This is a genomic window from Prosthecobacter sp. (assembly GCF_046154365.1).
In the GTDB taxonomy this organism is placed as follows: domain Bacteria; phylum Verrucomicrobiota; class Verrucomicrobiia; order Verrucomicrobiales; family Verrucomicrobiaceae; genus Prosthecobacter.
This window is the reverse complement of the sequence record NZ_JBJXFV010000182.1, coordinates 57547-115217: the sequence shown is the minus strand read 5'-3', so window position 1 is coordinate 115217 and position 57671 is coordinate 57547. Positions and strand designations below refer to the sequence as shown.

The 57671-nt window shown below is 60.7% G+C and carries 44 protein-coding genes, 1 tRNA gene and 1 other RNA gene (1 of these 46 running past the window's edge); 12 read left to right on the top strand and 34 right to left on the bottom strand.

Annotated elements, in window-relative coordinates; translation table 11 throughout:
- The 3 genes in view from grpE to ACKVY0_RS23565 are tightly spaced (at most 36 nt apart) and all read left to right on the top strand, a layout consistent with a single transcriptional unit that may run on beyond the window.
- Positions 1–4012 carry the 3' portion of a nucleotide exchange factor GrpE gene (gene grpE / locus ACKVY0_RS23575; RefSeq protein WP_409217311.1) on the top strand. 1547 nt of this gene lie to the left of the window's left edge, so the window shows 4012 of its 5559 coding nt (coding positions 1548–5559); its start codon lies off the left edge, out of view; its stop codon occupies positions 4010–4012.
- Positions 4013–4048: 36 nt separating this feature from the next.
- Complete coding sequence (locus tag ACKVY0_RS23570; RefSeq protein ID WP_409217310.1) at positions 4049–5539, top strand: Hsp70 family protein; 1491 nt, start codon at positions 4049–4051, stop codon at positions 5537–5539.
- 27 nt (positions 5540–5566) lie between these two features.
- A complete protein-coding gene (locus tag ACKVY0_RS23565) occupies positions 5567–5896 on the top strand; it encodes a hypothetical protein (protein ID WP_409217309.1) in 330 nt (109 codons plus the stop codon).
- Between the two features lie 120 nt (positions 5897–6016).
- Here the strand turns inward: ACKVY0_RS23565 and ACKVY0_RS23560 are convergent, their stop codons facing one another.
- The 3 genes from ACKVY0_RS23560 to ACKVY0_RS23550 are packed head-to-tail and all read right to left on the bottom strand — an operon-like array spanning position 6017 to position 15082.
- Positions 6017–6613, bottom strand: a complete 597-nt coding sequence (locus tag ACKVY0_RS23560) for a PEP-CTERM sorting domain-containing protein (RefSeq protein WP_409217308.1) — start codon at positions 6611–6613, stop codon at positions 6017–6019.
- Positions 6614–6635: 22 nt separating this feature from the next.
- Positions 6636–14120 carry an Ig-like domain-containing protein gene (locus ACKVY0_RS23555; RefSeq protein WP_409217307.1) on the bottom strand — a complete coding sequence of 2495 codons (7485 nt, stop codon included), beginning with the start codon at positions 14118–14120 and terminating at the stop codon, positions 6636–6638.
- A complete protein-coding gene (locus ACKVY0_RS23550) occupies positions 14117–15082 on the bottom strand; it encodes a hypothetical protein (RefSeq protein WP_409217306.1) in 966 nt (321 codons plus the stop codon). The genes ACKVY0_RS23555 and ACKVY0_RS23550 overlap by 4 nt, the downstream gene beginning before the upstream one ends.
- A gap of 243 nt (positions 15083–15325) precedes the next feature.
- Between ACKVY0_RS23550 and ACKVY0_RS23545 the strand changes: the two genes are divergently transcribed.
- The 4 genes from ACKVY0_RS23545 (at position 15326) to ACKVY0_RS23530 (ending at position 18752) form a co-directional block, all read left to right on the top strand.
- Positions 15326–16363, top strand: coding sequence for a TIGR02597 family protein (locus tag ACKVY0_RS23545; protein WP_409217305.1), 1038 nt, complete (start codon positions 15326–15328; stop codon positions 16361–16363).
- Positions 16364–16381: 18 nt separating this feature from the next.
- On the top strand, positions 16382–17044 hold the full coding sequence (locus ACKVY0_RS23540) for a hypothetical protein (protein ID WP_409217304.1): 663 nt from the start codon (positions 16382–16384) through the stop codon (positions 17042–17044).
- Between the two features lie 21 nt (positions 17045–17065).
- Positions 17066–17770: a pseudouridine synthase gene (locus ACKVY0_RS23535; protein ID WP_409217303.1), complete on the top strand. Its 705-nt coding sequence runs from the start codon at positions 17066–17068 to the stop codon at positions 17768–17770.
- Between the two features lie 97 nt (positions 17771–17867).
- On the top strand, positions 17868–18752 hold the full coding sequence (locus ACKVY0_RS23530) for a polysaccharide deacetylase family protein (protein ID WP_409217302.1): 885 nt from the start codon (positions 17868–17870) through the stop codon (positions 18750–18752).
- A 54-nt stretch (positions 18753–18806) separates the two neighbouring features.
- Here the strand turns inward: ACKVY0_RS23530 and ssrS are convergent.
- A non-coding RNA gene (ssrS, locus tag ACKVY0_RS23525) (6S RNA) lies at positions 18807–18988 on the bottom strand.
- A 190-nt stretch (positions 18989–19178) separates the two neighbouring features.
- Between ssrS and ACKVY0_RS23520 the strand changes: the two genes are divergently transcribed.
- Positions 19179–21506, top strand: a complete 2328-nt coding sequence (locus ACKVY0_RS23520) for a sialidase family protein (RefSeq protein ID WP_409217301.1) — start codon at positions 19179–19181, stop codon at positions 21504–21506.
- A gap of 132 nt (positions 21507–21638) precedes the next feature.
- Here ACKVY0_RS23520 and ACKVY0_RS23515 read toward each other — a convergent pair whose 3' ends face one another.
- Complete coding sequence (locus tag ACKVY0_RS23515; RefSeq protein WP_409217300.1) at positions 21639–22943, bottom strand: ATP-dependent 6-phosphofructokinase; 1305 nt, start codon at positions 22941–22943, stop codon at positions 21639–21641.
- Between the two features lie 110 nt (positions 22944–23053).
- Between ACKVY0_RS23515 and ACKVY0_RS23510 the strand changes: the two genes are divergently transcribed.
- The 3 genes from ACKVY0_RS23510 to ACKVY0_RS23500 all read left to right on the top strand — a co-directional run bounded on the left by ACKVY0_RS23510 (position 23054) and on the right by ACKVY0_RS23500 (position 26059).
- Positions 23054–24478, top strand: a complete 1425-nt coding sequence (locus ACKVY0_RS23510; RefSeq protein ID WP_409217299.1) for a sulfatase — start codon at positions 23054–23056, stop codon at positions 24476–24478.
- 11 nt (positions 24479–24489) lie between these two features.
- Positions 24490–25239, top strand: a complete 750-nt coding sequence (locus tag ACKVY0_RS23505; RefSeq protein WP_409217298.1) for a polysaccharide lyase — start codon at positions 24490–24492, stop codon at positions 25237–25239.
- A gap of 268 nt (positions 25240–25507) precedes the next feature.
- Positions 25508–26059 carry a hypothetical protein gene (locus ACKVY0_RS23500; protein WP_409217297.1) on the top strand — a complete coding sequence of 184 codons (552 nt, stop codon included), beginning with the start codon at positions 25508–25510 and terminating at the stop codon, positions 26057–26059.
- A gap of 93 nt (positions 26060–26152) precedes the next feature.
- On the opposite strand, the gene ACKVY0_RS23495 is transcribed toward ACKVY0_RS23500, so the two are convergent.
- From ACKVY0_RS23495 to ACKVY0_RS23390, 22 genes are all read right to left on the bottom strand, one after another.
- Positions 26153–26395 (bottom strand): hypothetical protein, encoded by a 243-nt coding sequence (locus ACKVY0_RS23495; protein WP_409217296.1) that lies wholly within the window; start codon positions 26393–26395, stop codon positions 26153–26155.
- 135 nt (positions 26396–26530) lie between these two features.
- The gene (locus tag ACKVY0_RS23490) at positions 26531–27340 is read right to left on the bottom strand and encodes a hypothetical protein (RefSeq protein WP_409217295.1); all 810 of its coding nucleotides are present in this window, start codon (positions 27338–27340) and stop codon (positions 26531–26533) included.
- A gap of 441 nt (positions 27341–27781) precedes the next feature.
- A complete protein-coding gene (locus ACKVY0_RS23485; RefSeq protein WP_409217294.1) occupies positions 27782–29044 on the bottom strand; it encodes an efflux RND transporter periplasmic adaptor subunit in 1263 nt (420 codons plus the stop codon).
- A gap of 71 nt (positions 29045–29115) precedes the next feature.
- A complete protein-coding gene (locus ACKVY0_RS23480; RefSeq protein WP_409217293.1) occupies positions 29116–30195 on the bottom strand; it encodes a pyridoxal-phosphate-dependent aminotransferase family protein in 1080 nt (359 codons plus the stop codon).
- Between the two features lie 144 nt (positions 30196–30339).
- Complete coding sequence (locus ACKVY0_RS23475; protein ID WP_409217292.1) at positions 30340–30801, bottom strand: hypothetical protein; 462 nt, start codon at positions 30799–30801, stop codon at positions 30340–30342.
- On the bottom strand, positions 30798–31205 hold the full coding sequence (locus tag ACKVY0_RS23470; protein WP_409217291.1) for a hypothetical protein: 408 nt from the start codon (positions 31203–31205) through the stop codon (positions 30798–30800). Before ACKVY0_RS23470 ends, ACKVY0_RS23475 begins: the two co-directional genes overlap by 4 nt.
- Positions 31202–31882 carry an NYN domain-containing protein gene (locus tag ACKVY0_RS23465; RefSeq protein ID WP_409217290.1) on the bottom strand — a complete coding sequence of 227 codons (681 nt, stop codon included), beginning with the start codon at positions 31880–31882 and terminating at the stop codon, positions 31202–31204. The genes ACKVY0_RS23470 and ACKVY0_RS23465 overlap by 4 nt, the downstream gene beginning before the upstream one ends.
- 154 nt (positions 31883–32036) lie before the next feature.
- Complete coding sequence (locus ACKVY0_RS23460) at positions 32037–32240, bottom strand: hypothetical protein (RefSeq protein WP_409217289.1); 204 nt, start codon at positions 32238–32240, stop codon at positions 32037–32039.
- 112 nt (positions 32241–32352) lie between these two features.
- A complete protein-coding gene (locus ACKVY0_RS23455; RefSeq protein ID WP_409217288.1) occupies positions 32353–32661 on the bottom strand; it encodes a hypothetical protein in 309 nt (102 codons plus the stop codon).
- Positions 32654–34027 carry a YhcG family protein gene (locus ACKVY0_RS23450; protein ID WP_409217287.1) on the bottom strand — a complete coding sequence of 458 codons (1374 nt, stop codon included), beginning with the start codon at positions 34025–34027 and terminating at the stop codon, positions 32654–32656. The genes ACKVY0_RS23455 and ACKVY0_RS23450 overlap by 8 nt, the downstream gene beginning before the upstream one ends.
- Positions 34024–34389 carry a hypothetical protein gene (locus tag ACKVY0_RS23445; protein ID WP_409217286.1) on the bottom strand — a complete coding sequence of 122 codons (366 nt, stop codon included), beginning with the start codon at positions 34387–34389 and terminating at the stop codon, positions 34024–34026. The genes ACKVY0_RS23450 and ACKVY0_RS23445 overlap by 4 nt, the downstream gene beginning before the upstream one ends.
- Positions 34390–34767: 378 nt before the next feature.
- Positions 34768–34938, bottom strand: coding sequence for a hypothetical protein (locus ACKVY0_RS23440; RefSeq protein ID WP_409217285.1), 171 nt, complete (start codon positions 34936–34938; stop codon positions 34768–34770).
- 54 nt (positions 34939–34992) lie between these two features.
- Complete coding sequence (locus ACKVY0_RS23435; RefSeq protein WP_409217284.1) at positions 34993–36927, bottom strand: helicase associated domain-containing protein; 1935 nt, start codon at positions 36925–36927, stop codon at positions 34993–34995.
- Positions 36928–37121: 194 nt separating this feature from the next.
- The gene (locus ACKVY0_RS23430) at positions 37122–37733 is read right to left on the bottom strand and encodes a lysophospholipid acyltransferase family protein (RefSeq protein WP_409217283.1); all 612 of its coding nucleotides are present in this window, start codon (positions 37731–37733) and stop codon (positions 37122–37124) included.
- Between the two features lie 160 nt (positions 37734–37893).
- The gene (cmk, locus tag ACKVY0_RS23425; RefSeq protein WP_409217282.1) at positions 37894–38535 is read right to left on the bottom strand and encodes a (d)CMP kinase; all 642 of its coding nucleotides are present in this window, start codon (positions 38533–38535) and stop codon (positions 37894–37896) included.
- On the bottom strand, positions 38532–39917 hold the full coding sequence (gene aroA, locus ACKVY0_RS23420; RefSeq protein WP_409217281.1) for a 3-phosphoshikimate 1-carboxyvinyltransferase: 1386 nt from the start codon (positions 39915–39917) through the stop codon (positions 38532–38534). The genes cmk and aroA overlap by 4 nt, the downstream gene beginning before the upstream one ends.
- 6 nt (positions 39918–39923) lie before the next feature.
- Positions 39924–40787: a prephenate dehydrogenase gene (locus tag ACKVY0_RS23415; RefSeq protein WP_409217280.1), complete on the bottom strand. Its 864-nt coding sequence runs from the start codon at positions 40785–40787 to the stop codon at positions 39924–39926.
- A gap of 78 nt (positions 40788–40865) precedes the next feature.
- Positions 40866–41348, bottom strand: a complete 483-nt coding sequence (locus tag ACKVY0_RS23410) for a hypothetical protein (RefSeq protein ID WP_409217279.1) — start codon at positions 41346–41348, stop codon at positions 40866–40868.
- 33 nt (positions 41349–41381) lie between these two features.
- Positions 41382–42479, bottom strand: coding sequence for a DNA polymerase III subunit beta (dnaN, locus tag ACKVY0_RS23405; protein WP_409217278.1), 1098 nt, complete (start codon positions 42477–42479; stop codon positions 41382–41384).
- 105 nt (positions 42480–42584) lie between these two features.
- Complete coding sequence (locus tag ACKVY0_RS23400) at positions 42585–43277, bottom strand: hypothetical protein (RefSeq protein WP_409217277.1); 693 nt, start codon at positions 43275–43277, stop codon at positions 42585–42587.
- Between the two features lie 22 nt (positions 43278–43299).
- Positions 43300–43375, bottom strand: a tRNA-Ala gene (locus ACKVY0_RS23395).
- A 72-nt stretch (positions 43376–43447) separates the two neighbouring features.
- Complete coding sequence (locus ACKVY0_RS23390; protein WP_409217276.1) at positions 43448–45169, bottom strand: tetratricopeptide repeat protein; 1722 nt, start codon at positions 45167–45169, stop codon at positions 43448–43450.
- A 186-nt stretch (positions 45170–45355) separates the two neighbouring features.
- Between ACKVY0_RS23390 and dnaB the strand changes: the two genes are divergently transcribed.
- Positions 45356–46867 carry a replicative DNA helicase gene (gene dnaB / locus ACKVY0_RS23385; RefSeq protein WP_409217275.1) on the top strand — a complete coding sequence of 504 codons (1512 nt, stop codon included), beginning with the start codon at positions 45356–45358 and terminating at the stop codon, positions 46865–46867.
- A 4-nt stretch (positions 46868–46871) separates the two neighbouring features.
- Here the strand turns inward: dnaB and mscL are convergent, their stop codons facing one another.
- From mscL to ACKVY0_RS23350, 7 genes are all read right to left on the bottom strand, one after another.
- A complete protein-coding gene (mscL, locus tag ACKVY0_RS23380) occupies positions 46872–47336 on the bottom strand; it encodes a large conductance mechanosensitive channel protein MscL (RefSeq protein ID WP_409217274.1) in 465 nt (154 codons plus the stop codon).
- An 80-nt stretch (positions 47337–47416) separates the two neighbouring features.
- A complete protein-coding gene (locus ACKVY0_RS23375; protein ID WP_409217273.1) occupies positions 47417–49255 on the bottom strand; it encodes an acyl-CoA dehydrogenase family protein in 1839 nt (612 codons plus the stop codon).
- Positions 49256–49278: 23 nt separating this feature from the next.
- On the bottom strand, positions 49279–51315 hold the full coding sequence (locus tag ACKVY0_RS23370; RefSeq protein ID WP_409217272.1) for a 3-hydroxyacyl-CoA dehydrogenase NAD-binding domain-containing protein: 2037 nt from the start codon (positions 51313–51315) through the stop codon (positions 49279–49281).
- A gap of 32 nt (positions 51316–51347) precedes the next feature.
- Entirely contained in the window at positions 51348–52619 is a 1272-nt protein-coding gene (locus tag ACKVY0_RS23365) for a thiolase family protein (RefSeq protein WP_409217271.1), read from the bottom strand.
- Positions 52616–54097, bottom strand: a complete 1482-nt coding sequence (locus tag ACKVY0_RS23360) for a phenylacetate--CoA ligase family protein (protein WP_409217270.1) — start codon at positions 54095–54097, stop codon at positions 52616–52618. Before ACKVY0_RS23360 ends, ACKVY0_RS23365 begins: the two co-directional genes overlap by 4 nt.
- Positions 54051–55085 carry a patatin-like phospholipase family protein gene (locus tag ACKVY0_RS23355; RefSeq protein WP_409217269.1) on the bottom strand — a complete coding sequence of 345 codons (1035 nt, stop codon included), beginning with the start codon at positions 55083–55085 and terminating at the stop codon, positions 54051–54053. Before ACKVY0_RS23355 ends, ACKVY0_RS23360 begins: the two co-directional genes overlap by 47 nt.
- A gap of 168 nt (positions 55086–55253) precedes the next feature.
- Complete coding sequence (locus ACKVY0_RS23350; protein WP_409217268.1) at positions 55254–57533, bottom strand: bifunctional SulP family inorganic anion transporter/carbonic anhydrase; 2280 nt, start codon at positions 57531–57533, stop codon at positions 55254–55256.
- Between the last annotated feature and the right edge of the window lie 138 nt (positions 57534–57671).

The following is a 57671-nucleotide window of genomic DNA, read 5'->3' as shown; positions in this document are numbered from 1 at the left end:
CACCGCCCAAAAACTGGCCGCGCTGCAACAACAGACCGCCGCAGCCGATGCAGAAGTGAAGCGTCTCACCGCGTTGCGGACGGATGCGCAGAAATCCGAGACCGAACAGCGCACGAAACGCAGCGCCGAGCTGCAAGACCTCGACAAGCAGCTCGAAACACGTCGCGCTGACCTGACAAAGACCCAGACAGAACTGACGAAAGTTCAGGGTGATCTGGCTACGCAGCAGGTTTCACTCAAAAAGACCACCGACGAGGCCAAAACCCGCGAAGCCGCGGTCGCCAAACTCACCGCTGACGAGACTTCCACGTCGCAAAAACTGGCCGCGTTGCAGAAGCAGGTCAGCGAGGCTGATGCGGAGGTGAAGCGTCTCGCCGCGTTGCAGGCCGATGCGCAGAAATCCGAGGCCGAGCAGCGCACCAAGCGCAGCGCGGACCTGCAAGACCTCGACAAGAAGCTCGACGAGCGGCGTGTCGATCTCAAGCAGCTCGATTCTCAACGCGAGACGAAGCAAAACGAGATTGAGGCCGCCAATGCCTCGCTCGCGAAGGCGCAGGAGCAGGTGCAGCACGCGCAGACGCAGATCGCGCAGCTTGGCGGCGAGGAGACGGCCGTTGCCGCACGCGTCAACGAACTGCGCGGCAACGAAGACCGTCTCACCGCCCTGACGCAGACACTCGGACAGATGGAAAACCAGCGCGGCCTGCTGGATGCCGCGCTTGGTGCCTTGATGGGCAAACAGCAGACCCACGAGGCCGAAACGAGCGCTGCCGAGCAGCGTTTGACTGCCACACGCACGCAACTCGACGAACTTGAGCAGCAACGTATCGCTGCCGAACAGCATCTCGCCAATCTCAACACCCAGAAGACAGATGCCGAATCCGCGCTGGCTCAGCAGCAAACCGAAGCGCAGGCCAGACTGGCCGCCATCGACCGGCAGGCCCGCGATGCGCGTGCAGCGGACGATATTGCGCAGCAGGATGCTGAAAAACGTCGCACGGAACTCGATGCGCAGATTGCAGAGCGCGGCACGCGGGTTGCCGAGGTGCAGGCGCAGGCCAAGGCCCTCGAAGACAAGGTCGCCGACCTCAACAACAAGCTCGATGACCTCGCTTCGACCGATACGAAGCTCAATGATGTCACTGCGGCACTCAAAGCCGTCGAATCGCACAAGGCCGAGGTTCTGGCCGCTGTTGCCGCGCTGGTGAAGGATCGCGACGAACGCACGCGCGAACTGCTCGCCGCCACCGAACATGGCCGTGCGCAAGCCTTGCTCACGCAGACACTCACGCAGCGCCGCGAGACGGCGGAGAAGGAAGTGCGCGTGATTGAGGAGCAGCAGACCGAGGTTTCGCAGTCCATCGGCAAACTGCGCGAGCAACTGCGCCAAACCGAGAACGACCTCAAGGAACGCGAAGCCCAGGTCGCCACCGCCACGCAACGCACGAAAAACCTCGAAGAACTCGCCAGCACCGCTGAGCAGCAGTTCAAAACCGTGCAGACGGAGCACAAGAAGCTCAGCGAGCAGTTGGCGCAGGCCAAAACCGATCTGGAGCAGTCCACCGCCGCCGCCATCGAGAAAAAGAAGGAAGCTGCGTCCGCCGCCGCCTTGGCAGAGAAAAGTTCACAACAGTCGCTCACGCTGGCGGAAAAAATCAGCGGCCTGGAGATGGTCATCGCCACGCTCACGACGACGCATGCCACCACGCAGCAAAAACTGTCCGCTGCGGAGTCGGATCATCAGAATTTGCAGGACCGCATGGCGGAACGGCAGAAGGAAGTCGCCACCGCCGAAGCCCGCGTGGCCGAACTCACGCAGCAGACGGCCGGACTCGCCGACCGCGTCAAAGAACTCGCACAGGCGAACCAGCGGCATGCGGAGCTTACCAGCGCTATCACCGCATCCACGCAGGAACGCGACAAGCTGCAGGCCGAAACGCAGCGGCTCTCGAAGGAACGGGCCGAACTTGAAGCCGTGCTGCCTGATCTGCGCGGCAAGGTGACGCAAACCCGCGCCGAGGCCGACAATTTGAAGGCCGAGCTGGCCGGCTTGATCAAGGACCGCGATGCCGCCGCCGCCACGCTCAAGCAATCCCTCGCGCAGCACAAGGAATCGGATGCCGCCGTCGAGGCGTTGCGCATCGAGTCGGTCAATCTCGACAAAATCCTCGGCGACAAGCGCACCAATCTCGAAGCGGAGACGAAAACAAAACTCGCCGAGGCCAACGCCGCCGAAACACGACTCAAGGGCGTGCAGGAGCGCATTGCCATTGCTGAGAAGCGCCTCGCGGAGCTGGCCGACATTGATGCCCGCCTTGCCGCAGCCACACAAACGCTCAAGGACACCGAAAAGCAGCGCCAGACGGAGGACAAGGCGCTCGCGGAACTGGCACGCAATCAGGACAAGCTGAAGAAAGAGATCGTCACGCTCGATGCCACGCTCAAAACCGAGACCTCCCAGCTCACGGACCTCACCAAGGCCGTCAAAACGGCCGAAGCGAAGGCCGCAGATGCCGAGAAGCGTGCCGAGAAGGCGCTGGCTGCACAGCAGACCGCCGAGCAAAAGCGCACTGAGGCCGATGCCACCGCCGAGAAGGCCCGCGCCGAGGAAAAGAACCTGCGGAAGCAGATTCCAGCCCTGAATACGGAACTGGCAGGCATCCAGGCGATGCTGGTGAGTTTGACCAAGCAACGCGAAGAAGCCTCGCAGTTCGTCACACGGCTGAACGTCACCACCGACGGCCAGAACAAGAAACTCAGCGAGCTGCAGCAGCAGATCACGCAGTTGGAGCAGGCGCACAAGCTGCGTGAGGAACGCGTGATGAAGGCGCAGGCGGACGTGGACAAGGAAACCGCCCGCCTGAAGGCTGCGCAGGACCAGTCACGCGCAGCGGAAGTGCAGCTAACCCAACTCGAAAAAGATGTCAAAGAAGCCAAACTGAAGGCCGAGGCGGCCAAAAAAGAGGCCACCGCACTCGAAGGCGAACTGCGCCAGCGGCTAGACCGTGTGCAAAATCTCAAAGCCGACGAAGAACGCCTCACCAAGACACTCGCCACGCAGCAGCAGGACATGCAGGGCGCGGATATGGCACTTAAAGAGCTGCAAACGAAGATTGGTGCCCGGCAGCACGAGCTGGGTGAATTCATCAATGTCGGCGGTAAAATTATCGGCTTGGGCCAGGCGCTCACCGGTCTCGAATCGCGGCAGGCTGAAGTGAACAAATCGCTGCGCAAGGCTGCGGAGGAGGATCTCGCGATTCAGGTGAAGCTGAACGCGGCGCAGGAATCGCTGAACCGCGAATCGGCCCGTGTCGAACAGACGCGCAAAGATCGCGAAGCGGCGGATGCCGAGTTCAAGAAATTCAGCGCCGATATTCAGAAACAGGCCGCCGCCTTGCAGAACTACGAGTTAGAGCAGAAAAAGCGCATCGCGGAGCTGGAAAAGCGCATCGCCGACCTCGGCACGACGCACCAGCGCGCGGTGGGGCAGATCGACGAAACGAAGGCCGAACTGGCACGCCTCGAAGGCCGCAAACACGAGTTCGCGCAGGCGGAGGCGCAGCTCAAGCACTGGCAGGACATCGAAAAACGCCTGCGTGGCCAGCTTGAGGAGCTGGAGCAGAAGCACGAGATCATGCGCCGCGGCCTGCCGACGGAGGAGAGCACGGTGGTCATGTTCGCCAGCGACATCATCAAGCGCATCGACCTCATCGACGCCCTGGTCTCCCGCTACGCGGGTTCAAATGGCAGCACGGACGTGCCGAACCAGCTCAAGACGCTGCGCGCCTCGTTTGAGGACATCCTGCACCAGCACGGCGTGACGGAGTTTGATGTGCCGTCCGGGACGGAGGTCGATCTGGAGTTGCGCAAACGCATTACCGTGGTCGATTCACTGCCGGGCAAACTGAAGCCGCGGGTGACGGAAAGCTGCCGTTCCGGCTTTATCTTCTCGCGTGGCGAGGGACACGAGATTATTCTGCGCAAAGTGGAGGTTCGCACCTCCAGTCAGTAGCACCCACCCGGAGCATTTATTTTCACACACACTGTTATGGCTGAATACGTTGGAATCGACCTTGGTACCACCCTCTCCGGGCTGGCTTATCTCAAACCCGATGGCAACCCCGAAATCGTCCCGAACGCCGATGGCGAACGTCTCACGCACTCGGTGGTGTTCTTCGACGCGCATGAGGATGTGAAGCTCGTCGGCAGCGCCGCCCGCGACGGTGGCGAGCCGGACCGCACCATCTTCCAGATCAAGCGCTACATGGACGACCCGGAGCATCTGGTGGAGATCGACGGCAAAAAATGGACCCCGGCGGAGATTTCCGCGCTGATCCTGTCCAAGCTGAAGCGCGACTGCTCGAAGATCTGCGGTGACATCACCGAAGTGGTCATCACCGTGCCGGCCAACTTCAATGAACTGGCCCGCAAGAGCACCATCGCCGCCGCAGAGATGGCGGGCATGAAGGTGAAGCGCCTGGTGAACGAACCGACGGCGGCGGCGGTTTACTACGCGCACTCGCAGGGCGTGAAGGGCCGCATTTTGGTCTTTGACCTCGGCGGCGGCACGTTGGACACGACGATTCTTGAAGTGGAAGGCGACAACATCAAAATCCTCACCTCCGAAGGCGCACGTCATCTCGGCGGCAGCAACTTTGACGACATCCTGCTCGACGCGTATGCCGAGCAGTATAAAAAACAGACCGGCGCGGCTTTGTACACCGACGAACGTCATCGCCGCCGCGTCCTGCAGGCCACGGAAGATTCCAAGAAGATGCTCTCGAAGCTCCAGCGCGTGAATGACACCGTGGCGAACGACCAGAACAGCGGCATCGCCCGCATCGACCTGACGCGCGAAGGTTTTGAAAAGCTGATCCGCCACATGCTCACGCGCACAGTGTTTCTCGTCGAGCAGGCGCTGGATTCCGCGAAGTTAAAGCCTTCCGACATCGATCATGTCGTGCTGGTTGGTGGATCGACCCGCATCCCGAAGGTGAAGACGATTTTGGAAAAAATGTTCGGCAAGACGCCGAAGTCTTGCGGCAACGTGGACGAGTGCGTCGCCCTTGGCGCGGCCTTGTTCGCGAAAAAATCGTCGCGCATTCAAGAAGTCTGCAACGCGAGCTACGGCACGCTGGCGATGATTTACAACGCGAAAACTCAGGAGGAAAAGCTGATGAACTCCATCGTGATTCCGAAGAACACGCCGATTCCGTGTTCGCGCTCGCAGGTGTATCAGACCTCCGAAGACAACGAGCGCGTCATCGAGGTGGACATCACCCAGGGCGAGGATGGGGAAGCGAAGTTCGTTGATGTCATCGGCCGCATCACCCTTGAAGTGCCGCCGAACCGCCCGAAGGGCTGCGAGGTGGCCGTGACGTTCAGTTATGACGAAAACCAGCGCGTACGGGCCTTGGTAGTCGATAAACAGTCCGGGCGCAGCAAGGAAGTGGCCGTGACCTACAAGGGCGCGGGTGTGTTTACCGACGAAGAATTGAAGCGCCGCAGCCACCATCTTCGCGCCATGCGCATCGAGTAACCCTCCAGCCATCGAAGGAACCACGTCATGTTTAAAATTCTCAAGTCCCTCTCCAAATCCCTCGGCAGTGGCAAATCCGCCGCCGAAGCGAAAACCGCCGCCAAGCCGGGCAGCCTGCTCGACAAGGTGAGCAAAGGCACGCCAGCCGCCGCCAAAGCGGAGCCGCCGAAAAGTATCGAGGAGCTTTGCAGCATTACCCCCAAGATGACCAAGGATGAAATCCGCGCGCAGTTGAAGCTGCTGTTTCGCCGCTACAACCGCAGCGCCTCCAGCCTAGACGCTAACATCCGCGCCGAGGCCGACAAGATGCTCGACGCCATCGTGCAGGTGCGGGAGAAGAACTTTGGGGAGATTTGAGCACGCGGATTCAATGAACCCGCGACAGTGACTCGGTTTCCTTTGATCCCGAGTAAGACACACCCAGTAAGCGGATGCAATTCAGCAAACACGCGCTGAACTCGCCTCTGGAGAGGCAAGCTACTTGCGCCGCCGCTGTGTGACGAGACCGAGCATGCCGAGCAGCAGCAAGATGGCGCGGCCAGGCTCGGGTGTGTGGATGGGAGCGCCGGTGTCGTCGTAGGCCCAGTCTTTGATGAGGCCGCCAGAGGTGTTGTTGGTCAGCACCACACGCATCCAGCCATAGTAAGGACCAGCGGCGGCATTCGTGGTGAACTTGAAACCGAGGTAGCCTTCGACACCGGGATCGAACTGATTGCTGCCAGAGCCGAGATGCGAGACGGGATCGCCCGAACCGCCTTCACCCGTGGAGTAGAACAGGTCGGCATTCACGAGAGCGCCATAACTCAAGCGTACGATGGGATCATCGTTGTTGAGGCCGGTCCGAGCAGGCTGGAAGTCAGCGCTGTTGCCGATGGCAGAGCCGCCGAAGAAGGGATTGATGTCCCAGCCGGTGATGGTGGAGGTGCTGAACGCGCCAGTGTCGATGTCGAGGTACACGCCGTCGAAATCGGTGGGAAGGGCGATGTTTTGCAGGCCACTGTAGATGACGGCGGCCGGTGCTGGCACAGCGACGGCGAACAACAGCAGAGCAAGGAGAGTGTGGGAAAATTTCATGGCAAATCAGGTTAATGAGTGATCAGGGTGCGGTGACGACGACCCGGAAGAAGCGGGCTTTCTTGCCATTGAGGAACAGCGGGTACTTCACCGTGACGACCTCCACCTCGCTGTCGCTGGCGACGACCGTGGGCGTGACCGTGCTGCTGGTCCAGGAGCCGTCACCCGCGCTGAACTGCACGGTGTAGGTCAGGCCGGCGGCGGTGGCGTCCTTGCGGCGGACATGGGCGGCACGGAAATCCACGGCGGTGGGGGTGCTTGCCACGGTGGTCACCGGCGTACCGCGTGCGGTGATGTCACCACCGGCGGTGACGGTCAGCGGAGTGCTGTCAGTGCTGGTGGGATTGAGGCCGAAGGCGAACTCGACCACGTTGGCGACTCCATCACCATCGGCGTCGGCGGTGGGAGCTGCGGCTGCGGGGGAGAGACTTTGCAAGGGCGCCCATTCGGTGAACAACGATGCCCGCGTAATGGTGATGGTGTACGTTTTGATCGTGCCGTCCTGCGCGGTGACTTTCACGTCGATGGGGTTGGCGTTGACGTTCAAGGCGAGGTCCGCACTGGCGCTGCCGGAGGTGACGCTGGCGTAGGTGCCGCCATTGACGCGCACCTGCACTGTAGCGGTCGCATCGGCCACGGTCGGCGTGACGCTGACGCTGTTGACCGCGTTCACTACATTCGCCGTGTAGCTCGTGGTGCCAGCGGCAAACGTGGGCGAGAACGAACCTGTGCTGATGGTCAGAGCCGCGAGGTTCGCATCATTGCGCAGCGTGGTGAAGGTGGTGTCAGCACCGTTGGTGGTGCCGTTGGTGTTCGTGGCACTGGCACGATAGTGGTAGGTGGTGCCAGGGGTGAGGCCGGTCAGATTCAAACTGACCACTTGGGAGATGACATCATCATTCGGCGTGAGCGTGACGGTCGTGTCAGTGCCATAACTGGTGCTGGCACCGACCTGGAACTTCGCGGTGCTCTGCGTGCCGGTGGGGTTGATGCTGGCATTGAGCGTGGCCGTGGTGGCACCGATGCTGGTAGCAGGCGCGGTCGTGACAATCGGCGCGGTGGAGCCGCCTTGCTTGATGATGGTGTAGTTGTCCGGGGCGCTGCCGTCGGATTGGATGAAGGTGGCGACGAGGGTGTTGCCGTTGATGTCGAGATTCACCGTGCCGACTTGGCTATACGAGATATACATCGCGCTATGGTCGAGCGAACCACCGTCTGCCTGACCGGACATGCCGGCGGTGTTGTACACCGCGCCGAAGTTGGCGCGGGAACCGAGGAGGGGCTTGATGTAAGCGCCGTCGGCGGGGATCACGGCACCATTAACAGTTGCCGTGGCGGTGAAGCTGTTGGCGGCGTTGCGGATCTTGCCAGTGGCGCTGGTGGTGAAGCCGGTGGTGCTGCCGTTGCCGGCGTTTTTCTTCATCGCCGGGGTGATGGTGCCGGTGGTGCCGTAGTTGCCATTGAGCAGCACGCTGCGCTCGTAGTTATGGCTGTGACCGGTGAGCACGAGATCGACGCCGCCGGCTTCGAGGATGGGATTGAAGTTCGTGCGCATCTCGACCATCGGGCCTTCGGTGTCGGAGTCATGACTGCCTTTGGAATACGGCGGATGATGGAAGAAGGCGATGATCCAGGTCTTCGTGGTGCTGGCGATGTCCAGGCGGAGCCAAGCGGCCATCGGGCCGTCTTCGTTGACGCCGGTGGTGGTGGGGTTGTCCACAGTCCGCACGGAGGAGTTGGAGTCCAAGCAGATGAAGTGGATGTTGCCGTAGTCGAAGCTGTAGTAGTGCTCCGTGCCGCTGGCGACGCCGCCAGCTTCACCGGCGGCGGGGAAGGTGAACATGTCGAAGTAAGGATAAGAGTAGGGCGCACCGACGCCGCTGGGCGTGGTGTTATTGGCATCGTGATTCCCGAGCGTGCTCCACTGCGGCATCTTGCGGAAGATGGTGGGATACATGCGGAAGTAGCCGCTCTGGTATTCCGTGTCCGTGCCGCTGTTGTAGGCGTTGTCGCCGAGTTGAAGATTCAGATCGGGGACGCGGCTGCCCATCCAGTTGTAGTAGGCGTCACGGCCGGCGGCCTGCGTGGCGCTGCCGCGACCACAGTCACCCACAATCCAGATGCGGGTGTCCGTGGCGGTGCCGGGCACGGGTGCGGTGCGGAAGGTGTAATCGGCAGCCGTGGGCGTGGGGATGGTGTAGGCACCGGTGGTGACCGAGGTGGTGTCCGCCGCTTCAGGGGTGAGCGTGTCAAACGACGAACCGACGCTGTAATAGTAGCGTGTGTAAGGCGTGAGGCCGGTGAGCTTGACCTCATGATTCGTTTTGGCCGAGCTTTCGTCGGTAAACTGCGTGAGCGATCCGCTGGCCGTGCCATAGCGCACGCGGCCGACCACGCTCTGCGTCGTGCGCCAGCGGATGACGATGCTGTTTTGATTCGCCTGGTTCAAATACGGCCCGCGGGCCAGTGTGCCGCTGCCTGGCGCGGCATTGACCGTGATGTTCGCGGCGCTGGAGGCGGTGATGTTGCCATCGTTGTCCGTGGCGCGTGCAGTGAGGCTGTAGGCAGCGGCGGTGAAGCCGGTCCAGTCATAGGCATACGGGGCGCTCGTGTCTTCGCCGAGTTTGGTGCTGCCTTGATAAAACTCGACCTTCGTGATGGTGCCATCGCTGTCGCTGGCGTCGGCGGTGAGCGAAATCGTGTCGCCGACATAGAAAACGGTGCCGCCGGCCGGTGCGGTAAGCGTCGCAACCGGCGGCTGGCCGATGGGGACGCTGATGGCGACATTATCCAGGCCGATGATCTGGTCCGGCGAGGTGGCGGCGGCGTTGTCGTCCACCCAGCGGAACAGAATCGTCGCACCGGCGGCCCAAGTGCCGCTGAGGCTCAAGGTCGTGGCTGCAATCGTCGTGGTGCCCGCAGTGTTCGGCACGTTTGCGAGCGTCGGGTTCAGCGCACTCGCATTGGTCCACGTCGTGCCGTTGTCGAGCGAGTAAAACAACCAGTAGCCGGGCAGTTCATTCGCGGTGCCGACGGCGGTGTAGCGGATGATGTCGTAGCCGATCCTGATCGCGGAAAGCGCCGCACCGCTGCCGTTGGTCAGCGAGAGCTGGGCGGCGACACCTTCGAAAGTGGTCGGTGCGGTCGCCAGCACGCGGTTGCTGGTGTTACCGGCAGAGGCTGCCGCATTGTAGCCGTTGTTGTTGTTGGCGGCCGGCGTTGTGATGGCGGTGAGCGCGTTCGCATTGGCCGCCAAGGTGGCGACTCCGGCGGTGAGAATGCCATTGCTGTCCGTCCAGACGGCGTTGCCTGAAGTTGAGGTCGTGCCGATGCGCATGGACCAGCCGCTGGGCAGCGTGGTGCCGGCTGTGCCCATGCTGTCAAAATTCTGCGCATAAGCCCACAGCGCAGGATCACCGGTGACATTGATGACGCTCGATGTGGTGGTGCCGGCGTCGTTGTCCGTGGCCTTCGCAGTGAAAGTGTGCGCACCCGTGGCCAGCGCGGCGACGGTGAAGCTGTAGGGCGCGCTGGTGTCCTCGCCGAGCAGGGTTGTGCCATCGAAGAACTCGACCTTGCTGATGATGCCATCCGTGTCGCCAGCCGTCGCGGTCAGCACGAGCGGCACACCCGGCGCGGCACTGCTGCCGCTCGATGGGGCGGTGATGGCGACGGTCGGAGCCACGTTGTCCACGTTTGTGACCGAGAAGGCCACGGCAGCAGAGGTGGCCGTGGTGTTGGCGTTGTCGGTGGCCTTTGCGGTCAGTGAGTAACTGCCAGTGATGACACCCGTCCAGGCAAAGGTGTAAGGAGCCGTGCTGTCCTCACCGAGCTTCGTCGCACCATTGAAGAACTCCACCAGTGTCACAGTGCCGTCCGCGTCGGCAGCATCTGCGGTCAGGTTGATGGTGGCGAGCGCATCGAAGCTCGCGCCATTCGTGGGTGCGGTGATCGCCACGGTGGGCGGCACGCTGGCATTCACCGTCACATTCACCACGGCGGAGAGCGTCGCCTGAGCGTTGTTATCCACGGCGACGGCGGTGAAACTATAGCTGCCGACGAGCAGGCTGGAGACGCTTTGTTCATAGGGTGCCGAGGTGTCCTCGCCCAGTTTCGTGCCGCCTCGATAAAACTCCACGCGGGCGATGCTGCCGTCCGCATCCGCTGCATCCGCCGTGAGTGTGAAGCCTGCGGGTGAGGTGAAACTCGCATTGTTTGCCGGTGCGGTGAGCGCCACCGTCGGCGCGGCATTGGCGGCGGTGGTGAAGCGCCGCGTGCTGCTGGTGGCGGTGTTGATGCTGTCATTGGCCGTCGCATACCATTCAAAGTTCTTGCCAGCCTCCAAACCGGTCCAGTTGAGGTTCGCCGTGGCGCCGCCGGCAGCCACATTCACCGTGCCGAGCGGAATCCAGTCCGTCGGCGAGTTCTGCATGTTGTAGTTGAGGGTGAACTCGCTGTCGGCATCCGTTTCATAGGTGCCTGCGGCTGGATTCACCGGATTGGAGACGCGGTAGGTCTTGGCCGTGATCGTGTTGTTCGCAGGCGAGAAGATGAAGTAGCGCAGCCAGCCGTCGCCACCATTGGTGCGGCCCTGGTAGTCCTGGAGCACCGAATAGACCGTGCGGCCTTCGAAAGTGTCTGAGCGGCGGCCTTCACCCGCGACGTGACCGCCGAGCATGAGGAAGAGGTTCGGGTTGTCCTTCAGCTCGTTGTAAATGATCTGGCCCTGGCCGCTGAAAGCTGCGGGATTGCCCGTTTCGACCATCCAATGTGTGGTAATAATCGCGCGGCGGTTCGGGTGCGCCTTGAGCAGCGCGTCCGCCCAATCGAGCAGCGGCTGCCAGGTGCTTTGGGCACCGGTGAGATACTCAAAGCTGATGCCGATGAAATCGAGGCCGCTGGCGCTGAAGAGTTGGTAGCTGTTGTTGTTATTCGTGCCGTAGTTGCCGCCATAGTAGTTCCTTCCAGCGAAGCGCGCGGTGCCAAAGTATTGATTGTAACCAGTCGTTGAGCCGGTGCCGCCGCCCGTGCCGTAGTCGTGGTTGCCAAGCGTCACGCCATACGGGATGCCGTAGGCGCGCAGGGAAGTGGCGGGGTTCTCGATGGTCTTCATGGCACCATCAGGCACGAGCCACTCAGCGGGGACTGCATCGCCGTTTTGCACGATGTCACCCATGTGGCTGACGAAGGCGAGGTTCGGCATGGCGACCGAGTTCCGGTTGTCAAACAGCCACTGTGTCTGCGCGAAGTAAGTGGCGGAACGGCCATTGTTGTTGAGGTTCTCCGAGTAGAATTGCGTGTCCGGCAGCGTGGCGACGGTGAAATCCGCACCGGGAGTGGCTGGTGTCGTCTGGCGGCCATAAAACGTCACCGTCTGTGCATCGCCTTCAGGATCGGCGATGCTGGCGCTGATCGTGGTGGAGGAACCGATGCCCGTGGCGTTGTTCGCCGGTGCGGTGAGCGTGATGACCGGCGGTTGGTTCGAGTTCGGCATGACCGTGATGCTCACGGCGGTCGAGGTGGCAGTCGCGCCGTTGTTGTCCGTGGCTCTGGCAGTCAGCGAGTAAGTGCCCATCGCCACGGCAGTCCAGTCGAAGGTATAAGGAGAGGGTCCGGTGGTGTCCTCGCCCACCTTGGTCGTGCCCTGGAAGAACTCCACTTTGGTAATCGTGCCGTCGCTGTCCGCCGCATCCGCCGCAAAAGACACCAAGGCGGGGGCCATGCCGTTGTAAGCCACCGTGGGTGAGGTCAACGTTACCGTCGGTGCTGTGTTGGAGACAAACGGCGCGCCATCGACCCAGAGCGGGCCGTTGGTCAGCGTGCCCACGGGTGCTCCAGCAGTGCCAGGCGTGTTGGCCGTTGTCGTGCCGGTGCCCTCATTGACTCCGTAGCGGCCAATCAAGCCCGTCGCCGTCGCGATCTCTGTGTCCTTGGCCGCCGCGATCTCCGCTGCGCTGCGCGCATAGTTCCACACCCGCACTTCATCCATGCGCCCGGCGAAGGCGCCTTCGGGGACACCCGTGGAATTGAAGGCCGCGCCAACGCCGAAGTGCTGAATGCTGTCATAACGCGGCAGCGCATTCGCAGCGGCGGTCGCGGTGCCCACCTGCGCACCGTCGAGATAAACCTTCCATGTCGTTGTGGGACCGTCGTAACTCACGGCGGCGTGATACCACTGGTTGTTCACGATCGGCGTGTTCGCCGCCGTCACCGGGTAGTTTTGCCCGGCGGTGATGCCCGAGGCCGGATACGCTTCAAAATCGGCCACCAGCAGGCCGCCGGTGGTGACGCCGAAGAAGTAGTTGCAGTCGATGTTGCTGTTCTCACCCTCACCGCGGCCTTTGCCAAACAACGGCACCGCGCTCACACCGCCGCCTCCGGAACTTGATACGACGCCCGTGCCTTCCTTGCGGAACCAGCACTCCAGCGTGAAACCGTTGTTCGGCGGACCACCGGCGTTTAGCGCCGCTGCGGTGCCCATGGTGACATAATCGTTCACGCCGTCGAAATACAGCGCGGTCTTCGCTGGATCGGTGACCGCGCTTACGATCACCGCCGCGCTGGTCGTCACCGCGCTGGTGTTGTCCGTCGCACGTGCGGTGTAGCTGAGCACTCCGGCGGCGTAGCCGGTGTCGGCGAAGTTGTAAGGCGCTGTCGTGTCGGTGTTGATCACCACGCCGTTGCGCAAGAACTCCACCTGTGTGATCGAGCCGTCAGAGTCCGCCGCATTGGCGGTGAGCGTGTAGGAACCACTGCTCACCACGGCGGCTGCGCCAGCGGTGGGGGACGTGAGAGTGACGGTAGGGAGTGCATTCGAGCCTGCGGTGACGACCACATTGTCCAGACCATAGATCTGATCAGGCGAGTAGGTTTCAGCGTTATCATCCATCCAGCGCAGCAGGAGGTTGGAGCTACTGGCCCAGTTCGAGCCGAGGGTGACAACTGTATTTGCCACGGTGGTGACGCCGGTTGTGTTTGGCACCGTGGTGCTGTTCGAGTTCAGGGCGGCGACATTCGTCCATGTGGTGCCGTTATCGAGACTGTAGAAGAACCAATAGCCTGGCAGTTGATTTGCCGCCGCAGAGGTGGAAAAACGCCGGATGTCATAGGCAATCTGAAACGTGGTCAAAGCTCCGCCGCTGGTGTTCGTCAACGAAAGCTGGACGCCGATGCCAGAACCCGTGGTGGGAGAGGCGCCCAGTGCGCGGTCAGCGGTGGAGGCGGGCAGTGCATAGTTGTAGCCGTTCGTGTTGCTCGTGGCGGCGTAGGTAGTCGCTGCCACAAGGGTCGTCGATTGCGTGCCATTCGGCAGTCCCGCAGCGGGGATGGTGGTGGTCCATGTCGTGCTCGCGCCGCCAAGAGCACCGCGAATGGTCCAGCCTGCGGGCGGTGTCGTGCCAGACGTGCCCATGCTGTTAAAATTCTCCGCGTAGGTGGTCGTGAGATCGACTGCTTGTGCAGCCAAGGCGGTGAGCACGAGGAGTGCGGTAAGGATTTGTCGTTTCATCGGGAGGGAGGTGACGTGGTAATGGGGACGGGTGGTGTCGTGATGGAAATGGACGGTCCGGCGGTGCTGGCAGGCGGCACGGCAATGATCGGTGCTGGCGCTGGCGCGGCAGCTGCGACTGACTGTGCGAGATTCGCCGCCGCCTGCTCCGCGAGCCTGCTCATGGCATGCGAGCCACGCTCCAGATTCGGCAATGCGGCGAGGTGCGTGGCGAGCGCCTGCCATGCGGCGCGGGATGCTGCATGGCGTCCGGCTTGTGCGAGTAGTTGCGCACGTTTCGCCATCCACGGCTCCGGACGCGGCGCAGATTTTTGCATCGCCTCAATGCGTGAAAGCGCCGCATCGAAATGTCCGGCCGCGGTCTCGATCTCCATCGCCTTCAAAACGAGCGACGGCACCGCACCGACGGCTTGCAGTCCGCGTTGGAGCACCTGCACGGCCTCCTCGCCATGACCGCATGCCATCAGGGCCTCCGCCACTTCTTGAAACAGATCTGGCTCAGGATGCGGCGTTTTCTCCAACGCCCGGCGGTAGTCGTTTAAACACGGCTCGTCCTGTTTCAACTGCTTCAGCACTCGCGCCCGTTGCAGCAGGCCCTGCGGCTGGTTCGCATGTGCCATTAACAAATCATTGAGCACCGCCAATGCCGCCTCCCAGTGGCCCGCGAGCGCCAGCGCCTCGCCACGCACGAGTTCTGACTCCAGCATACCGGGAGCCAGTCGGTCGGCCCGCTCCAGATCGATCAGCGCCGTCTTCCAGTCCGCATGCTCCAGATGCAGACGACCGCGTTTCACATACAGCTCGGCGTTGTCCGGCTCCGCCTTGATCTGCGCTGAAATTGCCGTCTCCAGATCATGATAAGTGCCGTGCGCATGCAGGAGCGCCATGCTGCCGCACAGCCATGTGACCGCATACAGCAACAACTGCGCAGGAAGCAAAGAATGTGACGGCCAAGGATGCATGAACCGCATTCAAAGGACAAAAAACGCACCGGCGCATCGAAACGCAGTGACGCTTTCGACAGTGAGTTAATCGTCACAAACGCCGCGCGCAGTCCGCGCCAATGTCACGGTTCAGGCAGTGAGCAAACTGTCACTCGAACATGTTGGGCAGTCTGCGCCGCATGCGCCACGCATGCAGTGCCTGCTATTAGAGCGACGGAGTTCCTCCATGCCTCGCTAACCCAGCAACACCCGACACCTCTCGTGAAATTTATCTCCATGTCCCTCATCGGCCTGCTCGCCGCCACGACTGCCGCACTGGCGCAGACCACCGTGATCTCCGAGCCCTCCGGCTACACCACGCTCAATCTCCCCGCCGGTGCCAGCACCTTCGTCGGCCTCAATCTGGTGCCGCCAACCGCGTACGCAGGCACGTTTGATGTCGTGGCCGCCGACACCACGCGCCGCACCATCACGCTGACCGCCGCTGGCACCGGGTTGACCAACAATCAGTTCAACACCGTGCCGCATTTCATCGAAATCACCACGCCGGGACCGCGCCAGGGCATGAATACCGTGATCACCGGCACCTTCGCCAGTGGCAGCAGTATCGTTTTGCAGGATGCTCTGCCAGCAGACATCGTGAGCGGCGGCACCGTCACGATTCGCCGGTTGTGGACGCTGAGCACCGTCTTTGGAGCCACCAATCAGGCCGGACTCACCGGCGGCATCTCCAGCAACAGCGCGGACCTCATCCGCGTCCCCAACAGCGCCGCAGGGTATGATCAGTACTTCTATTCCACCGGCGGCTTCACCGGCATCGGCTGGCGTCAGATCGGCGCTGGCACCGCGAACAAGGCCAGCGTGCCGTTGTACTTCACCGATGGCTTTTACATCTTCAATCGTGGCGCGACCAAGTCCGTCACACTCCCCGGCACCATCAAGACCGGTCCCACGCAGGTGCTCATCGAGACGGGCAACAACTACCTCGCCAACCTCTGCCCGGTGCAGTCCAATATCACCAACCAGGGCCGCACACTGGGCAACAGCGGCTTGTACAACGGCACCACAAACGGCCTCACGGGTGCCACCTCCGCTGAAAACGCCGACTTGGTGCTCGTGCCAAATGGCGCAGGCTACATTCAGTACTTTTACTCCACCGGCGGCTTCACCGGAGTCGGTTGGCGCAAGATCGGCGCGGGTAGCACGGACCAGTCATCCACGCCGCTGGCCGAAGGCTGCTTTATTGTCTATCGCAAAGGCGCGCCGGTGATGGTCCAGCTCACGCAGGGCAGTTTCTGATCCCTCATCGTTCCTGCCATGCACAATCATCTGCTGTTCGGTCTCGCCGCTCTTTGGCTCAGTGTTGCATCCGCAGGCGCGGCCACCATCACCATCGACAATCTCAACGCCGCTGGGGATGGCGCATTCGGTCTTGCCGATAACTCAGGCACGCTCCTCACCACCGCCACTGGCCGCGTAATCATCGGCCGCATGACCATGAGCGATGCCAGCATCACCAACCATTTCAACCTTGGCAATATCGCGGACATCTGGGCCGCGTTTCAGCCCTTCGACACCGCCTTCAATCCCGATTCACTCGCCCCTGGAGCATTTCAACTCGACCGCATCGCCGACACTCGCGCCAGCCACAATGCCCTCGGCGGCAACGCCATTTATGTGTGGGCATGGAATAACACCAGCGCGACACCCGTGTCTGCCACCCAAGGTTTGATCGCGCATCTCTCAGATGTTTTTCCCACCGATCCCGAGTTGCCAGGTTCTCCCCTCACCGCCGTCGCTCATCTGCGTTCGCCTGCCGCTCTCGTTGTTGGTGCCGTTGGGACATCTTATGACTATAATCTCGGCAGTGGTCCACTGCCGACGTATCAGTTATCTGTCGCGGGTGCAGCGCCGGAGCCATCACGCGCCGCCTTGGCCCTGATCGGCGCATGCTTCGTGTTTTTCCGCCGCCGACGGTAGAAACCTGCGCCAGTGTGCGGCATGAAGCTCGACCGCCTCATCGCCAGTCATCACGCCATGGGGCGGCAGGCCGCGCATCACACCATCGCCGCAGGACGAGTGCGAGTGAATGATGTGACCGTGACCGACAGCCATCATCCCGTGGATCGTTTCACGCAGGTCAATCTCGATGACGCGATCATCCAGCAGCCGGAACGTGCGCTTTACCTCATGCTCCACAAACCGGCGGGCATTCTCAGTGCCACGAAGGACGCTCAACATCCCACCGTGCTCGATTTGATCGACGATCCTGACAAACACACACTGCACCTCGCCGGACGGCTGGACCGCAGCACTTCGGGGCTGGTGCTGCTCACCAATGACGGTCGCTGGTCGAAACGGCTGATGGCTGCCGAGGAGAAAGTGCCGAAGGTTTATCTTGTCGAAACCCTCGACCCCATTGCGCCCGAAGCTGTCGATGCTTTTGCCGCTGGATTCTACTTCCACACCGAGGACATCACCACGCTGCCTGCCGAACTGGTCATCCTGGGCGAACGCAGCGCCCGGCTGACGCTGCATGAGGGCCGCTATCATCAGGTGAAGCGCATGTTTCACCGCGTAAACAACCGCGTGCTGCGCCTGCACCGCGAGAGCATTGGCTTGATCATGCTGCCAGCGGATCTCTTGCCCGGGCAATGGCGGCAGCTCAACGCTACAGAAATTCAGGCAGCCGCCGCCAGCGTTTGAGGCCCCCGCTTCTGGTGAATCCCCGTTTTTTCAGCAATTCCGGCTTTCGCAGATGAATTTCAGCCGTTACTCTCCGCGCCTTGTGACCCCCCCGCGCATGTATCTCAGCATTTGGTTAGGCATCATGTTGGCAGCCGACACCGGCTGTACAACGCAAAAGGCCGCAAAGCCGGACCAGCTTGCCATCGAGCAGGCACGCAAAGCATTGCCAGTCGATGAAAAGGAGAATCCACTGGTAAAGCGGCTCAACAATCCTTCCTCGATGCCCGTCGTGCCGCCCGCCGGTGCGCGTACGTCGTATTCTTCCGTCAAGATCACGCAGCAGACACTGGCGATGACCTTTGACGACGGCCCGCACCCCAGCCTGACGCCGAAGCTGCTCGACCTTCTCAAAGAGCGGAACATCAAATGCACCTTCTTCCTCATCGGCCAGCAGGTGAAGATGTATCCCGCCATCGTGCGCCGCATCATCGCGGAAGGGCATGAGATCGGCAATCACACCTGGACGCATTGCAGCCTTACCAGCCGCTCCGATGAGCAGATCCGCAATGAGCTCAAAAAATCCGAGGATGCCGTCTATGAAGTGGCCGGTGTGCGTCCGCATCTCGTGCGTCCGCCTTACGGCGCGATCAACCAGCGCATCAAAGACTTCATAGTTAAAGAATTCGGCTACTCCACCATCATGTGGTCCGTCGATCCACAGGACTGGCGCCGCCCCGGCGTCGCGGCAGTGACCAGCCGTCTCGTCAATGGCGCTCATCCTGGTGCCATCATGCTCTCGCATGACATCCATCCGCCCACCATCACCGCCATGCCGGCCATGTTCGACCAGCTTCTCGCGAAGGGTTATCAATTCGTCACCGTCAGCCAGCTCCTGAACATGGAGAAGGCCTCGATGCCTGTTGGCGTGATTGTTCGTCCTGCCGAAGTCATCAGTGACAAAGATCCCAAGCCGCTGCCGCAGACCAAGCCGAAGGCTTGATCCCAGCGCTGTGCCTGAAAATAGAGAAAGCGCCCCAGGCGGAGCTGGGACGCTTTCAAACCCGCCTGTGCCGTCCGAATACAAAGGGCTCACGTATCCCATGAGACCAGGTGGGAACCCGCGTGATGAAGCTCTGTCTTCCAGTGAAGGCATGACATGTCACTTCAGCGCGTAGCCCCCGTAGCTAATGAATCGGGCCGGGCCACAAAGCTCGAAAACGAACACCGCAGGAAGTTAAGAAGCCGCACGGAGCGGCGGAAATTTCAAAGAGCAGGCCGGCGGCGAACTGCCAACCACAAGTCGCCAATGTTAGGCCTTGATGACGCTGCGATCAACCAGTGGCTCGTCATGAGTTAACATAACACGACGATTTGCAGTTCAGCCTCAGGAAACCTCGGTCATCCGCCGTTCTCTCCGCACTCAACCATGAAACACACGCTCCTGTTCCTCTCCCTGCTCGTTCTGCCTGCCGTCGCCCAAGACAAGGCCCTGCTCGACCTCGCGCTGGAGCCACCGCTGATCAACACGCAGCCCGGGCCTGAATACAACGCGGACAAACGCCCCGGCAACATGATCATCGGCCTCGACCGCACACCGAAAGGCCGCTTGTGGGCCGCGTGGGTCGGCAATGGTGATTCGCCGAATGGCTTCTTCATGCTCGCGACGAGTGATGATGATGGCAAAACGTGGTCGAAGCCGCGTGTCGTCATCGATCCGCAGGATGGTGAACTGAACGGCGTGCGCTACGAACGCCGTGCGCTCGTGGGCAGTCTGTGGACCGATCCGCAGGGCCGTTTGTGGTGCTTCTTCGATCAAAGCCTCGGCTACTTCGACGGCCGCTGCGGCGACTGGTTCATCCGCTGCGATGATCCCGATGCCGCCGAGCCGAAGTGGACCGCGCCAGTGCGCTTTGCGGATGGCTGCACGCTGAACAAGCCCACAGTGCTCTCGAATGGTGACTGGCTGCTCCCGGTTGCGCTCTGGACTCGCGACCGCATGGGCGGTCCCGGCGTGGACCAGGAAGCACACAAGGATCTCGACGTGATCCGCATGGCGAACGTCTTCGCTTCGACTGACCAAGGCAAAACGTGGACGCGCCGCAGTGGTGTGGCCTTTCCGCGCACCGACTTCGACGAGCACATGATCGTCGAGCGCAAGGATGGCAGCCTGTGGATGCTTGCGCGCACGAAGGACGGCATCAGCGAGAGCGTTTCGAGCGACAAAGGCGTGACGTGGAGCGAACCACAGCCTTCCACCATCCAAAACCCCAGCGCACGCTTCTTCATCCGTCGCCTTGCTTCGGGTAAACTCATCCTCGTAAAGAATGGGCCGATCAATGTGCGGCTGCCGAATCGCACGAACTTGAAAGCGTTCTTGTCGGACGACGATGGCAAGACCTGGGGCAAAGGCCTGCTCATTGATGATCGCGCTTCTGTCTCCTATCCCGATGGTTTCCAGGCTCCGAATGGCGACATCCACATCCTCTATGACTGGAACCGCCACACCGACGGGGAGATCCTGCATGTGAAGTTCACCGAGGAGGACATCCTCAAGCAGGCGGAGCTTGGCAAGCTGACGATGGACCCGGAGGAGATCAAACGCCGCGCCACAGTCGGCAAGACCGTGGTCAACAAGGCGCTCGCTCCCAAGCTGCCGAAAAACATCACGCCTGATCCGAAATGGGCTGCGCAGGCGATTGAAGACGCGAAACAGGACTTCAAGAGCATCCCTTACGACGGCATCACACCGAACAAGATGGTCTGCGACACCACGCTGCGCGAACTGCCCGACGGCTCGTGGATTCTCTTCATCCTCGCCGGTGGCGACACCGAACCCAGCCCGCTGAACTACACCGGCGTCACCCGCAGCACGGATCAGGGCAAGACTTGGACGCCGCTGGAGCGCTTCGATGTCGGATTCCCGCGCGAAGGCAAAACCATCGGTCAGGGACCGACGGAACTCATGATCCACGGCCAGCGCAGCACGCTGTTCTTCTCCACGCACTCGAAGCACTGGGCGAATGACTGGCGCTCGTGGTTCCTCACCAGCGACGACTCCTTCAAGACCTGGAGCAAGCCGATGGAAGTCCCCGGACGCCTCAAGGAGCGCACTTTCATCCGCAAGCACATCGTCTGCAAAGACGGCCGCATCATGATCCCGTTCCAGCATTACATCGGCCCGGATGACGAGCAGGACAAAGCGCCGCTTGACCGCGCCTTCACCAATCCACGCAACGGCGTCCTCATCAGCAGCGACGGTGGCAAAACCTGGACCGAGCACGGCAACATCCGCCTCACGCCAAACAGCCGTTACTTTGGCTGGGCGGAGAACGATCTCTTCGAGCATCCCGATGGCCGCATCACCATGGTCATCCGTGCTGACGGTCTCGGCGGCCTACTCTACAAGGCGGAGAGCAAGGACGGCGGCAAAACCTGGCCCGAATTCGCCAGTGTCACGAACATCCCCAATCCCGGCAGCAAAACCACGCTCTACAACCTCGGCGGCGACACCGTCGCCATCCTGCACAATCCCAACAGCAAGCACCGCAGCCCCATGGCCCTATGGATCAGCTTCGACGGCATGAAGACCTGGCCGTATCAACGTGTGCTCCAGCAGGAATCCGTCGATGGCCCCAAAGGCCGCATGAACTACCCCGACGGCTTCGTCAGTGCTGATAAACAATGGCTTCACTTCGCCTTCGACGACAATCGTCACCGCGCCGTGCATTACTCCGCGAAGCTGCCGCCACAGTAGCCGTCAGGAAAGTAGCCGTCATCGCTCCGCGTGACGAGCACAGCGCTCCGCCTGCAAAACAGATTCACGAACTTCGGTAGCACATCGCTTCGGCGAAAGCCCAATGCTCATCACGCGGAGCGATGATGGCTACTATCGCATCACCGGCGGCTGACCGGTGGCCTGCAGCACGGAATGCCAAAGTTCCTGCGTGGGATCGACCTTGCGGCGGCCATGGATCACCATTTCAAGCGGGAGATGAACAAACGAACCATGCCAGCGACCTACAAGCATCCCTGTCTTGCCAGCGATGGCGGCATGCACAGCGGATTGAGCCAAACGTGAGCAGTACACGTTGTCCGCTGCATTCGCGGGCACGCTGCGCACGATGTAGCTGGGGTCGATGTATTTGAGGTTCACCTCGGTGCGGCGCTGTTTGAAGAAAGCATTGATGCGGTCCTTTAAGAAGTGACCGATGTCGCCGTAGCGCTGGTTGCCGCTGGCATCCGTGGTATTGCTGGTTTGCATGAGATGCTGCCCCGCGCCTTCGGCCACAACGATGACCGAACTGCCACGCTTGTTGAGCCGGTAGCGCAGGCTTTCCAGCAATCCGCCTTCGCCTTCCAACTCGAACGGCACTTCAGGAATGAGCACGAAATCGACGTTGCTCCCCGCCAGCGCGGCATAGCAGGCGATGAAGCCGGAATCACGCCCCATGAGCTTCACTAGGCCCACACCGTTCACCGCGCCCGTCGCTTCAGTGTACGCACACTTCACGGCCTGCACGGCGGCGGCAAAGGCGGTCTCGAAGCCGAAGCTCTTGTCGAGATAACGGATGTCGTTGTCGATGGTCTTCGGAATGCCAACCACAGCCTTCTTCAAGCCGCGCTTCTCGATTTCCTTCACAATCGCCGCCGCACCGCGCAGCGTGCCGTCACCACCGATGACGAACAGAATATCGACGTTCATGTCCTCCAGCGTGTCCACCATGTCGCCGATGTCCTGCTGGCCGCGCGAGCTGCCGAGCATCGTGCCGCCGAAGTTGTGCGCCTGCTCCACCGAACTTGGCCGCAGCACCACCGGCGTGTGCCCATAGCGCTGCACCAGGCCTTCGTAGCCATAACGGAAGCCGTAGATGCGGTTGATGCCGTATTGCAGCGCGCACTGGTTCACGATGCCGCGAATGATGTCGTTCAAGCCCGGCGACAAACCGCCGCAGGTCACGATGCCGACCGTCGTCTTCGCCGGATCGAAGTAGATCATCTCCCGCGCACCCGCTTCCTCAAAGCTGGGCGTCGAAACATCACGGCCATCTTCCAGCAGATGGCTGTGGTACAAAATGCGGTCACGCGCCCCGCTTTTGAACGGCGCCTCCACGCCGCCAATACGGTGCAACGGCGAGTGAAACAGGCAGGGGCCGAGAGACGGGATGGCTGTATCGAGCGGAGCGGGAGTCATGATTGGTCTGGCTGAGCCTCTGGTAGAGCAAGAGGGATGCCATTCGCAATCCTCCTCGCATTGACCTGACACAAAATGGGATTTGGAACGTTTCAGGCCGCTCAAACCACATGAAGCTCCTTCTCCTCGCCCTCCTCTGCCTCACCAGCACCCTTCTCGCGGCCGATAAGCCAAACATCGTCATCATCTTCATCGACGACCTCGGCTACGCGGACATCGGCCCCTTTGGAGCCACAAAGCAAAAAACGCCGAACCTCGACAAGATGGCGCGTGAGGGCATGAAGCTCACCTCGTTTTACGCCGCGCCCGTTTGCAGCGTTTCTCGGGCGCAAATGATGACCGGTTGCTACGGCGCACGCATCTCCGTGCCGGGCGTGTATTTCCCCGGCCACACCAATGGCCTCAATCCCGCCGAAACGACCATCGCCGAGCATATGAAGCAGCAGGGTTACGCCACCCAGTGCATCGGCAAGTGGCACCTGGGTGATCAGCCAGAGTTTTTGCCAACCAAGCAAGGTTTCGATCACTACTTTGGCATTCCTTACTCCAACGACATGGAGAAGACCGCGAAGGAAACCGGCGCGAAAGTCGTGCCGCTGATGCGCGATGATAAAGTGGCCGAACTCCTCAACGACGAGGCCCAGAGCCGCATCGTCGAGCGCTACACCGATGAAGCACTCGGTTTCATCCGCACGAACCAAGAGAAACCCTTCTTCCTCTACTTCCCGCACACCGCCGTGCACACGCCCATCCACCCAGGTGCCACCTTTGCAGGAAAATCCGCCAACGGTCGCTTCGGTGATTGGGTGGAAGAGGTGGACTGGAGCGTCGGTCGTGTGCTCGACACACTGCGCGAACTGAAGCTCGATAAAAACACCCTCGTCGTCTTCACCAGCGACAACGGCCCCTGGCTCATCAAAGGCGCCGACGGCGGCAGCGCACTGCCGCTTCGCGGTGGCAAAGGCAGCACTTGGGAAGGCGGCGTGCGCGTGCCCACGCTCGCCTGGTGGCCTGGCAAGATCGCTCCCGGTAGCGTGTGCGATGCCGTCGCTGGCACCATCGACATGCTCCCCACGTGCGTCTCGATTTCTGGCGGCAAAGTCCCCGCTGAGCCAGTCATTGATGGTCGCGACATCTCGCCGCTGCTCTTTGGCAAAACCAAAGAGTCACGGCGTGACGCCCACTACTACTTCGCCAGTTACAATCTCCAAGCCGTGCGCCAGGGCCCATGGAAGCTCGCCATTGCCACTCAAAACGAAACCATGGGCAAAGAAGCCGCCGCTGACGCGAAAGTAAATCCGCGCCTCTACAACCTCGACACTGAAATCAGCGAACAAACCAACCTCGCCGCCCAACATCCCGACATCGTCGCCAAGCTCCAAGCCCTCGCCACCCAGATGGAATCCGAGATCGGCGGCAAAGCACCGAAAGCCCGCCGCCCTGCCGGAGAAGCCACCAATCCGCAGACGCTTTATCCCACCAGCGATGCGCCACGCGGCAAGAAGAAGGACGCGCCGAAGAAGGGCAAGAAGTAGCTTGTGCGGCCATGAACTTCCGCATCCTCGCCACCCTCCTGCTGCTCACCTCCTGCGGTCGCAGCGCCGGTCCCGCCGCGCGTGAGAAAGAACTCACCTATCTCCGCAGCGTCGTGCCTGATGATTTGCTGGAGTTCGCTCACATTGAAGTCCCTGCCGTCGAAAACGTCTCCATCATCGGCGAAGGCGCGTCCCAGCACCTCGGCATGCATGTGTTCCCCGGCCAGAAGAAACTCAATGGCGGCATCCGTGCCGAGGTCAGCGTCGATTACCCGCACAAGCAGGGCGACCCCGTGCGCTACGCGTGGCGCTTCATGGTGCCGAAGGGTTTCGTGTCCGATGCGCCAAAGAACCGCTGGTGGATCATCGGCCAATGGCACGACCAGCCGGATCGTGCCCGTGGCGAAAGCTGGGACGGCTTTGCCTCCAAGAGTCCGCCCATTCTCCTCGGTCTCGGTGAATTGCAGGGCAAGCTCGGCATCGGCATCGCCTACGGCCCCGATCAATCGCAGAAACACGGCCCCATCTTCATCGAGCCCGGCAAATGGCACAGCATCGCCGTTGAAATCCGCTGGTCGCAAAAAGCCGACGGCAAAGCCACCTTCTTCTTCGACGACATGTCAAAACCCGTCGCCACCGCCACCGGCCCGAACATGCACAACGACTTCCAGCACTTCCTCAAGCTCGGCATGTATCGCCATCCCGAGATCGAAACCGACAACTGGATCTACATTGATGATTTGAAGATCACGAAGTCGTGAGCTTGTACTCGTGCTGGTGGTCCAATGAAAATGCGTTAACTGCAAAGCGGCGAAAATTGCGCAAGTAACGCAACACTGGCGATTGCATCTACCTTTTCGGATGCCAGAAGTGGGAGAGCCAAAACGTGTCATCCGCAACGAGGCACCTCGAGTTTTCTAGTGAGCCCCAGCGCCGACAACTGTTGCATGAAAACAAAGCAGCAATGACTGCGTCGGAGATTGCGCTCTTGCCACCAGGCAGGTCGGCTTTTACGATCAAGCTCATCTCATGAAATCACCCTTCCTCGCTTCGCTGGCCCTGCCGCTCCTGCTCACGCAATGTGTCGATCCTTATTATGGCCCGGGCGGTGGTGATCCGTATGCCAATCCTTATCGCCAGGACATGCGTGATCAGGGTTCGCAGCTGAACCGCCAGGCCTATGAAGTTGGCCAGCAGGATGGGCGGTCGGATGCGCAGCAGCGCCAGAGTCAGAATTACAATCGCTACCCGTCGCGTTTTGATCGCAACACGGAGATGGCCTACCGCGATGGTTACAACCAAGGCTACAGCCTGATGAACCACAGCCAGGGTGAACTCGGCTACGGCAATCAGGGTGCGGCGCAACAACCGCCTGCCCGCGATCCTGCCTACAATCAGGGCTACGACTACGGTCTGCGTGATCGCACGGGCGGACGCGTGGCTGATCCGGCGGCGCAGGTGGGCCGCTATGATCCGCGTTACCGCTCCAGCTTTGAACGCGGCTACTACGACGGCTACAATTCGAACTCCACGCAGAATGCGCCGTCGAATCCGGGAAGCGGGAGCCTGTGGTTCCGTTAATTGCGGAACCGCTTCGAAGGCCACAAAAAAATCACCGCCATGGCAGTGCCGTGACGGTGATTTGGTTTGGAAGTAAAACGGGCTGAGCGCCGGTTATTCCTGAGCGGCAGCTTCAGGAGCAGCGACGGCCTCGGCGGCGACTTCGACAGCCTTGACCTTGGGGGTTGCGGCCTTTTTGGCGGCAGGTTTCTTGGCCGCAGCTTTCTTGGCGGGCTTGGCTTCGGATTTGGCGGTGCGCGCTTTGCGGGAGACGCCAGCCTTGGCGAGGGCCTTCTTACGGGCGAGATAAAGCTTACGGCGGCGGCGTTTGACGATTTTGTTCAGTTGTTGACCCATGATGGATGATCGGTTGTCTTTGGCAGTTTGAGGGCGGCAAGAGTTCCACCGATCAAGGTCGAATCAAGACCAATTACGGCTGGTTTCCGGCCGATTGGAGCGAATGCGGGCGTTTCAGTGGTCCGTGCGGACGGATCAAGGCTTCTTGTCGTCCGGTTTTGGCTCGGAACTGGGACTGGGGGCCTCGACCTTCGGCTCTTGGCGCGGTTCAGTCTTGCTGGCGGCGGCCTGCTGCGACGGCGGCACTTTGAACAGCTTGCCGGTGTAGGGGCACTTGACCGTTTGGCCAGTGGTCATGCCGGAGACATCCACGAGCTGGGTTTTGCCAGCGTACGGGCTGTTGACCATGTTGACTCGGCCAGGAATAGACGTGCCGTAGGGCATATCGGCGGCGGGTTTGGCGGTAGCGCCACCATTGCTGGTCGGAGACGGGTTCGACTTGCTGGCGGGCGGATTGTTATTTACGACCTGCGGTGCCGATGATGGCTCCTCCAAGGGAATATTCACACTCGGGCTGCGGTCATTCGAACTGCCACTGGACTTCTTACGAGGGGCAGAGCGCGAGGCGACTTTGCCGGAATTTGAGGAGGGCGCACTGTAGTAGCGGTTTTGCGAGTAACCAGATGACCGAGTTGAACTGTATGGAACACGGTTTGTCGTTCCATTACCCCACCACCACGACGACCACAACGAGGTGGTGGCACCGTAGCGCGGCGCGGAGCTGCTGCTGCGGGTGGCGGCATAGCGCTGCGGATGCGCAGTGCTGGTGCGAAGCGGTGGCGACTGGCGCTGTGATTCGTAGTTCCAGTAGGTCACAAGGCCGTTTGCTTTAATGTACTGCCAGGCCTGACGGGATGGCATGGAACACTGGCACAACACAAGAGTGGCCGACAGCATGACGAGCGCACGCATGGCGCAGGCGGTGGAACAACGTGAGGCTTTCATGGTTTGCAGGAGATGAATGTTGTGTGTCGATGCGGAAAGAACTTTTCCGCATGATTTCGCCGAATGCTGACAGAAATTCGTGAGTAGAGCAAGAATTCCGACATGCAAAATCTTGCTGTCAGAGGCCTTGTTGCCAAATTTTCATAGCAACTAGGCTGAGTGATCATCACGCTGCTTGAGCAAGACCAATCTCCTGCATATTCAAGAAACATGAAGGGTCAGGACCCGAGAGATCTCCGGTCATTTGCAAGGCGCGCACGCGGAAGCCGCCGCCGCAGACATCGAGTCTTTGCGTGGGGCACTTTGATCAACTCCGCGCCACGACCGCTATAAACCAAGTGGTAGCAGCACACGCGTTCGATGTCCTCACGCTCGACAAATTGCAGCGGCGGGGTCTGTTCCAGACGATAATAAGGGGATGTTCAGCGGCGGAGGCTGCCGCTATGGCAGCGGCTTCGGCTGCGGCGTCAGCATCGCGGATTTTTTTTCCGGCGTCTTGTCTCCGGCAAATTTGCCGCCTGTCGGCTGACCGTCGATCACAGCAGAAACACGGGCACCGTCGGCCGGAAACGGAATCGGTGTCATGCACAGCACGTCGCCCTCCTTCGGCGCTTTTGCCGCGTTGGCGGAGACGACGATGTGCTTGTCCGTGCCGAAGATGGGCTCCACAAACATGCGCCGCAGCGTGTTCTGCGGCGTGATGAGGATGATCTCATCTCCCGCACGCACGGCGGCACGGGAAATGATAAAAACATCGTTCAATGCATCGCCTTCGATCTCCGCCTCGATGAACTGGCCGATCTTCAGCGGCGGCGCACCATCGGCGCGTTTGGCAAAGGGGTTGTCGATCTGCGCCACAGCGGTGGTCTGGCGTGTTTCCGCATCCAGCGCACTCTCCACGCGCACCAGCCGGCCATTCCACGTCACGCTCTTGCCAGCGGCAGTCGTGCGCAGTTTCACGTTCGCGGCAGGGAGGACATCATTCGCATCACGATAACGTTCCGGCAGCTTCACGTGCTGACTTTCGCGTTCCGGGAGCGGCAGGCGCACTTCGACGAAGTCCGTGGCAAAGATACGGCCCAGGGTGGTGCCCGGCGTCACATACTGGCCCACATCGGCGGTCTGCTCCAGCACCTGCCCCGCATACGGCGCACGGATGATCGTGCGCTGCGTATCACGCTGCGCTTTCACCACGCGGGCCTCGGCGGCGGCCACATCGGCCTGGGCGCGTGCGACCTGCGGTGTCCGTGAGACGAGTTCGCCAGGAGTGCCCTGGCGGCCCAGCGCCTTCCAGTTTTCCAGTGCCTGCTCGGCCTTCGCCTGCTCTTCGACCAGCGTGACCTTCGCCAGCGCCACAGCGGCTCGTGCCACCGTCACCGCCGTTTCGTAATCCACCGGATCGAGCTTGATCAGCACCGCGTCCTTCTCAAAAAAACCGCCAGGTCGAAACGACGGACTCACCTCCACAATCATCCCCGCCACCTCCGGCAGCAGCGTGCTGCGCGTGCGCGGCTGCACTGCGCCCTGCGAGGCAACGCGCACCGGATACGTCGTCTTCTTCAACGTGATGCCTTCGACCGACACGAGCACCGGCCGCGTCTCCATCGCCTTCAACTCCGGTTTGTGCGTGATCAGCCACCAGCCATACCAGCCGCAGGCGGCCAGGATGATGAGGGGGAGCAGTGCGCGGATGATTTTAGCCATGTCAGAAGGTAAAACGTCTGAAAATGCGCCCGGATACAGCCCGCGCACGATTTAATCCGCGAAAAGCAGCTTCACAGCTTCGCGAGGCTGTCGTCCAGCGCGGCGATCACCGTGCCGATGCTGGCCTCGGTCTCGTCGCCCATGTTTGAGACGCGGAAGGTCTTGCCCTTCAGCTTCCCGTAACCGCCGTCGATGATCATGCCGTGGTTCTTCTTCAACAGGCCGATCAAGGCCGCCACGTCGATGCCCTTGTTGTTCGCCACGCAGGTCAGCGACTTGGAGCGATAACCTTCCGGCGCGAAGAACTCGAAGCCGTGGCGGATCACCCAGTCATGCACCATGCCGTTGAGCTTGGTGTGACGTGCGTAGCGATTGTCCACGCCTTCGGCGAAGATCTTCTTCAACTGATGGCGCAGGCCGTAGATCAGCGAAATGCACGGCGTGCTCGGCGTCATGCTCTTCTCGCCGTTCGCCTGGAACTCCAGGAAGTCGAAGTAGTAGCCGCGGTCATTGATCGTGGCGGCACGCGCCATCGCTGCGGGCGATGCGGTGAACAGCGCCAGGCCCGGAGGCAGCGCGAAAGCCTTCTGGCTGCCCGTGAGCAGCACGTCGAGGCCGAGTTCGTCGAAATTCACCGGCACCGTCGTGAAACCGGACACCGAATCCGTGATGAACATCACATCCGGGTACTTCTTCTTCAGCGCCGCGATCTCCGCGATGGGGCTGAGCACGCCGGTGGAGGTTTCATTGTGAATGAAGGTCACCGCGTCGAACTCGCCGGTGGCGAGACGCTTGTCGATCTCATCGGCCATCACCGGCTGGCCCCAGTCCACGGTGTAGGCCTCCGCCTGCTTGCCGCAGCGCTTGGAAACGTCGTGCCACTTGTCCGAAAACGCGCCGTTGCAGCAATTGAGAACCTTTTTGGCCACCAGGTTGCGGATGCAGCCCTCCATGATGCCGAAGGCCGACGACGTGCTCAAAAACACCAGCCCCTTCGTGCCGAACAGCGTCTGCAGCATCGGCTGGATTTCGGCATACAAATCCTGGAATCCCTTGCCGCGATGCCCGATCATCGGCTGCGTCATCGCAGCAAAGGTGTCAGGGGAAACTTCGACGGGACCAGGGATGTAAAGTTTGACGTGAGTGCTCATGCGTTTGGGGGAAAGGGAGCGCCGAGTGTATGGCGTTCAGCCACTCACGCAAGGGCTGTGTGGACTGCTCACATCTGATCAGAAAGTGGGGGATTGCCCCTCAAATGCCATCGCGACAGACGCGCCTACTTGTCGCAAGTCGAGTCACAGGTCGAGCAAATCCCAACGTTCGAGATACTCGTTGGTTCGATCGTGAAAATTGCGAACGGGGTTATCAACGTGCGCCTGTCCGTTTCGACCTGGCTTGGCTAACCAGTTGCTGTGGCCGTCCCGAACGTACTTGGCGACTGCCGCGCTGGGAACAATATGGTAACGTGGTCGCTCCAATGGTTCGCCAAGCGCAACGAAGACGTAGAAATGATTCTCGGAGTGAAATGACTCGCTCTTGTCGCTTAAAATCCAGATGTTTCGGGCCTGGCTGGTCTTGCATTGTATGGTCACGGAACGACTGGCTGCGGCGTTCGTGGCGAGGATGTCGATCCCACGGGTATTGCGCAGGGAGATAGAAGCGATGTATCCGCGCCGGGAAAGCTCGGCAGCAACAAAATACTCTCCTGCCACGCCAGCGAGTACAGGTGTTGTCTTGGTATTTGCTTTTGTTTTCACTGCGCGCTCTCAAGATTTAACCAACTTGTGGATGAGAAACAAGTCTGTCGAGTGCGGCATAGCTTTATGGGCCGAGGTTTCATCATGCACCACGTTTCGTGTTTGATCGGCAGCCTTGGCTCACCCCACCCCCACCAGACCTTCAGCGTCTTCACATCTCGCAGATGCGCCTCGCGGAACTCCTTCAGCACGGCGGGATCGGTGGCCTTGCCTTCGAGGTATTCGAGATGCAGTGAGATCGGGCCGCTGTAGCCCTTCTTCAGCAGCATCTTCGCATCATCGGGATTCATCTGGCCTTCGCCGAGCGGACAGGTTTCGATCTTGCCACGTCCGACCCATTTGAAGTCCTTGAAATACGCCGTGCGTGAAATGCCAGCAGTGAACGCCGAAGATAAAAGTCTCATGACCAGTCGGGCGGGCGGGTGATGCTGACTGTCCCTGCAAGTTGAACGGTGGCGGGCAGTTGATGGCGGGGAATGTCGGTGAGGGGTAGGAGCTTGCAGTTCACCTGCATGCGCTGGTAGTTGTCGTTGCGGCGCTGCTGCCGCTCATCCTCAAGAGCGGGGATATAGACGTGAATTTTGATGCGCGGGTGGTTCTGGCGCACCCACTCGACGGCTGGTTCCAGATCGGAGTCGCCAGAGACGATGATGAGAGTGTCGGCCCGGTCCTTGATGGCATCGTCCATGAGGTGGACGGCGATGTTCACATCCGTCTTCTTTTCCTCCGCGACCTGATACTCCAGATGGCGGATGCAGTCCCGTGCCTGACAGGTGACGGTGCGCTCCTGATACTTGCCATGGATGATCTGGACCTTGGGCAGGCTGGTGAGCGCCTTCAAGTAGCGCTGCTGGCGGTCACGGCGAGGGCTGAGGTGTCGCTTGGGTTCGACGAGTGCGGTGAAGAGTTTCACGGCGACGACATCATCGTCCAGACGGAGGGTTTCAAAGAAGGACTGAAGGTTTAGCCACTTCCAGGCGGGACGGTGGATGAAGACGCCGTAATACCAGTTGAAGGCGTCCACATAGACGATGCAACGTTTGCGCGGCGGTGGTGGTGGGAGGGCGGCGGCGTCACTCATGGGATGAAGATGGATAATATAGTTGACGCTGGCGCTGGAATGAGGACAATCGGGCAACTACTCGCAATTGCGATGGGGTGATCCGCAAGGGTTGCCCCGCTTTTTTTGCCCTGATGAAACGACAGATGGGCCGGATTCATGGAATGACGAGGGATCAGTAGCTGCCCACGCTCACATGGCGCGTTTTTTCTGAGTAGGCGTGCTTCTGCTCCAGATAGATTTCGACTTCCTTCGAGAACTGCAACCGGTCGGCGGTGATCACCTGAGGGGCTGCGAGCTGCGGCTTGGTCGCGACGTGCTGGCTGCGGCTGGTCAGCTCTTGAAGCGCTTGGGTGAGTTGCTTGGTGGCGTCAGTCACGGCAGTGGGTGGAGATGGAAACGGTGGTGCGGCAGAGTTTTTAGCTGGCTGGCTTTTTGCCTTATCGGGGCAACCAGCGCAAGAAAAGAATGGGAAGGGGTGAGGCCCAGTATCACGCCCATCCCAGCCAATTGTGCAGCGTCTTCACATCACGCGCATGCGCGGCGCGGAACTCCTTCAGCACGGCGGGATCGGTGGCCTTGCCTTCGAGGTATTCGAGATGCAGTGAGATCGGGCCGTTGTAGCCCTTCTTCAGCAGCATCTTCGCATCATCGGGATTCACCTGACCTCCGCCATCCAGTTTCCTTTTTGTTCCAAATATTCGTGGCATCTCAAGGCCGCATTGTGTGCGCGCCAGTAGTCGCTGGCCGATGCGCAGCTCCATGAGCACGGACTTGATGACTTCGATGGTCTTACTCATCGTCACTGTCCTCCAGCGCGGCCTCGATGAGCCGTCGTTCCTTCTCGATTTCCAAGCGCAATTGTTCCTCCGTTGGCAGGCAGAGCATGTATTTGGAGGTGAAGATCTGCTTCCGGTCACTCAGCACGGAGTAGCGAGCCACCGTCTCGTTCTTTTCCGTGCAGAGGATGAGGCCGATGGTCGGGTTGTCATCCGCGGCCACAAAGAGGTCGTCATACATCCGCACATAGCCGTCCATCTGACCCACATCCCCATGGGTCAGTTCACCCACCTTGAGGTCAATGAGCAGGTAGAACTTCAGGCGACAGTGATAAAACACGAGGTCGATGTAGCGGTCCTGTTCCTCAATGCGGATGTGCTTCTGCCGGGCCACGAAGGCAAAACCGCTGCCCAGCTCCAGCAAGAAGCGTTGCAGGTGCGTGATGATGGCCCGCTCCAGGTCGGACTCGTGAAATTCGGCGATGTCCGGCAGTCCCAAAAACTCCAGCACATAGGGATGCTTCAGTGCCTCGATGGGCGTGCTGCCGGGGATTTGCAGCTTGCGGCCTTCCGCCAGCATTTTCTCGGGCTTCGTGCTCTTGAGCAGACGCTCGTGGTAGAACGACTGAATCTGCCGCTCCAGCGTGCGCTTGTCCCAGCCTCCGGCGATGGCCTCATGCTCGTAAAAGTCCCGCGCATCGAGGTTCTCCACCCGCATCAGAGCGCGGTAGTGCGACCAAGTGAGCTGGGGTGAGAATCCCTGCGGCGATTCGTCACCCGTCGGGCGACTTTTCTGGGGTACTGCCAATTCTCTCCCCGCTGGGGAGGGAATTGCCGCCACATCCAATTCCGTACCCGCTGGGTACTGAATTCCCATCTCGGCCAATTGTGCGCCCACTGGGCGCACAATTTGAGTTTGGCCAAATTCTCCACCCGTCGGGTGACTTTTGTCTGGCCGGACCAATTTCCTCCCCACTGGGGAGGAAATCTCCACCTCGGACGATTGTGCGCCCGGTGGGCACATAATTTTGGGATCCAAAGTGTCGAACCCAGATTCCCTTCCCACCGGGGAGGAAATCAAAATCCGATCCGAATAGGCCACATAGAAACGCCGGAAATTCTGAAGCGTGGTGGGCGCGTAACCCTGCCCATACCGCTCCGTCAGCCGTGCAGACAGGTCTTCGACGACTTTCTTGCCATACGCCGCCCGCTTTTCACCGCCCTGCAGTTCCTGGACGATCTCCCGCCCAATCAGCCAGTAGGCCAGCACCATGTTGCTGTTCACTGCCCGGACAACATTGCCCCGCGCTTGATCGAGGATGGACACGACGCGCCCAAACAGCGCTTCCGGTTCCTTTGCGGTCACTTTCCGTTTCGGTTTGCTCATGGTTGGTCTCCAGTGCTGAGTTGCTTCACCACGCGCCGCGGCTGCCCCACCTTCAGCAGTCCCGCGTGCGCCTGGCGTTTCCCTTCGGTTTGAACTGCTAAGAATTCTTTAGCAGTTGCTAAGAAAACCTTAGCAACTGAATCTTCAGCCAATTCCTTCTCAGCGAAGATGTTCTTGAGGTGCATCAGCACGTTTTCCGGCGTCGTCTCAAAGAGCAGCCCCATGTTTTTCTGCGACAGCCAGATCGTGCCATCCTGCACCCGCACCTCCACGCCGTCGCCGCCCGTCTGATAGGCGAAGGTGAGAAACTCCGCCGTGCTGTTACGGAGACGCACGCTGTTCGGTGATTTCTTTTTCGGCATGGGCGTTTCCCTGTCTAGGGTTTCGGGGCGGGGATGTCTGCGGCGGTCTTACTCATCGTTGCTGTCGAAATCACTCACCGTCAACGGCGGTCAAGTCTTGGCGGGGGTGAAGATTTCGTGCCTGCCAATGTGGGCCAAAAGCAAGCCTTCGGCGCTGTAGGCCGACGACTGGGTGAGGCTGTCAAAGCGGAAGTCGCGCCGCTGGAGCCGGCCTTTCCCCAGGTAACCCCACTCGGCGAAAAGGATGGACTGGCGGCGCTGTCGCCATTTTTAGCTTCGTCAGGGTTCTAAGGCGAAAAATCATGGCCTAACTGAAGGGGTTTCCGGTAAAAGCCAGTTCCGTGCCGCAACCGTTGACATCAAACTTCAACAGGGGTCTCACGCCCATCCCTGCCAGCCCTTGAGCGTCTTTACATCACGCCCATGCGCGGCGCGGAACTCCTTCAGCACGGCGGGGTCGGTGGCCTTGCCTTCGAGGTATTCGAGATGCAGTGAGATCGGGCCGCTGTAGCCCTTCTTCAGCAGCATCTTCGCATCATCGGGATTCATCTGGCCTTTGCCGAGCGGACACCGAAAGATGCCTGGCTACTTTGCAGCGTTCATTCACGCGAAGCCGATGGCCTCAAGCTGCGCCTGACGGGCGAGTGTGAGGGTGCCGGTGCGGCGGGCTTTGCGCTGGGCGGCACACCAGTTCCACAGCCCTGGGTCGCGCGTCTTGGACGGGTGCAGGTGGCCGTGCTGCTGGTGGAGGGCACGCAGGCTGTCGAGGTGGCGGAGCCAGGTAACGTCGTGGGCGGGTTTGGGACCGTGCTGGTCGGGGCGCGGGGAGAAGACGGGGCTGTTGTCCGGTTTCCAGACGAAGCTGAGGGCGTCGAGCCGGGCACGATGTGCGGTGCTGAGGCGCCCTTTACGGGCGGCTTTGCGCTGTTTTTCGACCCATGTAACGAGCGGTTTGTCCTCCGTCCAGGAGACGGGAACGCGGCTGTGACCGAAGCGTTGATGGAAGGCAGTGAGGCGGGCGTATTGGGCGTCCCATGCGTCGGCCAGATGCTGCCGATAGGTTTTGCCGGGGCTGGAGGGATTGTCCCAATCGAAGCCGAGGGCGTCGAGGCGGGTGATGCGGTCCGCGCTGAGGACGCCCTGACGGCGGAAGGCGCGTTGGGAGTAGCACCAATTGCAGAGCTGGGCGACTGCCGGACGCTTGTTGGGCACGCGGGTGTGGCCGTGCTGCTGTTTGAAGGCACTGAGTTCGGCATAGCGCTGCTCCCAGCGGGCTTGTTTTGTGACACTGGGCCGGGGTTTGCCGCGATCGGCACGCATGGGCCGGGTGGCGGGCTTCCAGTCGAAGCCGAGGGCATCAAGACGCTGGCGGCGGTCGGCGGGGAGACGACCTTTGGCACCTGCCTTGCGTTGATCAGCCACCCAGGTGGCGAGGGTGGTGTCCTCGGGCCAGCGTTGGGGCACCTGGGCATGGCCGAAGCGGTCTTTGAAAGCGCTGAGGCGGACGAAGTTCTCACCCCAGAGGTGCTGGTTCCATTCCTCGCGGGAGCAGTCTTCGCGGCCGGGCGATTTCCACTCGAAACCGATGGCATCGAGACGGGCAATGCGGTCGGGTTTGAGCATGCCTTTGCGGCGGAACTCACGCTGGACATCGCGCCAGTGACCGAGGACGCGGTTTTGCCCCTTGGTGACGTTGGTATGACCATGCTCGGCTTGGTAGGCACACAGTTCGGCGTAACGGGTCTCCCAGAGGGCGATTTTTTTTTGATCTGGGGCGTGTTCCGCCGGGAAAGGGGGCTGATTGAAGCGGGGGGCGGGTTTCCAGACGAAGCCAAGGGCATCGAGACGCTGATAGCGGTCAGCCGGGAGGCGCTGGCGGCGTGATTGATCCCGTTGGAAGGCCACCCATTCGCCAAGCTGGCGGTCTTCCGACCATTGAACGGGGACATGAGCGTGGCCGAAGCGCTCTTTGAAGGTGACGAGGCGCTGAAAGTGCTCGTCCCAGAGGTACTGGTGCCACTCGTCGCGGGTGCGGTCTTCGCGACCGGGGGCTTCCCACTCGAAACCGATGGTGTCGAGGCGGGCGATGCGGTCGGGTTTGAGCATGCCTTTGCGGCGAAAATCGCGCTGGACATCGCGCCAGTGACCAAGGGTGCGGTTTTGACTCTTGGTGACGTTGGTATGGCCGTGCTCGGCCTGGTAGGCGCACAGTTCGGCGTAACGGGTTTCCCAGAGGGCGATGAGGTTCTGGGCCGGGGCCTTGAGCGGCAGTTCATCGGCCTCCGGCTCCTCGGCGTGGAGCGTGACGTCTTGATCGAGGTCGATGCCGAGGTCGCGCAGACGCTGCTGACGATCTGGAGAGAGCTGTTTGAGGTGGGTGGCGTGTCGCTGGCGCTGGAGCCAGTCGGTCACGGGATGGGTGCCGAGGTCGGCATGGCCGTGGCTATGGATGAACTCGGCTAACTGGGCAAAATGCCATTCCCACTCGGTGTGTTCGGCGAGTGCATTGAGATGAGGGTTCGCTGCGGGGCGACGCATGGGAAATGATTGTACCCTTGCAGGCGCGACCGTGGCAAGCCTGTTATACTTGGAGTCATCAAGACTGGTGATTTTGCCGCAGATTCAGGGAAGCCACAGATTTTTTTGTCTGGTAATCTACGGTTTTCCTGAATCTGCGGCCAATCCTCCGTTTCACAAAATGTGATGACGCGCAGTATATGCTGCGGATTAAATCACAGGGTCAGCTCACCGATGCGGCGCATGACTTCGTCGGCGAGGACTTGGTAGAGGTCTTTGCCGGTCTGGGGGTAGCTTTTGAGGTCGGGCTGCCAGAGGTCACCGATGACGAGGGTGATCTGGGCGGGACGGAGGGTCTTGGCACCGCGAGGGTAGGCTTCGTAGGTGCCAAAAAGGCGGACGGGGAGGACAGGAGCCTGGCTTTTGGCGATGAAGAGGCCGACGCCGGCTTCGGCGGGCAGCAGTTTGCCATCGTGGCTGCGGGTGCCTTCGGGAAAGATGACGACTTTTTCGCCGGTGCGCAGGAGACGGATGGTGTGCTTGAGGGCGGCGGTGTCGTGCTTGTCGATATCAACCCCGAAGACCTGCCAACTGCGGAGCACCGCCCCCATGAGCGGATGATTGAAGAGGCTCTTGCGGGCGAAGGAATGGACGACTTCATCGAAGGCGATGCCGACGAGGGGGGGATCAAGGAAGCTGACGTGGTTGCTGGCGATGATGGCGGGGCCGGCAATGGGCAGTTTTTCGCCGCCGATGACGCGGAAGTCGAACAGGCCGCGGGCGAGTTCGCGGAAGAAGCGATGGCCGAGCCAGTAGCTGAAGTTCATGACGCCGCAGGGGGAGGATGGGAAGAAACTGGCGCTGGGGCGCGGCGTAATGACGAATGACGAATTTCGAATGACGAACCGCCGAGGTGGCTGGCCGGTGTCACCCACTGGAATTCATGCGTCATGCGGAATTCGTTCGGCATTCTGGTTTCGGTATTCGTCATTGCAGCCGCAGTGCTGCGATCACCTGCTCGACGGCCTGATCGAGGGTGATGTGGGAGTTGTCGATGACGGTGGCACCGGCGGGGATGACGAGGGGGCTGTTTTTGCGCTGTTTGTCGAGGCGGTCGCGTTCGGCGATCTGATCGGCATGGCCTTGGGCACCGCGACGGCTGGCGCGGACTTCCGCGCTGGCATCGACGTAGATTTTGTGGGGGCTGTCGGGGAAGACGACGGAGCCGATGTCGCGGCCTTCCATGACGAGCGGACCGAGGGCGACAAGGGCGCGCTGATCGGCGACGAGGCGTTCGCGGACTTCGTTGACGCGGGCGATGAGGGAGACGGCGCGATTGACGGGGTCGCTGTTGAGTTCGGCGTCAGTGAGAGCGTGACCGGCGATGCAGACCTGGGTTTTGCCATCAACGACGGGAGAGTCGATGACGATGCCGGCGGCGGCGGCGCGAACGGCCTCGGCGTCCTGCGGGTCGATGCCGGTTTGGAGCACGGCCCAGGTCATGGCGCGGTACATGTTGCCGGTGTTGACGTAGGTGCGGCCGAGGCGCTGGGCGACGAGGCGGGCGATGCTGCTTTTGCCGGAGGCGGCAGGGCCGTCGATGGTGATGACTGAGTGGGACTCGCTCATGCTTGTTTGGCGCGGTTCATTTTGTCCACGAGGGGCTGCGGGACGGTGGACATGACTTGAATCGGGCGTGCGCCGTTGTCGCCGAGCAGGAAGAGGTCGAGGTGACGCTCGAAGCCGGGATAGGAGGTGGAGATGCACTCGGTGCCTTCGACCGTGGTGATGCCTTCGGCGAATAGGCCGGCGACGAGGAAGGCCATGGCGATGCGGTGGTCGCCAAAGCAGGGCAGCGTGGCACCCTGGAGTTTGGCACCGCCTTCGATTTCCATGCCGTCGGGATGCTCGGTGACGGTGACGCCCATGAGGCGGAGATTGGCGGCGACGGCGGCGATGCGGTCGGTTTCTTTGACGCGGAGTTCAGTGGCGTCGCGGATGAGGGTTTTGCCACGGGCGAGAGCCGCTGCAACGGCCAGGATGGGCAGTTCGTCGATGACGTTGGGGATGATCGTGCCACCAATGACAGTGGCGTTCAAATCGCCACCGCGAACGATGATGTTGCCGCGTGGTTCGCCTTCGGCATGCGTTTCGGAATTCGTGATGAGAGCGCCCATGCGCAGAAGAATGTCGATGATGCCGGTGCGGGTGGGATTGAGGCCGACGTTTTTGATGGTGATCTGCGCTCCGGGCGAGGCTGCTGCGGCGACCATCCAGAACGCGGCGCTGGAGATGTCGCCGGGGACGACGATGTCGGTGGCGCGGGGTTCCTGGCCGCCATAGACGCTGACGCAGTCGTCTTCACGGAGCCATTTGATGCCGAAGTGGGTGAAGAGGCGCTCGGTGTGATTGCGGGTGGCGATGGGCTCGACCACGGTGGTTTTGCCGGAAGCGAACAGGCCGGCGAGGAGGATGGCGCTCTTCACCTGGGCGCTGGCGACGGGGAGCTTGTAGTAGATGGATTTCAACGGAGCGCCACGAATGGTGAGGGGCGCGCAGATTTTTTCGCCCTGGCCGCTGATCATGGCCCCCATCTGGCCGAGGGGGTCGGCGACACGCTTCATGGGACGCTTGGAGAGCGAGGCATCGCCGAAGAGTTCGGTTTTGAAGTCCTGGCCGGCGAGGATGCCAGTGAGCAGGCGCATGGTGGTGCCGGAGTTGCCGCAATCGACGGGCTGGTCGGGAGCTTTGAGTTTCAGGCCGTTGCCGGTGATGGCGAGTTTGACGAGGCCGATGCCTGCCGCTTCCTCCAGTGGCTCTACGGTCGCGCCAAGAGCCTGCATGGCATGCACGGTGCAGAGGCAATCCTCGCTGGGGAGGAAACCGTCGATGATGGTGGTCCCTTTCGCGAGTCCGGCGAACATCGCGGAGCGGTGGGAGATGCTTTTGTCACCAGGAACGGTGATTTCAGCGGGGATGCTTTTGAGTTTCTTCGACTTGAGGCTGGCCATGATACGTCAACCCGCCGGAAGGAGATCGCGCAGGGCTTTGGCCTGCGTGAGGAAACGGCGGAGGGCTTCTTCGTCCATGGTCTGGAGCATTTCAAGAAGCTCTCGCAACGCGCCGGAGGCATCCTGGAGCGCGGCGATGACCTCGGTGCGATTGTGCAGGAGAATGCCGGCCCACATTTCGGGATCACCGCCAGCGACGCGGGTGGTGTCGCGGAAGCCGCCGGCGGAGCTGTCGAGCACGCCTGTATCCTTGCCGAGGGCGGCGAGGGTGGTGAGCACGGCCATGGTGTGCGGCAGATGGGAGATGCGCGCCACGGTGCGGTCGTGCTCCTGCGGCGTCATTTCCCGCACGCGGCAGCCGAGCTTAATCCAGAACGTGCGCAGACGATCGAGGTGTGCGCGCTGCGTGGTGTCGGTGGGTGTCAGCAGGCAGGCGGCCCGGTGAAAGAGGTCGCCGCTGGCATGCGCGAGGCCGGTGCGCTGGGAACCGGCCATGGGATGACTGCCGAGGAAGGCGGCCTTGGTGCCCGCAAAGATCGGCTCCAAGGCGGCGACGACGCTGCCTTTCACGCTGCCCACATCGGTCACGATCAAATCATCCGCGAGTTCACCGGCAACGATCTGGCGTGCGATGTCCGGCATGTGCTGGATGGGCATGCACAAGACGGCGAGGGAGGCCCCGTGAATGATTTCGGCGATGCTGGTGCTGGTGGTGGCGGCAGGGAATTCGCGTCTTACCTCCGCCACCGCTGCCTCACGCCGCGCCCAGATACGGAGTTCCATGCCGGGCATGCGCTGCAGGATGGTTTTGGCCAGTGAGCCGCCGAGCAGGCCGGGACTGAGGATGGCGATGGAACGTTCGATGGACACAAGACGGAGGTAAATGGCGCAGGAATCACCTCATGTGGCATTCCTTTGCTGCATCCAACCGCGCATGAGGCGCAGGTCTCATGGCACGCGGAAAACTTTGCCGGTGTAGGGGCATTTGGCCTTCTGACCGGACTGGAAGTCGCGCACGTCGATGGCTTGGCCGTTCGGATCGAACGGGCTTTTCACAAAGCCAGGCTTCCCAGTGATACGCTGTGCGAAAGGAATCTCGGCAGGGGCGACAGGCTGGGGCGGCGGTGTGTTCGTGGGCGGCGTGACGGCGACTGGTGGTGGCGCCGTGGTGCTGTCATTGGTCGGCGGTGGCGTGACGTTGTCGCCCGTCACTGGTGCATTGGGATTCGGGGGCTGAACTGCCGCCGCGTCAGGGTCCGCCTGTGTTACTCCTTCAAAATACTGTGTCTGCTCCTGGGAGACGCCATAGCGTGGAGGTACATCGAGCGAACGACCGCGTGCGCCCCTGGGCTGGGGAGGAGTGGGACCATAGCATGCAGCCATGCTGGCTGCGGTCACGATCAGCAGGGAGGCTTGCAGGCAACGTTTCATTGGCGTGTTCAGGTGGGTGGAAATCGAACAGGATCAGGCGTTCACGCGCATGGGCATGAGCACATAGAGGAAGTTGGTGCCGCTGCGCAGCACGCCAGGGCTGATTTCATCAATGAGGTGCAGGTGAACCTCGTCAGCACTGAGATTGCGCAAGGGTGCCATCGAAAATTCAGGATTGAAGGCGATGGTGATCGACGCGCCCTTGTAATTGATGGCGAGCGATTCACGCGCCTCACCAATATCGGGCGAGGTGGCGACAATTTCGACGTTGCCGGGCGTGAAGATGAATTTGATCGAGTTCGACTTTTCGGTGACGAGCAGGGACACGCGCGAAATGGCGCGGAGGAACGCCTCGCGGTCGAGCGGGATGCGTTCCTTGGATTCGCCAGGGATGACCTGGCGGTAGTTGGGGTAGTTGCCGTCGATGAGCTTGCTGACGAGCAGTCCGTCACCGAGATCGAAGCCGACCTGCGAGCCGGTGACGCGGATGGCGACTTCGCCGGAATCACCCAGGAGGCGGGACAGCTCGTTCACGGCCTTGGTGGGCACGATGATGTCGATTTCCTGGCTCTGCGGGAACTCCAGTTCCTGCTCGACCATCGCCAGACGACGTCCGTCGGTGGCGACCATCGTGAGGGCGTTGTCTTTGAAGGAGAAGAGGATGCCATTGAGTACATAGCGTGTCTCGTCGGTGGAAATGGCGTAGCTGGTCTTGCGCAGGCAGTCACGCAGCACGGATTGCTCGATACGGAACTCGCGCGCATCATCGAAACGGGGCAGCGCTGGGAATTCCTCGCTGGTGAGGCCGAGCACCTTAAAAAAGCTGGGGCCGCTGCGGATGGAGGCGACGTTTTTCTCATCGACCTTCACCTCAATCTCCTCCGCCGGCAGTTCGCGGATGATGGTGGCCAGACGACGTGCCGGGAGGGTGGTGGCACCGGGTTCATCGACCTCGGCAGGCACGGAGCAGGTCACGCCGACATCCAGGTCGGTGGTGGTGAGTTCGAGCACGCCGTCTTTCGCCTTGAGCAGGACGTTGGAGAGAATGGCGAGCGTGGTGCGTGAACTGACCACATGTTGAACCTGGTTAATGGCTCCCAGGAGGGATTCCTTGCTGATGGTGAACTTCATAAAAATGCCTGCGTTGGGGCGATGTGTTAACAAACCCCGTTGAAACGGCAAGGATATTGAGCGGAAAAATCAGGGTGTCTAACTGCAATCTGAGTTCCTTCGCAATCAGGGCGGGGTCAGCTTCCGCGGCGCAGACATAAATTGAGCGGGAACGGGGACGCCAAATATCTGCGGACTGGGCAGCGGTGCGGCTGATGCCGCCGGGGCAAGATGCTTGAAAAAATCGTCAAACCGCAGGCTGCATTGCAGGCGGCGCTGGCTGGCGTCGATCTTCGGATTCACCTGGATGACAGCGGCGGTGAAAGGCGGCTGTGATTTGATCTCCTGCGCACGTTTGCGTGCTACCTCAAGGCTCAGGGACTTGTCTTTGATGACGGCGTTCAGCTTGTCGAGGTCAGCTTGCGTGACCGGCAGCCAGAGTTTTTTCCAAGCTTCAGGAGCCACGGTGACAGCCTGCACATTCGTCCAGCGCTTTTCTGTGGGCGTCATCTGCTCCCAGAAGCCGACGATGAGCAGGAAGGTTTCGTTGATCTCAAACTGCCGCAACGCATCACCAAGACCGATGGGCGTGCCATACTTCGCGGCCTTCGGATTCACCGGAATGCGACCGTGATCAGGATTGGCCGTGGCGGGGATGTCCCATTTCTGCGTGTAGTTCTGTGGTTTGTAACCGCCGAAGAAGGTGTCGCGCAGCCATTGCTCAAACAGCAGGCCGTGGCTTTGCACTTCGCGTGCGGACGAATGAAGCGGCAGGCAGACTGCGCTCGCGATCATGACCAAGATCAGCAGGTGCTTCATGGTGGTGATCCTGTGCGTGATTTGGTGGAGCATAGCGGGTTCGAACCGCTGACCTCCTGCATGCCATGCAGGCGCTCTACCAACTGAGCTAATGCCCCGGAAATAAAAAAAACCGGCTCCCCTGTTTTGGGGAGCCGGAGACTAGCAAAGGCGATTGTTTTGACAAGCGCTTATTTCTTCTTCGGAGCGCCGCCTTTCGCGGGAGCAGCTTCAGGAGCCGGGGCCGCGGTAGGTGCGGTGGCACCAGCATCCTGTGGCTTCGGCATCTTGTCGTAAATTTTCGTGGCCTCGGCCTTGTCGGTGTCCTTCATCTTGTCCTCAAGCTGCTTGATGACGTTCGCGGTCACATCAATGTCAGCCTTGTTGCCGCTCTTTTGGGCAATGTCGTCAGCCTGCTTGGCATAAGCCCAGGCTTTGGGGAAGTCCGGCGTACCGGGAACCACACCCACCGCATAGAGGTTGGCGAGGCGGAGCATGGCAAGAGCGACGCCCTGCTGGGCGGCGTCCGAATAATGTCCCATGGCCACGGTGCGGTTCTGGCGCACGCCAGCACCCTGTTCATACATGATGCCAAGGGCGATCTGCGCCGGAGCGAAGTTCATCTCAGCAGCTTTCTGATACCAGCCGGCGGCGGCCACCAAGTCCTGCGTGGTGCCGGTGCCGTTAGCATAGAGGCCGGCAAGGCGGTTCATCGCCTGCGCGATGCCAGCTGTCGCGGCCTTCATGTGGAAGGTGAATGCCTTGACGGGATCTTTGTCCACCACCGTGCCGGTTTCATAATAGACACCAACGTTGTAGAAGGCTTCGGCCAGATTGTTCTGCGCGGCGAGGCGATAGAGGTCGAGGGCGCTCTTGGGATTCGGCTGGATGAGGATGTTGTCCTTGTCGTCACGCTTGCCCTTGGGGTCTTTGATGATGCCGGTTTCAAACGCATTGCCGAGGCGGAACAGCGCCTGCGGATCTTTGCCATTCGCGGCCTTGGTGAAGTATTCAAACGCCTTCGTCACGTCCTGTTTCACATCAGCCCCATCAGGACCGACACCGTTTTCATAAATCTGACCGAGGATGCGGCTTGCAGCGGCAAGTCCTTTGTCGGCGGAGTCATTGAACATCTTCAGTGCCTCGGCCACATCCTTTTTCACCAGCTTCGGGCTTTCCTTGGTGTCAGGATCACCATTGAGGAGGCGGGCACCATAGGTGCTGAGGGCGGTTGCGTTGCCCTGTTTACCGGCTTCGATCAGATAGTTGAGTGCCTGTTGATGATCCTGCGGGATGCCTTCCACGCCTGCGGAGTACAATTGTGCCAGACCAAGAGTGGCCTCGCCATCACCAGCTTTGTTGCCTTTATCGAGCAGTTCTTTGGCTTTTGCCACGCTCTTCTCCACAACGACGACACCTTTTTCACCTTCGGTCACACCTTGGAGATGCAGCTGTGCCAGCATGCGGCGGGCAACCCTGCTGTCAGCGGCTTCTGCTTCTTTGATCAGCTTGATCGCTTCTTTCACCGCTGCAGGATCCTGCGCACCAGCCTGCATCAGCACCTGGGCGAGTTCCGCCTTCGCAAGGACATGTCCTTTGTCAGCAGCCTTGCGGTAAAGCGCGGCGACCTCGTTGATGTTCGCGCCGCTGAGCACACCCCAGTGGGCCAGCGCATAAGTGGCGTCGGGATCATCCTTCTGCGCCAGTTCGCGCACCTTGGCGACGGCGTCATTGAATGACTTGTTGATGTCGGCATCGCCGCCACCAGGATTCTTTGCGCCCTTGTCCTGTTCGACTTTCAGAGTTTCGAGAACACTGACGAAGTCCTTGGATGCGGTGGGCATTTCGGCAGTATCGATGCCGGCGACCGCGACGAGGGCCACGAGTTTGAGTTTGATTGCTGTGAGTAACATATGGGTTGGTTAATGGAGGGGCGTTTGACCCGGTAATTCCGGAGGTGTTCATTTTTCGGCTGCAACCCCATACACATCAAGCTTTTGATGAAAGTATATTATTAGGCCTAACACATTCTCACACACAAACTTCAAAACGTGCGGCGTTGACGCAATTCCTTGAGCCTGCCATTCTGAATGCCCTCCATGGCCGAAAACCCCATTCCCTCCGCGACAGACGCCACACCGCCAAGCGGTGGCACCAAACCTGCACCAAGCCGCGAGAACTTTAAAAAACGCAACGAAATCCCCTCTGCGGAAGAGCTGCTGGCTTCTTTCAATCGCGCCCTGCCCTTCAGTGACGAGGCAGAAAAAGGCGTGCTCTCCTGCCTGCTTCAGGATCCCGTCGAGCGCCTCAGCGAATGCCGCGTGACGCTCCCCGCGCTCGCTTTTTATCACGACGCCAACCGCACCATTTACGAGAAGCTGCTGGAGTTTTACGACAAAAATCTGCCAGTCGATCCCGTCACGCTCACCCATGCCCTGCGTGATCAAAACCTGCTCGACAAAGTCGGCGGTGCTGCAGCGATCTCGGAGCTGTTCGCCTTCGTCCCGATCCCCTCGCACTTTCCGTATTATAAAAAGATCGTCCTGGATAAACACATCCTACGCGAACTCATCCATGCCAGTTCGCTGAACATCCATCATGCCTACGAGCACGGGAAGGAGCAGATGGATGAAAACATCGACACGGTCATCGACCACGCCGAACAGCGGGTTCTCGCCGTGCGTGAATCCGTCGGCGCTCAGGAGGGCATCAAATCGCTCTCCACCCACGTCATGGATGCCATCGACAGCATTCAATACATGCTGGAGCACCCCGGCCAGCTTCGCGGCCTCTCCACCGGCTACAGCAAGCTCGACAGCATGAGTTCCGGCCTGCAAGGCGGCGAAATGTTCGTCATCGCCGCCCGCCCGTCTATGGGCAAGACCTCGCTCGCGATGAATATCGTTGAGCACATCGCCGTGGACTGCAACACGCCCTGCGCCGTGTTCAGTCTCGAAATGAGCGCCACCATGCTCGTTCGTCGTCTGCTCGTCTCACGCGCACGTTTGAGCATGCAGGATCTCTCGCGCGGACTGCTTTCTCGCGCACAACAAGACGCACTCGCCAAAGCCACGCGTGATCTGCAAAAGGCCCAGATCTTCATCGATGAAACACCCGGTCTCGACATCATGGAGATGCGCGCCAAATCACGCCGTCTCAAAAAGCAGCACGGCATTCAGATGATCATGATCGACTACCTGCAGCTCGTCACCAGCGGCAGCCGTCGTGCCAAGGACAACCGCCAGATCGAAATCGCTGAAATCTCAGCCGGCATCAAAGGCCTCGCCAAGGAACTCAACGTCCCCATCATCGTCCTTGCCCAGCTCAATCGCGCCGTGGAATCCCGCAAAGGCCAGCGCCCTGTGCTCTCCGACCTGCGCGAATCCGGCTCCATCGAGCAGGATGCCGACGTCGTCGGACTCCTCACCCGCTCCGATTACGCCGGAGCCAAGATGGAAGTCGAAGACGAGGAAGCCGAGGAGAAAAAGAAAGGCGAGGCCATGCTGATCATCGCCAAAAACCGCAACGGCCCCACCGACGACGTGCTCCTGCGCTTCATTGACCACGCCATGCGTTTCGTGGAACGCAGCGAAGAAGCCGAGTCGCCTTAACCAGCTACTTCTTCAGCAAATCACGAATCTCCGTGAGCAGCACAATGTCTGCAGCAGGCGCAGGCGGCGGTGCTTCGGCTTCTTTTTTCTTCGTCAGCGCCATCAGCTTGTTGATTGGCTTCACGATCACAAAAAAGACGACCGCCGCCGTGATGAGAAAGCTGATCACGGCACCGACGATCAGGCCGAGATCGAGTTCAATGATCTTCGGCACCGTTTCCATCACCGCTTTGCCGCTTTCGATCACCGGTTTGCCATCAGCGCCCAGCTTCGCCACCTCGACCATCGTTTCCTTGATCGGAATTGTCAGCTTGGGGCTCGGACCGCCGCCAAACAGCGCTAGGAGCGGCTCCACGATACCTTTCGAAAAAGCCGTGACGATACCGGTGAAAGCCGCGCCAATGATTACACCGGTGGAGAGGTCGATGACATTGCCTTTGAGGATGAATGCTTTGAATTCTTTGAGCATGACGCTGGATGATTGTGTTGGATGTGGCCGGTTCGAAGAACCGGCCACGATATAATCCAGCCAGCATCATTCACGCCAGTTCAAACTTCCTGCGCCACCTTCCAGCTCTCCAAATCGAGTCCGGTGCGCAGCTTGGTAAAACTCGCCGCAACACGCTCGCGGGTGATCTTGCCGAAGAACTTCACCAAGCGCACCAGCTTCCCAATTTCGGCCTCCGGCATCGATGAATCCGTGAATTTGGCCTCAGCGTGCGCCAAAGCACAACTCCACACAAACAGCTCCGCACCGACATCAACGAAGTGGCCGAGCAGCACCTGCCGCTTTTCGAGTTTCGGACCATTGAGCGCCATCGCGAGAAACAAACGACGAGCCAGCACACGGCTGAGCCGTGCCACGGCATCAAGATCGGCCTGCAAAGCAGGATGTAGCCGCTCTTTGGCATCACCGGAGCCAAACGGCAGCCACTTCATCGGATACCATGTCGCGTAGAAGCGCGCGGCACGCATCGCGGCCTTTGCTCGTGTCTTCCATGGCAAAGTGGCGTTCACCGCTTCCGCACCCAGCCGCAAATGCGGCTCCAGTGCTTCGCGAGCAATGAACAGGCGCATGATTTCGCTGCTGCCCTCAAAGATCGTGTTGATGCGCGAGTCGCGGAACAGACGCTCCACCGGCTCGGGCACTTCACCACGCGCCTTGAGTGAAGCGGCAGTTTCAAAGCCGCGTCCTCCGCGCAACTGCATGGTGTCATCCATGATGCGCCAGGACTTCTCGCTGCCCCAGAGTTTGCCAATAGCGGCTTCAAGGCGCACGTCGGCATGCTTATCACGATCCACCAACGCGGAGACGTAACGCACGATGCTCTCCATCGCGAAGGTATCGGCGGCCATGCGGCTGAGCTTATCGGCCACAGCCGCGTGGCGGCCAATCGGCTGACCCCATTGTTCGCGACTGCGTGCCCAGCGCGTGCTGATGTCGAGACAGCGCTGCGACAAACCGGTGCAGGCAGCGGGAAGCGTGATGCGGCCCGTGTTCAACGTCGTCAGCGCCACTTTAAGGCCACGGCCAACGCCACCGATCACATTCGCCGCAGGCACACGCACGTTTTCAAAACTAATCACGCCGTTGTAGAGCGCCTTGAGGCCCATGAAGCGGCAGCGGTGGATGATTTCGACGCCGGGCCAGCTTGTTTCGACGATGAAAGCCGAAGTAGCATGCGGTTTGCCAGGCAGTGGCGTTTTCGCCATCACGACGATCATTCCTGCCTTCGTGCCATTCGTACACCACAGCTTCTCGCCATTGAGGATGTAATCATCGCCATCAACCTTTGCTTCGGTTTTCATCCGCGCCGGATCGGAGCCGACTTCGTTTTCGGTCAAAGCAAACGCGCTGATCTCACCACGCGCACAACGCGGCAGGTATTTCGCCTTCTGCTCGTCCGTGCCGAACAAAATGAGCGGCTGCGGCGCACCGATAGATTGATGCGCGGACAACAGCGCGGCCAGATTGCCGCAGCGGCTGCCGAGCAGCATCGCCGCGCGTGAGTAATTTGTCTGTGACAAACCAAGGCCGCCGTATCTGACGGGAATCTTGATGCCAAAGGCACCGAGCTTCGCGAGTTCGCTCAACAACTCGTCGGGAATCTCGCCGGTGGAGTCGATGGCATCAGGATCAGCATATTTGTCGAGCACGGCTTCGAGGCGATGCAGGAAAGCATCACCCTGATCGTGATCTTCGACGCTTTGTTTGGGAAACGGCAGCAACTTGTCGAAATCCGATTCGCCAAAGAAGATGCCGGCGGCGAGGCCGGTGTTGCGACGTTCATCGCGGGCGCCTTCCGCCATTTCAAGCGCGGCACGCTGGCCCGCATTCATACGGGAGGTGTCGATGAGAGTTTTGGTTTCTTCGAGTGCAGGGTTCATGGCCTTGTTCTCTTGTTCGTGGTTCAATAATCAATGATGCCCGTGTCCCGGGCGAAAGTGATGGGACCGCCGCGAAACGGCGGATAGCCGGTGCCTAACACCATCGCGAGGTCGATGTCGTCGGCGTTGCGGGCGATGCCTTCCTTGAGGCAGCGCATCGCCTCCTGGCTCAGCAGCACCGCGAGTTTGGACTGGATGCTTTCGTGATGCGGCAGCGCGGAATGGCGCTCGGGCGCAATCTCCTTGCCGTTTGCATAGCGGTAGAAGCCCTGGCCGGTTTTTCTGCCGAGATGACCCGCAGCGACCAGTTTGTCGAGTGCGTCAGTCTGTGGGAAACGATCAGGGAAAGCCGCCGCGAGCGTCTTCGCGACGTGAGCAGCCACATCGAGACCGATTTCATCCAGAAGACGCATCGGACCCATGGGCATGCCGAATTCGAGCATGGCGTCGTCGATGTCCTTCACCGGCACGCCGCTTTCGTGCAGATGCACGGCTTCCATCAGGTATGGCACCAAGATGCGGTTCACGAGGAAGCCAGGGCTGTCTTTGACGACGATGGGCGTCTTACCGAGCTTCTGCACAAAGCTCACGGCGGTGGCGAGAACATCAGGCGCGGTCTCCGGCAGCGTGATGATCTCCACCAGCGGCATGCGATGCACGGGGTTGAAGAAATGCAGGCCGATCACGCGCTCAGGATGCGGCACGGTCTTCGCCAGTTCGGCAATAGAAAGAGCGCTGGTGTTAGTCGCGAGAATGGTGTCGCTCGAAACACGGACAGCGAGATCGGCGAAGATCTTTTTCTTCAAATCCATGCTCTCCGTGGCCGCCTCGATAACGAGGTGATGGCGATTCAGCGGCACCGGCGTGTGCGTGGTGCTGACGCGGTCGAGTGTGTCACGTCCTTGAACCTTGGTGACGAGCCTTCTGCGCGTGGCATCTGAAACGAGGCCATGAATTCGTTCCAGGCCACGCGCGAGGCTGTCGTTGGTGACATCCGTCATGAGCGTACGAACGCCACGCGAAGCGAGTGCATGCGCGATGCCAGCGCCCATCACACCTGCGCCGATAACGACGGCATCGTGAATGGGAATCGCCGTCCCACCAACTGCGGGACGTTTGCTGGCTTCTTCGCGCTTGAAGAACAGGTCGATGAGCCGTGCACTGTCGTGGCTCTTAATGAGTTCTGCCACCGCATTGCGCTCCAGGAGCAAACCGTCGTCGATGGTGCCATGCACCGCATGCGTGACGACTTCGATGGCTTTGGTGATGGAGGGATACAGCCCGCGTGTTTTCGCCAATGCCTGCTTCGTGGCAAGATGGCGGATGATCGGCGTGAAGAGGTTTTCGAGGCTGAATCGAGGTTCAGGCCGTTTTTCACGGGCGAGACGACGAGCGAGGGCTTCGAGATGCTCAGGAGCCACCACATGACTGACGAGGCCCGCATGTTTCGCGGCGGAGGCATTAAGCAGCTTGCCACTGGTGATGAGATCGAGCGCTTTGCGCACGCCAAGAAGTCGCGGCAGCCGTGTGGAGCCACCCCAGGCCGGGAGAATGCCGAGTTGTGTCTCCGGCAGGCCGATCTTCGTCGATTCGTGATCGCTGGCAATGCGCCAGTCGCAGGCGAGCGTGACTTCAAAGCCGCCACCCATGCACGCACCGTGAATCGCGGCGATTTTCGGCATGCGCAGCCGGGCGAGACGATCAAACACGGCCTGACCGAGCCAGATGAGATCGTTCACTCGTGCATGCGGCATGCTCCGAATGGCTTTAAGATCCGCACCGGCGACGAAGATGCGATCTTTGCCGCTGCGCAGCACCAATGCCTTCACGCGGGTGTCGTGCTCGATCCATTCGAGATGATGATTAAACTCACGCAGCGTTTCCTCATTCCAGACGTTCACCGAGGACTTGGGTGAATCAAACAGCAGCCAGGCGATCCCATCGTGATCAATGTCGAGTTTGAAATGCTTCGGCACCACAGGATGACCGTGGATGATGTCCTCCAAGACGTGTGGTGGATCATGGATGACGGAGGGGCGGTCGATAAGGAGCGTTTTCATGGCGAGTTGGATGCGGTTGATGAGCTTGAAATTCATAGTGCTTCGAGGCAAGCGGCCATGCCCTGACCACCGCCGACACAGAGGCTGACGACGGCACGTTTGGTGTCGGTCGCATGGAGTTGGTTGAGCGCGGTTTGCACGAGCCGTGCGCCACTGGCACCGACCGGGTGACCGAGCGCGATGGCACCACCGCAGACGTTGATCTTCGCTGGATCGATTTCGCCGAGCGGACCTTCCAAACCGGCACGGCGGGCGCTGGCGGGATCGGCGAGGCATTTCATGACGGCAAGCACCTGCGCGGCGAAGGCTTCGTTGACCTCGATGACATCGGCGTCACCCAGATTCCAACCGCTGCGATGCAACGCCGCATCCATGGCACGAACAGGACCAAGGCCCATTCGCGATGGATCGCAACCAGTGGCGGCGTAGCTGACGAGACGGCCAAGAGGTTTCCAATTGTGTGCCGCAGCGGCTTCTTCGGTGGCGACGAGCAATGCGACGGCTCCATCGGTGATCTGCGATGAGTTGCCCGCAGTGACGCTTCCGGTGAGCGTGTCGAACAGCGGTTTGAGCTTCGCCAGTTTTTCGAGGTTGGAGTCGGCGCGAATGCCGTTGTCGGTCGTAACGACGTTTTTGCCAAGGATGGGGGCGATTTCTTGGTTGAGCAGGTGATTCGCCTGTGTGGCGCAGAGATGGCTGCGCATGGCAAAGGCGTCCTGCATGTCACGCGTGATGCCGAATTCGCGCGCGAGCAGTTCAGCAGTCTGACCCATGTTCAAATTGGAAACGGGATCCGTGAGACCAAGCTTGATGCCGATCACAGGCGCGAAGTCAGCCGGACGGAAATTCAGCGCTGCTCTGGCGCGGCCGGTGAAGTCGCGGGCGCGGCTCATGGCGGTGAATTTGGCGACTGCGGGGCGTGAGAAGTAGAACGGCATGTTGCTCATGCTCTCGGTGCCGCCTACGACGAAGACTTCGCCCTGACCAGCGCACATTTTGGCGTGTGCGAGCGTGAGCGCCTCCAAACTGGAAGCGCAGTTGCGATGCACCGTCATGGCAGGCTTGGATTCGGGCAAACCGGCACGCAAGGCGATGACTCGCGCGATGTTCATGGCTTCCGGCGGCTGACCGACGCAGCCGATGATGGTTTCATCGACGAGCATGGGATCGATGCCGGTGCGCGTGAGCAGTGACGCAACGGCATGGCGGCCGAGTTCGACGGCGTCAAGATGTGCAAGATCGCTGCCAGCACGCGAGAACGGCGTGCGGACGGCGGCGACGATGACGAGTGAGGGAGTTTTCATGAGCTGAGGGCGGGTTGCAGGACATTGGATTTAGGGCGGTGATCGACGAGCTTCTCCTCTTTGAGAAGACGACCGACGCCGAGTTGCTCGCGCATTTCAGCGAGCGAGTGGAAGTGGAGAGCGTTCGGTGTGATCTCTGTGGCTTCGTGGAAGCGGCGGGAGACGGCGAGTTCGAGGTCGGCCTCACGCACGCCGGGTTCGGCGGTGAGATGGAGATGGACTTCGTCAGTGTCGAGCGCGTCGTCATTGCGTTTGCGCAGCTCGATCTGCCAGGCGGCGATGCCGCGTTGATCGTCGAGGAGGTGTTCGAGCAGATTGAAGTTCACCAGCGTGCCTTTGAGCTTGTCGATGTGCAGCTCGCGCACTTCACTGACGCGGGAGATGGGACCGAGCAGGCGCGGGCACGTGCGGCCACAGTTGGGGCATTTTTCCCAGGTGAGGCCGCCTTCGGCGATGTCGCCGGTGCGATAGCGCAGAACGACGGTGCCGCGCGCATTGAGCGGTGTGAAGACGATCTCACCAGACTGACCATCGGGAACGAGTTCACCGGTTTTCGGGTCGATGAGTTCGACGAGACCGAGATCGGGGCTGAGGTGGTAGCCGCTGGCTTCGTGAGAATCGCCGACGCATTCGGGGAAGGCCATTTTGGCTTCGGTGAAGCCATAAGTGGCCATGACGTGGACATCAGGACTGCCGAGTGCCGTGGCGAGATCGCGCAGGCGGGCGCGGAGACCATCAGCGACTTTTTCGCCACCGAGGACGATGCGTTTCAGATTGGTCCAGTGCTTGCCGGTTTCATGGGCCTCACGCAGCACATGATAAATAAAGGTGGGCATGCCGATGAGGATGTCGGGCTGGATTTTGTCGATGAGCTTGATGTTGCCATCGGTGCCGAGCGTTTTGCCGCCGCCGGTGCTGAGCATGAAGGTGCCGAAGCCGAGTCCCGCATGATGCGCCAGCCAGAAGGCGAGGTGCGGCGCATACGGGAAGAGATTCATATGGCGAAACTCGCGCTGCGAACGACCGGCGAGCATCAAACGGGTGCCACTGAGGTCGAGGTTGTGCAGATCGTGCTTCGTGTAGAGGAAGGGCACGGGATCAGCGCTGCGGCCGGTGGTGCTGGTGAGCAGGATGGGGCGGAATTCGGCCTCGGCGTGTTCTTTGGCGGCTTTTCGACCATGCAGCAGCGCATCGAAGATCATGCCCGGTTCGCGACGCAGCACGGCTTCATTGGGCATGAGCACGAAGTCACGCGGCTTGCCGAGATCCTGCTTCGAGGTGAACGGAACGCGGCCCCAATCATCGAGCGATTTGATGTCGAGCGGATGGATGCCGTGCGCTTTGAATAGGCCACCGTAGTGCGCGCTGAAGGGCACGACGCGGCGGTTCAGGTAGTCACGCAGACGCGCGAGCTGCCAGTGTTTCCAGACCTCAGGCGGCGAGGCATTCCAATCGGGTGTGTGCTGGAGCAATTTCATGGCTGATTGTCTCCTGGTTGAGTGTTGCGGGACGAAGCAGGGCACGGATGGCCGGCAGTGCGGCGGTGGCGGCATCGCGACCGGCCTGCAGGTAGTGCCCGAAATTTTCAAAGTCATGCCACGTCGAGGTGGTGAAGCGCGGATGGATCACGACATCGGCGGCGGCTTCTTCTTTGGCGATGAGGCGAAGCTGAGCGGCCATCAAAGCGCGGCGGAAGGTGTCAAGCACGTTGCCATAGGCGAGGAGGTTCAGCTTGTGCCAGATCAAGCGGAAGATGCGGACGAAGACGTTGTTCGTCGCTTTGCCGCCCGTCACGAAGGTGCTGTCGAGAGTTGATTCAAAGTCGGCGGGCATCGGCATGACGTTCACGGCGATGATATGGTCGAGATGCAGTCGATGCTTGAGCAAGGTGACTGGCAGCGGCTCCGAGACGCCGCCGTCGGTGTAGCGCCGGCCATTGAGATGCACCGGAGCGCAGATGGCCGGAATGGCACCACTGGCATGCACCGCAGGCGAAACAGGGCCGGAATCAAAGACGTGCGGCGTGAGGCGGTCGAGATCGGTGGCGATGACGAGCAGCGGCTTCTCGAGTTCGGCGAAGGTCTTGGTGCCGAGATCGCGCTCGAAGTGCCGGCGGATTTTTTCGCCGCGAATGAGGCCTTCTGACGGTGGAATGACGTAATCGAGCAGTGCTTTGAGCGCTTTGCGGTCTTTGATCTCGCGTGCCCGGGCTTCGAGTTGCAAGCCATTGAGTCCAGCGGCCCACAGCGCCCCGACGTAAGCCCCCATGCTGCAGCCAGCGATGGCGGCGATGGGAATGCCCTCTTCTTCAAGCACCTGGATAACACCCGCATGCGCCAGACCACGTGCACCGCCGCTGGAAAGCACCAAGCCGATGCGCGGCGTTTTTTCTCCCCCTGAACCGTGCTTCGTGCTTGCTTCGGCACGGCTCCACCCCCGTGAAGGAAGATGGAGGTTGGCGTTCATGGCCGGCGGTGGTTGTTGCTACTTTAGACTCCCATCGACCAAATGTTTTCAAAAATATGTAAGAATTTGCTTACAATTCCTCCGATGAATGAAGGCTGCGGCGTGGCGGGCCGAGTTTACCGTGTCCGGCAGATGCTGCTGTAATGATGGGACGAGGCAGGGTGCGCCTCATGCCACGGCTGTCATCGGCAGCTCCAACTTCGCCAGACTGGATTCCGGCGTCTGGAAGAAATCCACCTGTCCGGTTCCCACATCATACAGACCACCAACGATGGCGATCTTGCCTTCTTCGACGAGCCTGTTCAGCGTGGCGCTGCGCTGGCGGATCACGCGAATGGTGCGAACCACGTTCATGCGGGAGATTTCGTTCGCGTAGCCGGCTTTTTCGCCAGCGGCCCACTGGTCGGGCTTCTTGAGCGTGGCGGGATTGATGGCTTGCTGGATTTCGGTGACGAGGCCGTCGAGATTGCCGCAAGGGGTTGCTTCACTGGCTTTTTTCGCAGCGACGAGGAGATCGATGGCAGCGTTCACGGCACCACAACTGGTGTGGCCGAGCACGACGATGAGCTTGGCTCCCACCACAGCACAGGCGTATTCCAAACTGCCGAGCAGCTCGGCTGTGGCGATGTTTCCCGCCACGCGAGCACTGAAGATGTCGCCGAGGCCAAGATCAAAGACGACCTCCGCCGGGGCGCGTGAGTCGATGCAGCCGAGCACGGCGGCCATCGGGAACTGCCCCGTGGCGGTGGCGGACACCTGGCGGCTGTAGTCGCGCTCAAGGCGCTCGCCGCTGAGGAAGCGCTGATTCCCGGCACGCAGGATTCCCAGCACGGCGGCTGGTGTGAGTGCGCTTTGCACGTCGCGGCTGGTGAAGTCGATGTACTGGATGTGATCTTCGAGCTTCGCGTATTTATCCTTGAAGCCGGCCAGGCTGAGCTGCACACCGTGTGCGGCGGCGGTGGTCTTGCGGAAGTCTTCGATGAGATCGAGCACGTCGGGGTCGATGTAGTCGGTGTGGCGCGCATCGAGCAGGACGTGGCCGCCACGCGGGATTTCATGCAGGGTTTTTTCGAGCGAGGCGCGGTTGAGGAAGCTGACTTGATTCGCTAGCTCGATGCGCAGCACGTCGCCGCTGACGTGTTTTTCCATGACCTTGTGCAGCGGGCGGCGCAGATTGCTGTGCAGGATGAAGCCGATGGCGGTGGCGAGGCCGATGAGGATGCCGATGAGCAAATCGGTGAAGATGATGGCGATGACGGTGATGGCGAAGGGCAGGAACTGCGTCTTCCCCTCACGCCACATCTGGCGGAGTAGCTTGGGGCTGGCGAGCTTGAGGCCGGTCATGATCAAAATGGCCGCGAGTGCCGCGAGCGGGATTTCATTGAGCCATGCGGGCATGAGCAGCACGCAGAGCAGCAGCAAAACGCCGTGCATGATGGCGCTGAGCTTGGTTTTGCCGCCAGCGTTGATGTTGACCGACGAACGAATGATGACGCTGGTCATCGGCAGGCCACCGATGAGGCCGGAGGTTACGTTGCCGATGCCCTGGGCGATGAGTTCGCGGTTCGGCGGCGCGAGGCGCTGATCAGGGTCGAGTTTGTCGATGGCTTCGAGATTTAGCAGCGTTTCCAAGGTGGCAACGATGGCGATGGTCAAGGCCGCAGCATACACCGCCGGATTCGTGAGCTGCGCGAAGTCCGGGAACTGCAAAAAGCCGAGGAACGCGCCGAGATTCTGCGCCACCGGCACCTGCACGAGATGGGAGGCGGCAATGGACCACGCGCTGCCGTTTTGACGCAGGATGAGATTGATGATGACGTCCATGATGACGACGACGAGCGCGGCAGGCAGGGGACTGTTTTTTAGCACCTTGATCCGATTCCACAACACCAGCAGCAGGATGCTGAGGATGCCCACCAGCGCCGCGCCGGGCTGGATGTCGAAAACAGTGTCCAGCAGCTCAGTGAATGTGTTGCGGTGGTCAGGCTGGAAAAAGCTCATTTCGCCTTCCGCATCAACATCATGGCCGAAGACGTGCGGGATCTGCTTCAAGATCAAAATCACGCCGATGGCCGCGAGCAGGCCTTTGATCACATTACCGGGAAAGAACGCGGCGATGAAACCCATGCGCATCACGCCCATGATGATTTGAATCACCCCCGCGAGCACCACCGCGAGCAGAAACGTCTCAAAAGCCCCCAACTGGCCGATCTGCGCCGCGACGATGGCCGTGAGGCCGGCCGCAGGCCCGCTGACGCTTTTGTGCGAGCCGCTGAGCCAACCGACGACAATGCCGCCGATGATTCCCGCCAGCACGCCCGAGAACAGCGGCGCATTCGAGGCCAGCGCCACCCCGAGACAGAGCGGCAGGGCGACGAGAAAGACGACGAGGCTGGCGGTCAGGTCTTTGGGCAGGGTGACGGAGAGTGGGGCTTGGTTGTGTGGCATGGTAGGCAGGGCTACTTTTGCTCCTGATTCATGCTTTGGCGAGTCCACAAACTCAAAGCATCAATTAGAGAATTCCGAAGCATGATGCCACCTCGTATTTTGCCCTGTGGCGGCTGACGCCACTGTCTGTAGGCCGCA

Coding starts and splice junctions, on each gene's coding strand:
- ACKVY0_RS23570 (WP_409217310.1), top strand. CDS start 4,049: ATGGCTGAATACGTTGGAATCGACCTTGGTACCACCCTCTCCGGGCTG.
- ACKVY0_RS23565 (WP_409217309.1), top strand. CDS start 5,567: ATGTTTAAAATTCTCAAGTCCCTCTCCAAATCCCTCGGCAGTGGCAAA.
- ACKVY0_RS23560 (WP_409217308.1), bottom strand. CDS start 6,613: ATGAAATTTTCCCACACTCTCCTTGCTCTGCTGTTGTTCGCCGTCGCT.
- ACKVY0_RS23555 (WP_409217307.1), bottom strand. CDS start 14,120: ATGAAACGACAAATCCTTACCGCACTCCTCGTGCTCACCGCCTTGGCT.
- ACKVY0_RS23550 (WP_409217306.1), bottom strand. CDS start 15,082: ATGCATCCTTGGCCGTCACATTCTTTGCTTCCTGCGCAGTTGTTGCTG.
- ACKVY0_RS23540 (WP_409217304.1), top strand. CDS start 16,382: ATGCACAATCATCTGCTGTTCGGTCTCGCCGCTCTTTGGCTCAGTGTT.
- ACKVY0_RS23535 (WP_409217303.1), top strand. CDS start 17,066: ATGAAGCTCGACCGCCTCATCGCCAGTCATCACGCCATGGGGCGGCAG.
- ACKVY0_RS23530 (WP_409217302.1), top strand. CDS start 17,868: ATGTATCTCAGCATTTGGTTAGGCATCATGTTGGCAGCCGACACCGGC.
- ACKVY0_RS23520 (WP_409217301.1), top strand. CDS start 19,179: ATGAAACACACGCTCCTGTTCCTCTCCCTGCTCGTTCTGCCTGCCGTC.
- ACKVY0_RS23515 (WP_409217300.1), bottom strand. CDS start 22,943: ATGACTCCCGCTCCGCTCGATACAGCCATCCCGTCTCTCGGCCCCTGC.
- ACKVY0_RS23510 (WP_409217299.1), top strand. CDS start 23,054: ATGAAGCTCCTTCTCCTCGCCCTCCTCTGCCTCACCAGCACCCTTCTC.
- ACKVY0_RS23505 (WP_409217298.1), top strand. CDS start 24,490: ATGAACTTCCGCATCCTCGCCACCCTCCTGCTGCTCACCTCCTGCGGT.
- ACKVY0_RS23500 (WP_409217297.1), top strand. CDS start 25,508: ATGAAATCACCCTTCCTCGCTTCGCTGGCCCTGCCGCTCCTGCTCACG.
- ACKVY0_RS23495 (WP_409217296.1), bottom strand. CDS start 26,395: ATGGGTCAACAACTGAACAAAATCGTCAAACGCCGCCGCCGTAAGCTT.
- ACKVY0_RS23490 (WP_409217295.1), bottom strand. CDS start 27,340: ATGAAAGCCTCACGTTGTTCCACCGCCTGCGCCATGCGTGCGCTCGTC.
- ACKVY0_RS23485 (WP_409217294.1), bottom strand. CDS start 29,044: ATGGCTAAAATCATCCGCGCACTGCTCCCCCTCATCATCCTGGCCGCC.
- ACKVY0_RS23480 (WP_409217293.1), bottom strand. CDS start 30,195: ATGAGCACTCACGTCAAACTTTACATCCCTGGTCCCGTCGAAGTTTCC.
- ACKVY0_RS23470 (WP_409217291.1), bottom strand. CDS start 31,205: ATGAGACTTTTATCTTCGGCGTTCACTGCTGGCATTTCACGCACGGCG.
- ACKVY0_RS23465 (WP_409217290.1), bottom strand. CDS start 31,882: ATGAGTGACGCCGCCGCCCTCCCACCACCACCGCCGCGCAAACGTTGC.
- ACKVY0_RS23455 (WP_409217288.1), bottom strand. CDS start 32,661: ATGAGTAAGACCATCGAAGTCATCAAGTCCGTGCTCATGGAGCTGCGC.
- ACKVY0_RS23450 (WP_409217287.1), bottom strand. CDS start 34,027: ATGAGCAAACCGAAACGGAAAGTGACCGCAAAGGAACCGGAAGCGCTG.
- ACKVY0_RS23445 (WP_409217286.1), bottom strand. CDS start 34,389: ATGCCGAAAAAGAAATCACCGAACAGCGTGCGTCTCCGTAACAGCACG.
- ACKVY0_RS23440 (WP_409217285.1), bottom strand. CDS start 34,938: ATGAATCCCGATGATGCGAAGATGCTGCTGAAGAAGGGCTACAGCGGC.
- ACKVY0_RS23435 (WP_409217284.1), bottom strand. CDS start 36,927: ATGCGTCGCCCCGCAGCGAACCCTCATCTCAATGCACTCGCCGAACAC.
- ACKVY0_RS23430 (WP_409217283.1), bottom strand. CDS start 37,733: ATGAACTTCAGCTACTGGCTCGGCCATCGCTTCTTCCGCGAACTCGCC.
- cmk (WP_409217282.1), bottom strand. CDS start 38,535: ATGAGCGAGTCCCACTCAGTCATCACCATCGACGGCCCTGCCGCCTCC.
- aroA (WP_409217281.1), bottom strand. CDS start 39,917: ATGGCCAGCCTCAAGTCGAAGAAACTCAAAAGCATCCCCGCTGAAATC.
- ACKVY0_RS23410 (WP_409217279.1), bottom strand. CDS start 41,348: ATGAAACGTTGCCTGCAAGCCTCCCTGCTGATCGTGACCGCAGCCAGC.
- dnaN (WP_409217278.1), bottom strand. CDS start 42,479: ATGAAGTTCACCATCAGCAAGGAATCCCTCCTGGGAGCCATTAACCAG.
- ACKVY0_RS23400 (WP_409217277.1), bottom strand. CDS start 43,277: ATGAAGCACCTGCTGATCTTGGTCATGATCGCGAGCGCAGTCTGCCTG.
- ACKVY0_RS23390 (WP_409217276.1), bottom strand. CDS start 45,169: ATGTTACTCACAGCAATCAAACTCAAACTCGTGGCCCTCGTCGCGGTC.
- dnaB (WP_409217275.1), top strand. CDS start 45,356: ATGGCCGAAAACCCCATTCCCTCCGCGACAGACGCCACACCGCCAAGC.
- mscL (WP_409217274.1), bottom strand. CDS start 47,336: ATGCTCAAAGAATTCAAAGCATTCATCCTCAAAGGCAATGTCATCGAC.
- ACKVY0_RS23375 (WP_409217273.1), bottom strand. CDS start 49,255: ATGAACCCTGCACTCGAAGAAACCAAAACTCTCATCGACACCTCCCGT.
- ACKVY0_RS23370 (WP_409217272.1), bottom strand. CDS start 51,315: ATGAAAACGCTCCTTATCGACCGCCCCTCCGTCATCCATGATCCACCA.
- ACKVY0_RS23365 (WP_409217271.1), bottom strand. CDS start 52,619: ATGAAAACTCCCTCACTCGTCATCGTCGCCGCCGTCCGCACGCCGTTC.
- ACKVY0_RS23360 (WP_409217270.1), bottom strand. CDS start 54,097: ATGAAATTGCTCCAGCACACACCCGATTGGAATGCCTCGCCGCCTGAG.
- ACKVY0_RS23355 (WP_409217269.1), bottom strand. CDS start 55,085: ATGAACGCCAACCTCCATCTTCCTTCACGGGGGTGGAGCCGTGCCGAA.
- ACKVY0_RS23350 (WP_409217268.1), bottom strand. CDS start 57,533: ATGCCACACAACCAAGCCCCACTCTCCGTCACCCTGCCCAAAGACCTG.